Here is a 55,495-nt window from a genome sequence, read left to right on the forward strand (position 1 = left end):
GTTAATGCTACCCCAAACAGGAAACCTGATATAAGGGCTAGGGCTTCGGTGATTGGCATACTACTGTTCCCCAGGCATACGCTCGAACAAATACTCAGTAGCATTAAAATAACCTCCTGTCATCTTAGCTACGTGAGCGTTAATATCTTCCCCCAGCACCATACCGACGTTACGCTCACAGCTTTTAAGGATGGTTATGGTTTCTTCTCTCTCTGCATCGAATGGCGCCAGTGCCTTTAATGCCTTATCTATGTTTATTACGCCGTTTACCGATGCGCTTCTTAATACTTGTTGGATGGTTGTCATATGTTAATTTTTATAATTGGATTATGATTACGCAGGTTGCTATACTTGTTCCGCTCTCTTTAAATTCGCCAGCTTGAATATTATATACCTCAGCATTTATTTCTGTCAACCAGTTCCTGAAATCGGCTTCCTTTTTATTATTAGATAACTGCCAGTGCTTAGATGCTATTGTTACAAGCTTGCCGCCAATTTTAAGCGACCTATTAGCCATTTTATATATATGATCTATGTCCTGGTTTTTAGAAAATGGTGGATTGGCTATTATTCTATCATAACGCTGCGTGTCGGCCGCTATATAATCTTCACCAAGAACTCTAACGTTCGGTAACTTTCTCAGAAATGTTTGATTAAGCGGCATTAACTCATAGCAGTCAACTACTATTTTAGGATCTATTCTATGAATCGCATTTACTAGTGCACCTTGGCCAGCCGATGGTTCTAAAATAGAATGATGCGACGATATACTTGCGTAATCCACTAGCTTATCTGCTAATGAGTCTGGAGTTCCAAAGAACTGAAACTCTTTTTTAATGTTTCTCTTTTCACCAGATGCTATTTGTGCAAGCAACTCAGTAGGATCTTCGTTAAACACGAACCCCATTACTTTATTACCTTTCCATTTACCCCCTATAAGTTCTAATTTTTTAGATACATCTTGATAAGATTTTCTATCTAATTGGACGGCCGGTAACTTGATGGTTGTGCCCTCAATTGTACACTGTTGCAATACCTCTTCTGTTGTCATATGCTAATTTTCTATATCGTAATTGATTATTCTTTCTGCTTTTGAGTAGGTGATGCACGGGTGATACTGCATATCCACCCAAATGAAGAAGAAGTGTCTCTTTTGAGGCATATAGCCCCGTACCAGGCCATCTCTGTAAATTGGTTCGATTCTGTAGCGGTTCATGGGTTTATCTTGATTTGCGGTTTCTATTTTGTATCTTCTTTAACTCATCAGAGTTGGCGAACATCAAAGGGTCTTTTGCAGGATCAGTAAAATAACCTACTGAACTCCAATTAAACTTACCGGCCTTTTTGCCTTTATTAACTTCAGCTTTATTCTTTGTACTCATGATACTTTAAATTATGGATGGATTCCCACCGTCAAAGGCCGCAATTAAGCGACCCCCACGGATAAGTTCTGTAAACGCTTTATTAGTTGCCCATGACGTATAAACCCCCTTCCAGTTAGTTATCCCGAATTTACGGGTTATCATTACCAACAAAAGCCGGTATTACCCAGCTCGTTGGTGCAACGCCTTTCCGTGCTGTCAGCTATTCCTACCATGGCGATTCATGTATTATATCGCTCTCGCCTTCATCATAATCAAGTAAAATCCTACCCTGTGAGGGACTCGATATATGCATTATGGTAGTTCTCATTGCATCAAGCGGGATGCACATTGTTATAGAGCAATAACCGCACAGGGTTGTATTATTATTCTATCCTTGATAGTATGACTTTATGTATCCCATAGCTTTTGGATGCAGTTTATAATGATGAGTTCCATCAATTGCATCAGAAATATGAGCCTCTTTAAGTTCTAAAAAAGCAAGTATCGTTAAGTTGTATCCCTGTTTAACTTGCATACTTGAGCCGTTATCCAAATACAATCTTCCAAAATTAAGTATGCTATTATGTTCAATATATGAACCTGGGTTACGATCCATAATTTCAAGTAATTCTTTAACTCCCGGATCTAATAGTTCTTTAATTATGGGCATCCCATAGATGGAACCCACTTTGTGAAATTTAAATTCATTGTTATTGAATAGTCCGTAATTTCTTTTATCGCTCATAACCATTCTTTTTTAATTAAAGCCCGTGCGTTATACAGGGGCTTTTTCTATCTACAAGGATCTGGTGTGGCGCTATAGCATCCACTGGGTGATCAGGCCTTATCTTTAAACCGACTTACAAGGATACCCTAGGCGGTTTGTGTTGTCTTTTAAAAAACGCTGCCGACATCCGCGCATGCAGCGTTTTGAATTGGTAGTAGCTTGTGGAGGTGGAGGGAGTCGAACCCTCGTCCAGTAACATCAGTTATAAAACAATTAACACAGGTTTACTATTTGGAGCATAGTTGCTTAGTACTTAGGGCCGTCCGAATACAGGCAATCCACCAATCCGTTTTAAGTTCGGATAAACTGTTTAAGCGGCTAAGCTGACACTTGAACCTACTCTGCTTTTTGCCATTGAAACTACTTTAGCTTCAATCTGGCGTACGATTATATCGCCTTTTGTTGTTTGATGTAAATTATTAAGCAGTATACCACCATCCTGCTACCTGTTGCGTTACACTTAAATTGTCCTGTCAAATCCAGGCACCCCCATTATATTAATTTAAAGTTGATGGCAATAACAAATAATCTTTCAATTTCATCTCATCCGGAGTTAGCAATTTAATTTTAAAACCTTGTATTGAAAAAGCTGGTTTTATATTACTAACTAGATTATTTTTATTCTTTATTTGCTTCATGACCATGCTTGTGGAAGAAACCAAACAAGATTAGCGCTGTTAAACGCTAATCCCTCCGCTACTAAACCAATTATGAAACGAATATAAGACTTATTTTTGTAATTCCTATAGGAATTGATAATTATTTTTTATTCACTTTATCAGGTGTAGGCGGCGCCTTACAGATCTAACCAAGGGAAGTTTTTTTGGACATGACGAATGGGTATTTAAGTATGCTAGCTTATCTTTTATGCTACTTGATTCGATAGCTTTTAAGATAGCCTGCCGCTCCTGGTTTAATCTATAGAGTTCGGTTACCTTATAATCGGCAAGCATTGACAAAAAGATGTTTTTAAATCTGCTCATGGTATATCATTCCCTACTCATCGTAATATTGAAGGCTAAAAGAGTAGCTGGAAGGGTTACTTTACTAAAATTAACGCTTTCTTTGAAAAAAGCCAGCTCTTCTTTATGGTTTTCTCTAATTATACAAATGCAATCATGCTCACGTCCATGAACCATCATATAGCCAGATCCTAGGCATCGGAGACAGAGTTCGCTTTTCATGGCTTAATAAGAAGTTGGTGGAAGTCCCGTGGCCACGCTAATTATTTTACGGCCCTTGCAAGTATCGCAGATGTTTGACGATGTCATCGTCATTACTTGCGTTCCAGAACCATTGCACTTTGGGCATATCTGCCAGCCTGCAGCTGGTTTGCTTATAAATGCTTTGCTAAGTTGATCGGCTTGGTCAGCGGTGATGGTTGCAATACCCGAAGCATGGCTGACGGGATTCGTCTCGCTGAGTGCCGATTTCTGCACGGCCCTGTTATACTTATAAGGGCTACACATCCAGCAACTGCACGGCTTCCCATGAGATCTGTAAGCATAGAAGTTGCCCGGCTTACCTACTAGCCCCAAATTCTTCATTCGCTTCTTAAACTTAAGCATTTTTAACTCTTGCCTGCGGCCCTTGTTGTTTTTGCTGATCATGGTTTAAATTCTTTATAAATAAGAAAAGTAATTATTGAATCAATATAAAATAAAAAGAACTCATCCAATAAGGTAAGGGAATTCCATTTCATAATCCCGAAGCAAACTGACATTATTAGTAAAAATAAATTCATTGTAACTAGAATATATTGGCTTCTGCTCATTGTTTTTAATATCCGTTAATTCCATTGACCTCCCTAACAACTAATGCTTTTTCAAAAGCATCACCATCGTTATCCCAAATGATCCTATCGACTACTAAATATATGCTGCGATCCGGATTTCCTTCCGTGATTCCGTCAGGCAATGTAACTCTTATGGTATCACCAGGTGTTGGCATTTCAGGAAATTCTGATTTCGATAAAATTGTTTTACCGCTATCTTCGTAAAATATTTTTACTTTCATAATTTTTACCTTTATCGTTATTTTATAAATATGGACGAACAAAACAGGCGGATACGCCCCTCCGAAGCTGTTGAAATATTAGGAGTAAGCGTTAATCAACTTAGAACACTTCGAGATAACGGAAGCCTTGGGTATGTTAAATTTAATAAGGCCTATCGCTATCGCTTGGATGAAGTTCTTAAACTTAAAATAAATCTTATGGCTGATCAATTTGCCGATCAGGTTACGCTACCCCCATGACCTGGGGGTATAATTATTCAACACTTAATTTTCTCGCCGGCGCATTGTATCCAGTCTTTTCAAAATCGTTAATCCAAATCAACTTCTTATCCTTAAGGCCCACACCACAAGGTTGCAACCTAAAATGCCCCCTCACTTTAAATGCATCTGATTTTATCAGCGTTGTAAACCATTTTGAATCTAAGATATTGATATTATTTTGAGACTGGTTGACGTACTTAACACCCATCTCCTTTACCTTTTTATTAGGCGGCAGCTGCTTAGTTTCTATCGGGGCATATTTGATGAAGTTGAGGGTTGCTACCAAATTTGTGTACACCAGATTACAAATTTCATTAACATCTATCCGATCTTTTTTAATACCTAATTTTATGCAAAAATCAGTAGCTAAATCATAAAAATAAGCCGATAGTTGCGCCTCTTTTTTATCTCCTACTTGATTAATTATACCCATGAAAATATTTTTGTGGAACATTATCAGGTTATAATCATGAAATTCTTTATCGTTTTTATTTTGAATATTGTAAATTATAGATATCTGAGTAAATGGCCTAGGCATATTAAGCAAGACACCCCATTGGGTGTCAATATTCTCCCAGGCTTCGTCACGAACTAGACTATTGAATGATTGTCCAATTGCATCACAAAAAGGTTTAGTTAAATAAATTCGTCTTTTTTTAAAAAATGGAGATATAGTTGAAAAATGCTGTTTAAAACTTTCTATAAATAATTTATCTTCCGTTAGTACCCGATCCTCATCCATAAAACCTATCACCCCCAGCTTTCCTTCATCCAGCATTCTTAATACTGGGTATTCTGCATATCCAAACTTTGCCATGGCTATTTATCTAAAACAAATGAAAGGAATTTGTGAAGTGCTTTAATTTCATCAAGTTTTAAGTAAACTCCATTATTATAATACGTAAAATGGCCATCATAAAAAAGCTCATTTACGCAAACTCGTGGAGCTTCATAATCATCTCTTTCAAAGTGAAACCGAACCCCGCACGGATCGCTTTCATCAAGCTTTTTACTTCCAAAACCAGATATTAAATCCAATTGTAACATAGACTGCTTTTTTAAACTAATAAACCCTTCTGGAGATCAGCCTGGCAGCATCACCCCAAAAGGATTTGAATATTTTTTATTTGATGTGCCAGCATCCTTATTGAATAGACGAATATACACTTATTTATTCAATTCCTATAAGAATTAAAAATTTATTTTACCCAAACAATCCACCACCCTGCGTGTCATACAATCCATGAATTACCGCCGCATAATAACGCAAGGAACCTGGGGCGATGAAAATAGATAAGTCATCCTATACGAAGTGCTGGGCACCGGATCTATCTGGTGGAGTATTAGCGTTGCTGGTATAGTAATGGGGGAAGTCCAGTGCTTATATGGCAACTGGACTGTGAGCTTTAACAGCTGGGCAGAATTTGAATATGAAGACGGCCTGGAGATGATTAGGCTGGTCATGGAGTATTATAGCTAGGGGGTGGGTATCGGCGGCACCACCGGCGCTACCAATTTAGCAGCCGCCGCAGCTTCGGCTTTGATCTTATCGTACTCTGCAATTGGGTCGTTTGTAAAAGCGAGCATTTTCACTGCGGTTTCTTTACTTAATAACCCAGCCCCTACAAGTGAAACAATATTTGCATACTCCTCGCTCAGGTTGCGTGGTAATTCTATTTTAAATTTAGGTTTCACAGGCATACTCAATGATGGCTTAACGCTTATGTTAATCACTGCCATTGCCGCCTTCAATAAATTAAGGTGCCTTTGCCACTCCATACCTAAATCACCATCCTGGTTAGATCTGGCTTTATTTGTGGCCGGTAAGAACATTAGCTCTATGGTAACACCAGGTATATTTGAACTACCGCTGATTTGCTCCATCGAAATCTGTGGCGTGCTAGTTTCATCATATATGTCCCGGCGCAAGTTTTTACGCTCATCAACGGCAGCCTGCTGCGCACCTTTAGCCTCAACATATTTGAGATCGCCACCATTCTCCATCTTGAATGTCTTGCGGGTATTTTTAGTCTGACCACCTTTAGTTTCAAGAATCTCACCAGTAGCTGCCAATATTGGGAATGAGCTAACTTGATTTTCGTCCGCGCTATCGCTATCTCCCTCCTCAACCCTTTCAATCTTTGGAAGTACGTCGGCATATTCAGGTCTTTTCTGTCCGTGGTAAATAAAGTTTGCTTTACCATAAGCAATGACAACCTCTTTTTCAACCTCCCAACCAGCAGTTCCTTTAATGTATGTGATATACTTACCTGAAAGGTAAAGGTCAAGTTTATTAACATCTTTACGATCAATCTGCACAGTGTATGAACGTGCACAGCTGATCATTTCTTTGTATTGGTTGTATATGGGTATGATGATGTCTCCATCTTCAGGAGAAAATATAGAGCACCTCATTTTGAATTTACTGGCCGGGGCGATACCATCCCAAAAACCTTCTTCCGCTGGTACTGAATACCAAACTACCAGGCACTGTGTAAAATTCTTTTTTAATCTATCTATCCTTTGAGCAGTAAAGTTAAGCTTGTTATCATCCCATGTACGTTTCAACATGGCTATCATGGTCTCATCGGTGACTTTGGTAGCTTCCCTAATGGTACCGTCAATTTCAATACCTCCACTCAGGTTCATTCTTACCGCCCAATCTAAAATCTGCTTTTGAGTGCTTGACGGTATTCTGTGAACATCGCGCTTTTCTACACGGTAAACCTTATCCCCGCTATCGTCAAAATTTCCAGTATCAATATCAACATCCTTCCAAGGCCTGTAAGTAAGATCTTTAACAACCTTGTGGTTTTCAGGTTCTATATCGTATGCGTATTCAGGTATGTAGGGCTTTAAGGCCTCGATAGTAGATACCAATTTGGCAGCGTCTCCCAATAAAGTGGTAAGTTCGTTTTGTTCCATTTATAGGAACAAAAATACCCATGCATTACGGCATAGGTATGATATTGGGGTTTACTTGTGTGGGTTGGTAAGAAGCATGCGGACTGGTTTACCATTCGGCAGCAATCTGTTTTGATGGGGGGCTCCGGAGGCCTCAATCTTCCAAGATTATAAATACTGATAAAGCTTGCGATATTTTAACGTTAACAACGGTTCCGGTTAATATCTCATGGGTATCATTGTATGCTACTATTTTCTTTGTTTTGTCCTTTATAAGGTTTAGTTTATCTATTAATTCTTGTACTGTCATGATGTTAATTTTAAGTCAAATATAAATTAATTTGCGCCGGGGCACCCTACAACTCCGTATTAACATCAATGGCTAAGCCAGAATCGATCAGGCCGAACACGTCGAAGTGGTGTTCGAGCAATATCAATAGGTCATGGTAGTAAACATGTTTTACACTAAACTTTTCTTTACTCCAAAACGAGTTATGATATCCATGTGAGATCATTTTAGATAATGAAAATCCATCTGTATTATACAGGTCAGATAGAGGTTTAAGGACTGGCTTAATATTTTTAAGTGCTACTTTACTTTCTCGTATTTCACCATATCTAACTATTTCAATATTTAACGGATCAAGTTGAATTCCTAAAACACATGTTTGGTGTTTTAGGAATTCATTTGGAATAACCTTCAACCCATACGGCAAGTACGGAGATAAGTGTTTTAATTCTAATTTCATCTTATTAAAGTTTTATACTATCACTTAAAATATTTCCAACTCCTCAGCAGTATAATATTGACTATCAAACCCAGGTGTATCAACAAAATATTTATAAGGAAATGAAAATCTCCTAACAGTGTTAACGGTACTTTCTATGTGGCTTAAATTATGTCCTACTTTTATAACCTTTACAATATCACCTTTTTTAAATTTATTTTTTTTAGGCTGGTGTTTTGAATCAAACCTACATTCCTGCTCGCATGTACATCCACATGTTTGCATACATATTTTGCTATCTTTTTTCATTTTCTAATATTTTAGTATACCATTCCTTAAATAACTTACTTATAGTTCGGTTGCGTATTTTTCATGATGGTTCGTTAATTTCTGCGAAGTGGGTTAATAATCTTCATATCCTCTCCTAAATCTAGACACTTCATTTACGCTATCAAAATGTGGGTCTAAAAATACAGGATAAAAACTTAACTCATCTTCGCCATTGCCTTGATAAATAAAATTAGTACGGTAAACTGGGTATCCTAAAATTTTGTCTCTATCGTAAAATTTACTTTCTTTATCAAAAAATATAAATGCATTAGGCATTACAGTCATTCTCCTTAAGCCGGCTGCTACTTTATTTAAAAAATAGTCGTTTAAGTTGTTTCTTTGCTCTTTCGGCTTCTCCTTTTCGGCATCCTGCCAGTTAATGTTGTTCATGGTTGTTGGTTGTTTTATGGTCTCTGTATATCTTTCCAGTACTCTATGCCACTACATTCTGAAACCCCATCGATTACCCACCAATTATTTGCAATATCGTAGTAACCAATAAATGGCATATCATAACGCCAGATTAAAACCAAATCTTTCGTATCCGGCATCATATCATCTGGTGATGTCCAATCATATACCCTTATGTGTGTTTTCATTTTTATTAAATTAACGATCTTATAAATTTACAATCCTGGCATTTGCAGTAAGCTTCATGTGAAATCCACTTAGGTATACTTTTTACCCTCCGCCTATACGCGTATCGTTTGATTCTGCTCATGATTATATTTAGCCAGCCACCAAACACGGACGGCTTTTTACCGCCAAATCCCCGCTGTGTTATCCAGCGAGGCGTGGGGGCGTTATTGATTAGGTGCGAGGCGGTGGGGAGAGTCGGTGCGCTATTCGGTGATGGTTATAGGTTATTAAACAAATTAGGATACCCTTGCTCATTTGCCCTTTCAATACATTGCGCAATAATTTTATGTTGTCTATCCATTTCATTATGGGTTTCAATATATCTTTTTTCTAAAGCCCTTCTCTCTTCTTTTAATGAAATTAATTTAGAAAAGGCTTCATCATAATATATTTGTAATTCTGTTTCTCTATTTTTTATTTTCTCGTCAATACTCATTATCTTCATATAAAATAACATATCCACTTTTGTCAATTTCAATTTTATCTACGTTAACCAAAGGTAATCCCCCTATTCGCATATATATTGTTGCGTTTAAGTGATTGCAATCTTGGAGTTCATCTATCAATTCTTGTACTGTCATCTTTTTTCTCCTAATCCAATATAAACCAACCCGGTATAAATTAAAAAAATGCATTAGGAGTTCAGCCCGCCAGCTCCCCCCCCCAAAGGACTATACAATTAGCTTTTCAATTTCTTCTTGAGTTAAATTAAACTCTTTGCGCCAGTATGATTGATGCATACATCCTGATCTAACAGGCAAATAACCAGTGCTTGTTTTTACACCCAATAGCGCTTTGTAGCGATATCTTGTATTTATGTTAGGCTCATCGTGTTTGAATAACTTTAAGATCTTTACATCTTTTTCTGGGCTGTAAGTGGTATCTGCATTGATCATGATGGTGATTTTTGAATTATATTTATAGCTATACTACGCCGTCGTTGAAGTGGCCGAGGTGTAATCCACCATCACCCCTGTCAGTATCATATCCAAACATTAAATCATACCCATCAGCGAAACCTATGGCAACTAATTCTATATTCATCCACATGCTAGGTTTAGTGTCAGAATCTACCCACTCTTCATAAAAGCAATCTCTTACAAAAACAATCTTTTTCTTTTCTGGTTCAGCAGCTTCCGCTTGGCCCAGGATAGTTACTTTGGTCATATGTTGATTAAATATTACAAAACAAGAACCCTTAATTATCCTTTCGCGCCTTCGAACTCGCTACTAAGATAATTAAGGGTATAAATTTTTTATTTAAAGGCTTTAATTCGAAGGCTGCCTTTGTTCATCAAATATAACACTTATTTATTTAATTCCTATAAGAATTAAAAATTTATTTTTGTGTGTCGATGCGTCCCTACGCCCCCGTCCCATCCAGCTGCCCCTTAATATAATCGCAAAGAGGTTTAGGCGATCCATCCGATCTAAACAAACCGAAGTGTCCTTCCCTACCAGGGCGCGTCGGCCGGTCAACTAACTCATACCACCATGTGGGAATACCTGATCCCCATGTATCATCAAAGATCTGTGCACCTTTCTGCAGCTGAAGCGCATCTGTATAATTTGAAGCATCAGGCAACGGCATGAAGTTAGTCTCACCTATCTCAAATACCTGGTTACCGAACTTTGATTTAGCTGCTTGCCATGCGTTCAATCCTAATGTTTGCGATTGGTTAGCAACGTTATAAAACCCATCGGTATAACTGTGTACCGATAACGATAAGTTAGCCCCAAGGCCGCGCAGATAGTTGATGTAGTAGTAATGGATCCAGGTAATACTTGTTATGATATTGATCGGTCTGCCAATGGTTAACAGCGCTAGGAATGCTGCTGTAACGTACCGTGTATTGGTATCAAGCTTCGCAGTATCGTAGTTTGATGCGTACCAACCGGTACCGGTTAACAAGGAAAGGATCGCATTCTCATTACCAATCTCCATTTCGGTAAAGTATGGGTAGTTGTTAGCAATTGCCCTGAATGTAGCATATCCATCATCACCCCTGATGTAAAACATCGGCCTTACCTTGATACCGGCAGCATTGAACTTTGGCAATACATCATTCACCCAGCTACTATGATTGAGCATCTTGCCGATATTGGTACCACTGCCATAAATATCAAAGTCCTGCCTTACATTGGTGCAGCCCAAATATTGCAATTTAGCTATTATACCATCAACGTCTGAATAATTAGAATCGAACATATGCACGTTAATGCCGAACAGTGGCTTTGCATTCACCTTCGGAAGCTTGGCCAGCTGCCCCGCAAGGCTGGTGATCGCGTTTTCCTGGTTAGCCATCGTTTCCAATACTACCCGGTAGGCATCTGTTTTTATATTTAGCTGGTTCTGAAGTTCTGCGTTGGTCATAATTTTATACTCCTGATATTATTCTACTATTCCCTTTTCTTTCATCAGAGCTAAAGCTCTTTTAATCTGATCCATTATTTTATCATTTTCGGCTTCACGGGCTTCATTTTTTGGGGCAATCTTAGAGCCTTCATAAATGTTAGCTAAAAACATAACACTTGGATGAGTAGACCAATCTTTTATTGATTCATATAAATCTTCGCAGTCCATGATGCTTGCATCTTGCTTATAAAGTTTTTTTATTAAATCTTGAATGATTATTGAGTTAGCAATCATTCCGTCAATAATAGATGCTAAAAGAGATTGACTTTCTTTATCCATCATGTATTGGTTTGATGAGTCTTCGTTAATGTTTTTTACTATTTTCATTTTTATTTGTTTAAAAACTAATTTTATACTCCTGATAGTGCGCGTAGGCCTAAGCCGCGTTTTTTGTTGGTGAAGGCGAGGTATTCTCTGTTGAAGGCTGATACGATGAAATCTTTTAGGGTGTCTGTTAGGTGACCATGTGGTTCATAGCTTACACCGCTCTTGGGATCAGTAATACGCTTCTTAAGCATCGTTCCGTCCTTATCGGTTTTCGTCTCGATATAATCATTTATCGATTCTTTGCAGTTCTCACCAATCTCAATACTGAGGCCCGGTATTTCGCCGGCAAAGATGGCATTAACAAAGTCTGCAATGCCGGCAACTGGCGGAGCAGCCTTCAGCATCTTATCTTCAATACGAAACCCTTCTTTGGCTATTGCCTCGGTGAATAATTCATAGAATGATTTTTTGTTATCATCGATATTGTTTCTGTTTTTTGTCGATTTATCACCATATTGCATAATCCTTTGAGTATACCCAATCCTGTTAAGCCACTCTCCAACGTTTTTCCCGGCCTTGGTGGCAGTATTTAATGGGTCAACGGCAGGTAGTTCATTTACCTGCTTAATAATCCATCCTAGGCCATCTTTTACAAGCTGCCAAACAGTAACAGCGATATAAGGATAAACGTTACTATCAAGCGAAACATGCAAAAGATTGCTAACGTCCCAAGTATTTGCCCGTATGTGCTTGTCCGTGTCAAACTCTCTGAGGAACTCGTTACCAACTTTCATTGCTACATCCCACTCGCCATCAACGAATACCCTGTATTGATGCACCGGTAGCAGCTTCAGCGAATCCAGGTAATCCTGCGGTATGTGAGGGTTATCAAATATTTTAGCCTGCAGGTACGCAACCCCCGCCGGTAATGTGTCAGCCTTGAATTTATCATAGAAGCGACGCTTTACCCAATTTTGTGTTGGATTGCAGCTCATCAATATTTTAGTCGGGCATCCGGGCGAGTGAAACCAGGATCCGGCGCGCTCAATGATCTTATCCAGCGTTAATTCCTGCACTTCGTTTACCTCGTCTATAAAGGCCCCGTTAAATTCCAAACCTTTAAACCTATTCAAATCTTTATCCCGGTCGAAGTTTTCACCCATGAATAAAATCTGGCTTTTGTTAGACCAGGTTAGTACAAGATCGGTTTGGTTAAATGATTCAACATATTGTGACCAACCCTTATCTAAAAAGTTTTCTTTGAAAGTCTTCAGTAGAGTTGCTTTCAATACAACGCTGTCCTTGCGTAGCATGACCCACCTGCTGTTCGGATACATCTGGCAAAGGGATATGACCATCATGCATCCAAAGTGACTCTTAGCGCCTCTAATGGCTCCGCCGTAAAGAAGTATCCTGTTTTTCATTAACAGGCGTTTTGCTTCACGCTGTTTTGGCGTTGGCTTGAATATTACCGGATCAGGCTGCAGGCCCATCATCTCCCCAATCAATGATCAATGGCTTAACCATGGTTACCTGGTTGTCAACCTCAGTTTTTTCGCTAATACCGTTTAGCCTTGCAGTTAAGTTGGCATTAAAGGCCCCAACCATAGCACCCTCAACCTGCTGTGTTAGGATAATTTCCTCCGCACGTGTAATGACCTCCGAAAAATCTTGACTGCAATTCTTCTTGAAGTCATTAAAGTAATGTTTGTTACAGCCGAGATACAAGTATAAACCAGTCAATGTGTAAGGCCTTGCTGTTGGTATTGATATTATTTGGCCAGCAAACTCTCCTCCCTTTATGGCTTCCTTATTCATCCATGGGCTATCATCAACATAAGTCAAATATTCCTCTACAGCCTCCATAAGAAGCTTTGGAGAGGCAAACAACTTCTCTCTACCATGTTTATTTCTCTTTTTCCAAAAACTATTTCCTGATGGAGCTGCCATTTTTTAATTTTTTTATTTCAAGGTACCCTGATGCGTACCCATTATGTTTTTTAGTATAGGTTTTAAGATCTTTACAGTTTCCATATCCTGAGCAAATAATCTTTCCTTTTTTGTAAGCTACCCAGTGGGCTGCCACTGTCCGTCTGAGACCGCTATCTATTGGAGGGCCGTACCATCCAACCGCAATTAAGCAAAGGTCTGGTAAAACCGTTTTATCGTTTATGAGACTCATTCTTTCATCAGAATAATAACCAAGTTTTTTAATGGCTACTGCAACATCTTTAGTTTGAGTGCCTGTTTTTCTTTTATTACCTCCAGGCTTACCAAAAGCTAATATGCTTTCTTCCGGTGTGCATCCTATCAGATTAGCAACTGCATATTGTCCACATAGACCAGTATTTTCCGGCTGCAAATGAACTTTACCCATACCCTACAATGCTAATTGCCAATCACTCGGCCGTGAACTAAACTGTTTGAACTGAGCCTTAATCGCATCAACACGAGCACGGAAGTCCCGGCCCTTGATGTAGGCACTCGCTATCGACCTCCAATTATTTATGTTCTCAGGGTTGGAGTAACCCAATACACGAGCAGCTTCATCCCGAACACCGATAGGTAACTTCATTGCAGCTTTGGGCAGGAAAGAAGCTGGGCAGTAAGAATCGTAGATTACTGCAACTGTTAGAATTCGAACATCAGTTTCATCAAAGGCTGGGTGAGAAGTGCGCACCGCATGGAGTAGCGATTTGATGTGAGCGGTATCTACAAGCATTGGAGTAACGCTATCCTCGATCTGTTTGTACAGGTCCGGTTGTATCTGGGCAAGACTCCTGCCAACTATGGTCTGTTTGTTCATGCTATGGGTTGATATGCTTCTATTTTTTTTAATCTCTTTCCAGTCGTTTGAAAACTCAATATTTCCGCCTTGGTCAATGTATTTTTTCCCTACTTCGATAAGTGCTTCCGGATCTTTTGCTTTTGCAATTGTGATGTACTGTCCGACTTCCATTTTGTCAAAGTAATTTTCTATGGTGCTATTCATGGGTTGTCGTTTATCATTCGTTTTCAAAACTGTGTTAAAAAGTATGTCAATAGCCTATATTATATATAGGCATATTGACACACTTTAACATACTAACCGTGTTAACACACTTTTATTCGTGTTGACATAGTTTTTAGTACCGTGAGGGCACTTTTTGGTCATTTTTACAAAGTGTGTTAACATACTTTTTGATGATTGTTTGAAAAAAAGTGTGTTAACATAGTTTCTGATACCGTCAGGGCACTTTTTATACCGTTTTGCGTTTCGGTATAGCACTTTTTAGCGTTTTTTGAAAAGTGTGTTGACATAGTTTCCAGCCTCTCAGGGCACTTTTTGTTTTTTACGTTTTTCCGACTAAGCGGCTCTTTTTAACTTTTTCTTGCGTTCTTCTCGTACCGATTCACGGTAAATATCTATCATTTCAGGTCTTGAAAATGGACTGATGAAGGCCGTCCATTGGGCTATATCGCCACCAGAAATAACACACTCAACGAACGAAATTATATCGATTGATGTGGTAAAAATGTAAGTGATTATACCCTGGCCAGCATGTATAGCATGTATCAATTTCTGATCATTTGAGCAGCTACCAGTTGGGGTTTTAACTTCAATCATGTAGAGCTTTCCAGCCCATATAAATGGCATATCCTGTATACCCTTCACTACGCCCTGGCCGCGCATAAAAGTTGCTGTAACAGCATCCCGCAAGCCTCCATTGGGACAATGAAACAGCAATCCATACGTCTCCGGGTGTCTATTCCTTATCTCAGTAAAAGCATCCTGCTGAATTCTTGCCTCCGATTGCATAACGTAAAGATAATAAAACTTATTATTTTAATTCGTATAGGAATTGATTTTTATTTATATTTGTCTCAATGAGCTATAGCGATTATCTAGAAGAAGCGATTGCCCATATTGCAGAAAGTTCATGCAATAAGAGCGAAGCAGCCCACTTTATCATTGGAAAGTACAACCTTTCAAATAGTCATAATGCAGTCAGAAAAGCTATTGGGAAGCTGAAGGGAGCAAAGAAAATCGAACCTGAAGCTCCACAGACAATAGCATCAAAGACTCCAAAATCAGAACCTAAACCATTCGTACTGTCGGCATGGAACGATTTAACAGGTCGCATGATGGGCATCAATGATTACTGCGAATTCTACAACCTGCCATTTGCCGACGTTGTAAGCTATAAACTAATCAGCCATACCGGCACGCCTTATTATAATATATTCTTTAAAGAAACACAAAGCGGATTGCCAACGGTTGATTATGATGCGATACGCGGTGTATTAGACCGTGAGCTTAGCAAAACATACGTTCCTCGAATTGATAACAATACTACATACAGCCATGAAGCAGTATTAAAATGGGCTGATCTGCACTTTGGGGCACACATACGAAATCTTTTATTAACACCCGACTACGACAGCTCAATATTAAAAGATGGGCTTATGTCGTCTGTAACAGAGGTAAATTCAAAGGGATTCAAAAAGGTTCATGTTCATATACTAGGTGATTTGATAGAAAGCCTATCGGGCCTTAATCACATCAATAGTTGGATGAGCATGAATAAGGATGAGATCGGCGCAAATGCTATTAAGCTTTGCTGTGAGGCCCTGGATATTGCTTTGAGGGATGTTGTAAACCTGGGTAAGGTAATGATCATTGGCGGCAACCATGACCGCCTAAGCAAGGATAATGACGAGGATGTAAAGGGCGGAGCAGCGGATCTTATTTCGTGGGGCCTTTCATTGAAGGGATACGATGTAGAATTTCATCCTTATATCATTTGCCATGAAGTTGAGGGAATAATGCATATCAACCTGCACGGTGATAAAATATTAAGCAAGCGCAGTACACATGATATTATATGGAAGTACGGCAAAAAGGGGATGTTCAACTTTATATTCGAAGGGCACCTGCACACAATTATTGAAAAGATGCCCACCGCCCAGCGCGATAAATTCAATATCATAAAAGATGATGCAGTTGATCATCGCCGGATGTATGTGCCTTCATTCTTTACCGGTAACTATTATTCAGAAACATTAGGCTTCAATTCTAATGGCGGATATGTGATCGTATACGATAATGGAAAAGGAAAACCTAATATATTAACAGCGGCACTTTAAAAAAAACATGGACAACAAAAGAACATTCGATACAGGCAGCATCCGGGATAATGATACAGATAAACCATTGGTTAATCACTTTGATAGCTACACCCGGTTACGATTCGGTCACCTATTACGGAAGGGTGCCAATAACTACGGAAAGGGTAACTGGAAGAAAGGCCAGCCCAATGAAGCTGCACTTGAAAGCCTTCACCGTCATTTAGCCTATTACGAAGAGGGATTGTTACCCGAAGAAGATCACTTATCCGCTATTATATTCAACGTGCAACTGATACTTATGAATGAAAAGTCTGCGGGGGTTGAGGTGGATAGGTATAAGTAGTACCCCAACCCGTCTGTTCACCAAATCCACTTGTTCATGTAACATAAACAGATTCATTAGCCCTATAAGGCTACAAGCCTAGATTATACGCCCAATTTCTAAACCATTGAATATACCTTGTTTCATATCCCCACCTACCTGTGATTAGGTAAACTATCGGTGATGAAATAACAAGCAATACCCAAATTACGGGATATATCGGCAAGGTAAATCGCCAAAGTAAGCTTTTAGTTTTTCTTTTATACTTGAAGAAATCAAAAGGAGAAAATCTTACAATTTCTTTATCATACAATTTAGACTTTTGATATGGTGTCAGTTCCAATTCTTTTATAAGCCAATCCTGTACTTCAAAATGACTTGCTTTTCTTAAATTACTGTTCATACTTTATCTTATTTATAGTTATTATACATTTACTTCATAATTCAGTTACGGATGCCGTCTAATACTACCTCAACAAAAAATCAGCTAAATCTAACCCCCCGGCGCGCTCTTCATCGGTGGCAATTCGTTCGATGTGATCAGAGATTGACAGGCCGAACTCTTTAGCCTTTAAAGCCCATTCTGAATAAGCATTCAAATCAGGAAACAAAGTAACACTTCTATTTGCCACGCTGGCTAACTTTCCGGCACTTAGGCCGCCTTTCATACAGCAACTGAGCCAAGTATACTTATCAATAAATAAACTCGCTATAAGGGCTGTTTTCTCGCTTTCTACAATTGCGATTGGCCGTCCGGGGTAACGAGCTATCAAATGCTCACCAAATAAGCACTGCTGCAGGTTAAAATCCGGATAGATCGGTTTGTATTCCCTGCTTGATGTATGCGCCCATGAAGTCTTGCTATCCTTATCCCGGTGCCCATCTTCTTTGTATTTGATGTACTTACCCGAACGGACCCGGCCGGCGGTGTCTACCTGCCAGAATATGCACCAGTTTTTAAATGTGCCGATATTGTACTCTTTAAATTTATCGCTAACCACCTGCTTGTCAAACCTACTGCACAGGAACTCATAAAGGTTATTCCATCCCGGAGCGCATAACGTCGGAGTCACATGCTCTACAGGTATATAGCTGGTTGGTAGTTGTTGGTATGCTTGCCTCGGCGCAGGTGCTGTATAAACCGATTCGGCCTCCATTTCAATACCATACTTTTTAGCCAGGTAACCAATAGCTTCATAGTATTTAAATGAAAGGTGCTGCATAACGAAATCCGTTACGTCTCCGCCCTTGCCGCTGCTGAAGCATTTGTAAATACCCTTTACTGGGTTGACCGAGAATGATGGTGTACGCTCATTACTGAACGGCGAAAGCCCTACCCACTCCTTGCCTTTTTGCTTCAACGTAACGAAGTCACCAATAACATCAACGATACTAGCCGCCTCCGTTACTTCAGTTATTTTTTCTTGTGGTATCATTAAAATGGAGCCTCCTGTTCTTTTATGGTGATGCCCGGGGCTACATATGGGAAGCCTTCAAACTTTGGATTCTTTTGATATTTAGCGTTTCCTTTCACATAAGGATTCACCCAAACAATACCAACCATAATATAGTGAGTTACAAATTCACGCGCTTTTGTTTTGCCAACTGAAACAGCATTGTTTTGGAAGTAATTACATATGTTATCAATAAGCTCTGAATATTTTAAGTACTCCGCTTTGCTGAAAACATAATCCACAATACCAATATGGGCGGCGTTCCAAGATGGCTCAGTTGGATCAACTTGTTTTTTCCCGCCCCTATCACTCCCACCGGTAGTAATTTTACCAGAGAATCCTTCAACTATTTGAGGCATACCTCTTTCATCGCGATTGAAAGCAAATAGTTCGAATGGTGCCGACCTGGTAAACTTTGGTGAGCACACGATTAATTTATCGGCATTTACCTCAACAGACATCACCGTTTCGGACTTATTGATCATTTCTGTGCCCAAATGTCCGCGCGCATGCTCCGTTCCCTTGTTCTGGTGAAGGATGCTACAAATATGGGTGTTATACTCTTCTGCCCAGCGCATCAGGTCGCCGGTGATTACAGTTGCCTGCTCAGGGTTGTTGATATCAAATATCAAATCGCGAACACCGTCGATTATTACCAGGTCCGGGGAATACATTTTGATAATCTCTTCAACTATTTCAATCCGCTTTGGTGGGCTGAATATCTTTAGGTCATAGAAACTCAAGTTCGGGCAAGTGCGCATCCCTGACATTGATAATACCCAATGCTGAGTTCTTGATCCGTAGTATAATCCCTGCTCTGTATCAATCCAAAGTACTTTAGTCTCTGCCTGTATTGACTGCGAAACGATCCATGATGTAACCGTTGTTTTACCTGACTTAGCCTGGCCAATAATGGTGCTCAATGATTTCTTCGTAAATACCGATGCGCCGTTTATTTCAAATACAAGATCCGGTTTAGGTATTTCTATTCCCTGTGGAATAAGGGAAGCCAGTATAAGATCCTGAAGTGTTTTTTCAGGGGCGGGGGCGGATGCGCTTATGTCGGCAACCAATTGTAATACTTTTGGTTCCATTTATAGCGCGTTAAAAAGTTGTGATTGAACTGGCTGTATTATGGCTGCAGTCGGTGCAAACATTTTTTGCTGGGCGATATGCTTAGTAAATCGCTTTTCCTGCGCATCGAAATATTCTTTACCTAACTCTGTAGCGTAAAAATCAAAACCTAAATCGTATGCAGCTATACGGGATGAACCGGATCCTAAGTGAGTGTCAAGAAGTTTTTGGCCATAACCAACGCAGTATTTTGTTAGTATATGCCTATAAAGCTTATATGGTTTTTCTGTTGGATGAAATCTATCTTTCTGGTTTGGGTTCTTTTTATAGATACGTGTACCACCAGCAGAACACCAGGCATATTCCATTTCCGCAAAATCTCGTCCGTACATCGTCTCACCCTTATCCCATACAGCAAAATATTGACTACACGGTAAATTGAAGTAATTACCTCCCCATATAATTTGGTTTTTACTAACCCTAAACAACTCGTCAAAATATAGTTGGTCTGGAACTCCAGAATCCCAATCTTTTTTACTTGGTTTTACTGTTTTACGCCCCCCCATATTCATCTGATTTACACCTATCCCGTACGGTGGATCCACAATAGCCAAATCAAAATACTTATCTGGGTAGCGGCCCATCATAGCCATATTGTCCTCATTTGTTACGATACTTATTGGCATGTTATCCATTATTTTAAAACTATATCCGCGAATTCAATCCTATCAACCGGGATAATCTGATGATCAATCCACCCTCTTTTATAACCCATATTAGCGGCGAAGTCCATAAGAAATCCGTGCTGCTCCTGTTCTTTAGCTTTGGCAACGCGGATGGCAAATGGCCGCTTATTTTTAAGCTTAGCATAGTTCGCAAGCTCCAGCGGTGTTAACTCGCTTATCCGTTTACCAACCAAGTCATGGTATTCATCGGTAAGGTCTACCAGCTCACCCTGGGCCATGGTAGCCTCAACTAAAGGATACTCATAACCACAATATTTGCAGATGCGTGAGCTTATTGGTATAATGCTTTCACATTCAACACAACATTTAGAAGCTGAAGGGCCTTCTGCCTCGCCTTTGCGTTTAACCTTACACCATAATTCGCTATAAGGGCGATCTTCGAAATATAACCCGTGCTGCTTCCAGTTCATGCCGTAATCAAGCACTGTGAACATATCTTTACCCGGGTAGATGCGCGATCCCCGGCCGATTTCCTGCTGATAAACACTAGTTGATAATGTTTTGTGCATCAATACCACCATATCAATCGGCGGATAATCCCAGCCTTTTGATAGAGATTTGATTGTTACCAGGATATTAGCCAGTCCGAGCGCTGTAAACCTTGCCAGTTCGTATTCACCATGCTCAACCTGCGAATGATATCTGGTTGCCGGGAAACCCTGTTCTATAAGTTTGGCTGTCAATGCATCTGCCTGCTTAATCGAAGCAACAAATATCACACACTTTTTATAAGGGAACTTGTTAAGGTCATCAAATAAGCCATCATAAACACGCTGCGCACCGAATACAATTTCATTTGAACGCTCAGTAACCTCCCCGTTCCTGATTTCAAGTAGTGAAGTATCTGCCGGCACCCGGGATTTATGTCGGTAATTAGTTAGGTATCCGTTTTGTATAAGCCAGTCAACCTGTGGGCCTTCAACGAGAGCCTTATAATAAAGTGGCAAGTGTTTGTGCAGTACGCCGTATGGGGTTGCTGTAAGGCCCACACGGTAAGCGTCTGGTAGGTAGTCGATTAGTTTTGTGGAGGTGGCCACATGCGCCTCATCGATCAGCATTATAAGATTATCTCCTAGTTCTTTCAGTTGCTGGATAATCATTGGACGCTTAATAAGCGTTTGGATCATGCCGCAATAAGTATGTCCCTTTTGAATAACCAACTCCTTAACATTGCTGTTGATTTCAATACCGTTGCACTCTTTTACTAACTGGGTGTATATTTTCCGGGCATCTGATAAAACCAGCACCGTTTTACCTTTAGATACACCACGAGTTACAATCATATCTACGCAAAGAGACTTTCCCGCACCTGTCGGGGCATGCAGAATAACCGCCTTGTTTTTGGCAAGCGAACGCGACGTGCGATCCACAATATCAATTTGGTACTGGCGTGGTGTCTTTTTCATCGTGTTATTTATAGCGCGTTAAAAAGTTGTGATTGAACTGGCTGTATTATGGCTGCAGTCGGTGCAAACATTTTTTGCTGGGCGATATGCTTAGTAAATCGCTTTTCCTGCGCATCGAAATATTCTTTACCTAACTCTGTAGCGTAAAAATCAAAACCTAAATCGTATGCAGCTATACGGGATGAACCGGATCCTAAGTGAGTGTCAAGAAGTTTTTGGCCATAACCAACGCAGTATTTTGTTAGTATATGCCTATAAAGCTTATATGGTTTTTCTGTTGGATGAAATCTATTTTGTTTTATAAGTTCAGCGCGATTAATATTCACCTGCCTAGTTACCATTGGTAGATTTGTCCATATCAACTCGCAATCGCTCATTGTTAAATCATTCTGACCCTTAAACCAAACAATCCACCCTTTTACTGGAGGTAAAAACTGAGTAAAATAATTACCTCCGAATATTATTTGATATTTGCTCACTCGGGATAATTCAGTAAAGTAGCTTTCAGATGGTATTTCATTATCCCAGCCCTTTTTTTCGTGTTGTTTACGATTGTGTTTTGGATTCTTGTTGATAGATTTCTTTTGTCCATCTATTCCTATTCCATACGGCGGATCAACAATAGCCAAATCAAAGAAGTTATCTGGATAACGGGCCATCATGGACATATTATCTTCGTTGGTTACAATACTTATTGGCATATTACAGATTATAAACTGGTTAGTTAAACAATACCCCCTGCAAGAGAAATGGGTCGGTATCCAAGTGAGCAAGTTTGCTCTAAGACACTTACAGGAGGTATTGTTTGAATTTTTTTATATATACTAGTAAGGTATATACCGGTTACCGACCGACTTACAAGTATACGAATAATTATTGTTTTTATTCCTATGGGAATTGATTGTTGGTAAATTTTTTTATTCCTTATAGCGACCGCAGTAAATAAACTCAGTATTATTTTTAGCGATCATCTTTTTGATCCGGTTATTTAGCCAATAATCTGCCTTTCCCATTGTGTCGGCGGCCTCGGTTGCGCTGAAGTAATAGATCCCAGTTTCCTGGTTGAGTATGATTGATACCTTGAGATAATGGAATGGTACCGGATTATTATATACTCGTTTTTTAGTAGTTATATTTAACCCCATCGACCACCGGCGGACAGTATCGGTAGCAATACCCAGGGCATCTGCCATCTGCTGCTGGCTTAGCTTCTCAGCGTATGCCGTTATAAACTGTCTGCGATCAGAATTAACCGCGGTTGAAGGTATGGTAACCGACTTATCGCCTTTTGCGTACCACATCATGCAGATATCCTTCATTTCATCGAATGACATGCCGTTCATGTTTGATAATTCCCTGATTGATGTACCAGAAACAAACTGCTCAATGATGAATGCTTTTTGTTTATTGGTAAGGGTTTTAGGCGTTGGTGATAGTTGTGCGTTGGCCATGATGGGGTTTTATTTTTATACCGCCAAATCCCCGCTAATTTCTTAGCGAGGTTGTGGGTATCCAATTGGCATATCTATACCTTTATCACTCCCTTATCCCAAGCAAACCCACCACGCTCACAAGTCACCAGCCATCCGTCAGCCCTGCGAATGGTGAAATATGCACTATCCAACGGCACAAAGAACACCTGGTGAATATTACCGGTAAGGCTATGCTTAAACCTATCCCCAAATTGAAGGGTATTGAACGGAATGCGCGGAGCATTGTCGGTGGTTATTGGGGTGGATAGTTGGTTCATGATTACTTAATTTATTCTTCCTGGAATAACCTAAGCTACTTTTAGGCTTTCTTTATTCTTTATCTCGTTGAAATACTCCAGGTGTTTTTCTTTTGTATACAACAACTCCATGGTATCAAATCTGCGGTACATGAAATAATCCTGATCGTAAACTATGTGGCGATGCAGAAAAGCATGGTCAGCCACCGATAATTCAATTATGTCTCTGGCAAACTGAAATGAATAACACCAGTGGTGCCTCTCATTTCCTTTGGTGCATGGTACGCGCTGCGATAGTATTGTGGCAGCCTTTTTTTCAGGATACTTATCCTTGTAGCGAGACATAGCCTGTTTTTTATCTTCTGATAGAGGCTTGTGAATATCCTTATATCCGAGGCGATGATATTTTTCAATAGCCCTTGTTTTTTCCAACTTAACCCATTCCGGATTATTAGCCCTGAGGTCCTTCTCCCTTATATCAACATCTTTCTTAGTGCATTTCTTGCATTTATTAAGATGCCCATCAGCCATCTTTTTATGCTTGTAGAAATCTGTTAACGGCTTAATCACCTCACATTTAAAACACTTTTTCATAATATTGATTGATTTATACCACCAAATCCCCATGCATTTCTGCATGAGGTTGGGTTACTTTTGTTTTTATTTCGACGGGATTACAAAAAACCCTTAATTAAAAGGCAAATCATCCTCATCGCTAACTACCGTAGCACTCGCAGCGCCGCTTGCATCATTACCACCGCCTGTAAAGTCTTTCAGGTTGCCTAATATTGGTGATAACTTTTTAGCAGTTTCTTTGCCGGCATCATCAAGCGTTTTCCAAATCTTGCTGTCGGTCGTTTTGGCAATGAATCCGTTTTGACCGTATTGATCCTGCTCGTCGCGAATTACCACATTAAGCCCAACGTAAACAGCTTTGTCTTTTTCGGTCAGCATGTTAGCCTCCAGTGGAATGAAGATGCCTCTCACAAGGTTACCATTTGAGCCCTTTTTGTCCATCATTACGTGGAGCATTTTTGTTAAGGCAATACTGCCTGATAATTTTTTCTCTGTGCTCATTTCTGTTTTTGTTATGCCTTTCGGCGGTTATGCCCGGTAAGCGGGTGGGTTAAATTATTTACTTGATTAGGCTATCTCGTCCCAATAGCATACTAAACCTGTTTTAATAGTAACGCTGTAAGGGAAGTATTTTTCAACAATAGATATTTGATCTACATACCCATCCTTAAACTTTTGAGCTAGATCTGACAAGTTTAAATCTGACTCGCATAATGTAAATTCGCCCTCTAGGTCTTTAGTAGATTTATAGTCATCTACCGAAGGTATAAGTATGTTTAAATCTTCTAGCCCCTGGTAAGGCTGAATAAAGTGTTCATTAGATACTTCGTCGTAGAAATTATCTTCTACCTTTTTCTCTTGAAAGTCGTCAGATGCAACCTCTAAATATGCTCCTAAGTAGAAGCATTTAATCATTTGTCCCATTTTTAAATTTGTATTGGTTTTTTTTAAATTATTTCAACTGTAGTGATGGTGACTTCTTCCCCGCCATCAATCGGGATAATTTCGTAGGTGGTGAGTAGCATAGTTAGGCTGCTATTAATATTTCTCTCTTAGCCTCTAGCAGCTTTTTAATATAAACCCGGCACATATCAACCCTTATTTTCAGCTCATCAATAACTGAAGGATCACGGTTAACGGTGAAGGTTTTTAACCGAAGTTCGGCCGGCAGATCTGAATAAGTCATTTCTTTGTGGACCTTTTGGCGGATCTCATCAGTAATTAAGCCCCGCTGCCCCTGCTCCCATGACAATGAGCGCATCTCCTTTTCCATAACATTTAATGGGGCATCCATCAGCGCGTATGTAAGGATAGCATTATTAAACTCAATTCCGTATTCTTCTGTAACCAAGTGCATATAAACCTGCAGTTGTGTTTCGTAGGCCGGTGTCGGTATCACGTCGTCAAACAGTGGCAGCGTAAAGCAATCCCAAACGTTTTTCATGTCGATGACTGTTGGCGCGTTATCCCAGAATGCTATAATATCCGGAGTACCTTCCATCCACTCGTTACTAAACCACTCTTCGTTCTTTGATACATCACCCCATCCCAATGAGTCCGCAGCGTATTTAATAGACTCTTCCTCGCATGAAATACCTTTTTCCAGGTACTTGTTAGCAAAGTTTTTACGGCGGTCGTACAGCTTCTCTTTAAGCCATTTTTCACAATAAGTTTTGGCGCCGGTTGGTAGTTCGGGGTTGTTGAATTTGTAATTGAGGCTGTAAAGTTCGGCCTCCATGTTCGGAGTTAATGGTTTGGCGGCCCCGCACGCAGCGTTAGCCTTACGATCTGAAAGCTCAGCACGTTTAGCCGCCTGTGCATCACTTAACCCAATTGAGCCAGCCAGTATCTCACTAGCCGCGCTTGCTCTGATCTTGAATGTTGGTAGTAGCATTTTTCTTGATTGGTTTTGTAAAATGGTTATTGATAAACTCTCGATCCTCTGCCCGGTCGTTCCGGTTAACCTCTTCCTGCCGGATCTGCAAGAAGAGGTCTTTTGTAGCACCCATTAGGCAGCAACGGTTTTAAGTACAGGTGGGGAAAGTTTGGCTTTCATTTCATCTTTAACAGATACAAATTTTTCCTGCTCGGCTCTTGAAAGGCCCTTGAATACATTCGCAAGCTCGGTAACGGTAGTTGCTTCTCGTAACTTAACATCACCAGCCTTATCAGCTAATCCGCTTTCACACCAATCTTTAATTGCACGGCCGGTAGCTTCGGTTATCATAAAAGGGTTTTTACCTTCAAATAAATTGGTACGATCTTTTGAAGGTATTGCCATGTGTGTATCGCGCTCAATGTTTAAAGACACAGTAAGCTCATATTCCCAGCCCTCGCGCTGAACATCCTTCATGCCGACTTTCTTTACCTTTTTATCTTCACCCATAACCGTTTCAGTCTTTGAGCGGGTACATGTAATAACGTGTGCCGGGCATTGTAAAACAGCTTGAATAAATTTGTCGTGACGCGGAGTTGTTTGTGACCAGGCACTCCATGTATTACCCCTGAATTTAGCCTGTGCAAGAATCTCATTCGCTTCAATCAGGTAATTCCATTCATGGGTAGTGCTGTCTAATATGATAGCTTCTATCCCGGCATCCACACAAATATTGATTGCTTTGATGTAGTCTTCCGGTGAGTACTCCCGTAAGTTGATGACATTGAATTCACCTAGGTTTGAGTATAGCGATGCGCTCTCATTCTCAGTGTCGATCACTGCAACTTTGTCCCATGACCCAACTAGGCCCTTAGCCATTAAAAGTGCAGAATATGTCTTACCGGCACCACTTGGTGCAGATATGTTAAGGCGCAGCTTTACCTGCTTCCTACTAGCTTTTTTAAGTTCCATAATATTTATAATTGATTGTTTAGTTTTTAATTAATAATTCAAGCGCCTCAGCATGCAGATGCTCCATGCCCATCTCGTCTTCGACCTGTTCATATAGGTACATTGGGTGCGACCATGGCTGGTATGGTTTTTTCTCTTCTTCTACCGATATTATGGCTAGGCACGTTTTGTATATTTTCTTAGCAAAAGCAATTATTGAATTGCATGCTTTTTTAATTGAACTGCATGCATTCTTAAACCGATCAGCCGCCTCATGAAAAAACTTAACAGTTGACCGCATAGCACGGCGTAATATTGACATTGATGGATTAGTAGCCAAAAAAGCTTCGTACTCTTCGATGGTGGTTTCGTGTGTGATTATCATGCTGATTTTTTGCTTTTTGATTTGAAATAATTTTGTGACATGAAGGATTCCACATCTTCCCGCTTAAACCGAAGACAACCGCCCACAGTAGAAAAACCGATATCCTGTTTGTGGTCTTGTACCCACTTTTTACCGAATCCGGTAAATTGTGTAACTTCATGCACAGACAAATATTTGTTTTTAGTATCTGAAAGCTTAGAGATCGCATCCATCATTGTCTTTTCTAAGTTTAATAAGCTTCCCGCAACAGAGTTATCGAGTTTTTCAACCCGGCTAATAAAGTTCTGAAGCGCTTCTGTTTCCATTACTGTAAATCCTTGCATATTAATTGAATCTAATTTTGAATATTGCGTCTAAAATCTGGCAATCAAGAACAGCTAGCCTCCAGAATCTAACCGTATCAGTGCGCTTGCATATCTCCATGTTGCGAATGCAGTTGTCATGAATTTTATTCAACCTATCTAAGCTCATGCTGCAACCTCCTTCACATTATAGATACACTGAGCGCCCGGTTGGTAGGTGTAATTGTTTGCCAGTGCAGCTCCACGCTCTAATGATGCAGCAAAGGCATCTGTATTTAACTTGCGTACCGGTTGTTGTTTAGAGACATAAGGCTTCACATCAGTTGATGTGTTTGCAGTGGCCATAGTCCGCTCTATAGATGCTTGAACTGCTGCTGCTAATGATGGGTTGAATGGAGTTCTCATGGTTATGCTTTAATTTTAAAATTTGCGAGTTAAACCTGTTATTTCTTTAATTCCGAATTCAATAGCTTCAGATCTGTAATAGTTGCCACGTACGTGGATATTTACAGTCAAGCTATTTGCCAAAGAATATTTCTTTGCTTGTATTCCGATCAGCACATGTTGCCTCATTGAGAAGTTCCTGCCACCAATGTATTGTGATACTGTATACATGTCTTCGGCGCCAGTACGTGCTGGCAAGCTTTTTTGAGCCTTGACAGGTGACGAATAAACAGCTTCGGATAATGACCGAACTTCGCTTTTAAGTTCTTTTATAGATTGGGCCTGGGCAATTATTAAATCCTCAATAGTGTATTTGTTTTCTGGCACAGCGCGTAGAGTGTTTTCCATTTCATTGAAGGCTTTGATATAAGCCTCTTTAAACTCGGCAGCACGCTTACCGGTGTAGCCCATTGCTAGGAAAACAAAGCCGTCGCGGGTGATTGAATAGCTCTTGTCTTCACGTTTACGTCCGTGACCTAAGTCACTGAAACTCAATATAAATCCAAAATTGGATTCCCGAAAAGATGCGCTGCATTCAAGGGCTTCAATGTCGCGTAAAACATGGTAGTGTTGCTTATCAAAAGCCTGTGCTACCAGCTTTGACGTGGTAACTGTTTGGTTGTTCTGGATTGTTACTAAATTTGTCATTGTTGGCAGTGTTTTATGATTCTCTATAAACCCATATAGCCAATACCCCTTTTCGTTCTTCCTTTTTGGCTACGTATACTCTATCGGGGTGATTCTTTTTAACATGTGTGCTTATTGCTGGCCTGATAGATGTTTCCTTATCTAGTGGAAATGGCCTTGCATGCTCTTTCCCGATCAATTCAATGTCTCCGATAAGGCTTGGCCATGATGTGCCGCGTTGTGGTGTTAATATTTCCATATTGTTTTAATTTAATATTTGACCGTTTCTGGTGCCTAGGAAATAAGCCATATTGCCATAGGTAAGGCCGGTCTTATTTTTTATATTGCCTATATGAGTAACAACTGTATTGTAGCTGATGCCCAGTTCATAGCCAATATGGTTTTGTTGTAGATTTGACCATTGGATAATTTCCAACTCCCTGGGAGTCAGAATTGATATATCAAAGTCAATGTTAGGAATGCCATAAGTTTTTGGTAGTAGATTCATGGTAGTACTTATTTGCTATATGCTTGATTATTGTTTATGTTTATCTTTGTTGCTGTTGAACAATACAAATGTAATAGATATAATTCTATTATCAATAGAATATTAGAGATATTTCTATCAAATATTATAACATGCTGATAATCAAACGAATTAATTTAAAAAGATGTCAAATACTGTAAAAGAGAGAATATTGGATTATATAAAGCATATCGGTATTGATGCTAAGACTTTTGAGTTAAAGGCAGATTTAGGAAATGGATTTGTGAGCAAAACCGGTTTTAATATTAGAAGAACATCTATCGATAAAATCAAATTAGCGTTTTCCGATTTAAATACCGAATGGCTACTAAGCGGAAATGGGAATATGTTAATCAACGATGACCAATCGATCATGACCATTAAGAACCATAAGAAAAAAGATGCACTAATACCTTTTTACAATGCTGATTTTATAGCCGGCAACGCGGAATTATATTACGCCGATGAAACTATATATCCTGAGTATTATATGGACGTGCCTGAGTTCTCAGGAAGCGTTGCATTCAGAGCATATGGTGATAGCATGGAGCCGCGCATCAAATCCGGTAGTATACTTTTCGGTGTTAAGCGGGATAATTGGGGCGCTTATTTAGAATTCGGCCAGATATACGGAATTACTTGCAGGGACGGGTCTCGGTATCTTAAATATATTAGGAAACATATCGATAAAGAATTTTTACTTTTTAAAAGCGAAAACCCAAACTATGACGATATGGATATGCCTAAATCAGAAATAAAAAATATATGGCTAATTACCGGGTGGATAGACAAAAGAACGTAATAGAAAAATAGAATTTCAAATGAAAAAACAATTATTAACAATCTTCGCAATTGCGATATCAAAAATTGTATTAGCTCAAACGAATGATTACTCAGAGACAATAGGGGCGAAAACTGAATTAATCAAAGAGGTTAAAAAAGATAAAAACTCACTATGGAGTAATGCTCAATTATGGGCCAGCTCTTTATCGACCCAATTTTATAAAAAAATTGAGATACAGGATAAAGAAAACGGAACGATGATTATTAAAGTAGAAAATTATTTACCATCTGGCATCAATGGGATGAATGAGTTTTCAAAAATAAAGTTAATGATGAATTTGAAAATAGATCTTAGGGATAACAAGTATCGAGCAATTTTCTCAAATTTCACCTCAACCGTAGCCGCGAATCAAAATATCGATGTTAATAATCTCAGTTCAGGTCAGCTAACCAGTATGACAATTGAATTAGAGAGAATTGTACAACTCTCTACCAATGATTTCAAAGAGGAAGTAATTTGGAGTATAGATAGCATACTGTCAGCCAAGGACAGATATATGAAAAGAATTAGTGAAATTAATCTTTCTTTAAACAAAGTTGACATAGAATCAAAATCAGGTAAAAAAGAATCTATTAAAATGAAAAATTGGATAGGTCAACTAAATAACAAAATTACTTATCTAGATTTTATTCTTACAGGCTTCGGAAAGACAACTGATGAACTAAAAAATAGCCTGAATAGTTCTTTAGCAATTACAGATACCTTTTAATATGCCAACCGACAAACAAATAGCGGCCCAGATAGCGAAAGCATCCGTCCCGATAAAACAAAATCTAGTACACCATATTACTGATACGGCAATGCACTTGCTTCATGATAGCTACTTAACACATACCAATCTATGGCCTAAAAATGGAATTCATGCAGGATGGGGGATTGGGTGCAGTAAGAAGGATCGAATCTATATTGGAGTAAACGCATATGGGTGGAATCAAAATCCTATAATTGGTCGCTTAGGAATCAATATTGGAAATACTGGGGTTAGGCGGAAGGCAGCCCAAGTTAAACACCTGGAAATACTTTTAGACTATGCATATATTAACGACGTCTTTTTTGAAGACGAATTCAGGAATGTAAATTGGTTTGATCACCCAATTTGGTTCAAATTTACCTATAACACAGAAAAATAATGGAAGAGCTATACGATATAAAGGCCGCTAGCAGATTTGTTTCTTTTAGAAAGGAATACATAAGCCCTAGCCAAAACAAGGCAGCGGCAATACTTCAAATAAACCAGGGCACGCTTTCCAAAATGGAGCGAGGTATGCTAAAGATCCCTTTCGATCTGGTTTCAAGACTTGCAAAGGAATATCATTTAAACACTGAGTGGCTAGCCAAAGGCACCGGGGGCAAGCTTGATAAAAACCCGCCAAAGCAAAAGCTGTTGACCGATATCAACGCGCTAAATGCAGAGATGGAAAACTTAAAAAAAGCCATCAAGATTATGGAACTTAACCAAAGCCATCTGATGAAAATAATTGAGCGCCAGGACAAGGTTTTGGAGCGCCTACAGAAAGAATTTGATAATAAATAGACACCCATCTGACACCGTTCTATAAATCAGCCTTAAATAGACTGATTTATAGAGGCTTATAAAATACACTGTTTTCCTGAATGGATTCGAACCACTACTAGCAGAGTCAGAGTCTGAGGTGCTACCGTTACACTACAGGAAAGTTCCGGCTACAGCTTTTAGCTGCGGGTACAAAAGTAACAAAATTTACAAATTTAATTTAATCCGTTTTACAAACCTTTCCGGGCATGGCACCAGTAACGATGAGGGTGAATTCAATTTAGGTATGCACACAGGTTACCGTTTCAATTCAATGTATTATATTCGCCATACTGATGAAAAATAACATTTGCCTCCTTTATAAAACATCCGGTTTACTCTTCGTGATGTTGTTATTAGTCGCTTTTAGCGCCTGTAACAGCAGTACCAAAAAATCGAAAGAATATCATAATATCCAAAGCGATGAATCTGTTAAGCCCTCCTTCATGCCGGTAAAGGGCGTCCGGTATACCGAGATCCGCCGCAGCTTTAAAAATGGCGTTGCTTTTAATAACGATGGTTACCAGCTGGAACCAGAATGGCATCTTTCTTTCCTGTCGGATGATTCGGTGAATATTTATAACCCTAAACGCAAAATGTTTGTAAATGCACCGGTACTGTTTGATCATGATTCACTTTTTAATGTGGCCTGGTCCTGGCTGCGCTTGCGTAAGCTGAGCCGCGACAGTATCATTTTCCAGGTGATGAAAGTTGAAGGCCGGGAACTTACGCGTGATAAATCGGTAGTTTTCATGACACTGTATGCCGACGACTATATCAAAAACAAGCTCCATACCGATGCTGCGACGCTAATGAAACCGCGACGGGCAGATACCCTGTTCATTCAAAACAAAGTAAACCAGGCCAATAAAGATACCTCAAAAGCTTTTTCGGCACGGCAACCCGCTGTATTAACCAGCAAAACAAAATTGCTTACGTTACAGCAGATCAGCAGCGTTGCTGATGATGATAAACGGGAGGGCCTCAACCAGGATTACATGCTGCCCGAATATAATATCACCATCAAAAAAGCATATGACGATTTTAACTACTCATTTTCGGTTAGGATAGATGCCGATGGCAGTATGCACTTCCTCCGGTCGGTTACCTTTTTGTACGAAGAGTTTAGAGCCCGGTATAATAAAGCGATGAAGGGCATTGTAGATGGGTACTTTAAAGCTTACCTTGATGTGAAACCAGGCACAACCCTCGGTATTCCGCACTCCAGCTTTATTATTGTAAACGTAAGCGGGACGAAGAAGGGGTAATTATAACCCGAAAAAAGAGGAGTAGAATTTAAAGTGATTTTCCAAATGTTCAGCGCGACCCTATTATAATATTTTCAATCTACCGCTTAATCCCAAACCCTTTTGGTTATTACTTAGCAATACTTCAACGCTATTACATAGGTCTATTCAAGCATACGGGAGACGCAAAATATTGCGTCTCTACGGATCGTCAAATAATTTACCTGCATACGGGAGACGCAAAATATTGCGTCTCTACGGATCGTCGAATAATTTAACTGCATACGGGAATCGCAAAATATTGCGCCTCTACGGATCGTCGAATAATTTACCTGCATCCGGGAGATGCAAAATATTGCGTCTCTACGGATCGTCAAATAATTTAACTGCATACGGGAGACGCAAAATATTGCGCCTCTACGGATAATCAAACACCTCGTCATTAAATATTCCACCAATAGGTCCACTTTACAGTCAGCTGCCTGTTCTTAACCATAAACGGTGAAGGGATGGCATTATCTCCATAAACAATAAAGAAATCTGATGCCGGTCGGTAGCGCCACTGCAGGCGGGTGTTGATATTCATATTACGGGCCTGCTCGTTATACTGTACAAAGGTGGTAAAGTACAGGTTATTGGTAAAGGTCACATCAGCCCGGGGGCCAATCAGCCAAAATCTGTTGCGTCCGTAAGGCTGTGGCAGGTGCAGATCGTTATAGGTAAGGTTCACTGTTAAATTCACATAAGGCTGAAAGCGATAGCCTATCTGCCCTGTTAAGCCCAGCCTTGTCCCATCATCATAATAGCCGCCATATGCGGCCTCAAACAAATAAGTCAGCACGCTTTGCGGTTTAGAGGCGAATTGTACATCACCGGTATTCCAATGGTTTTTAAAGCCTAACGGCAACAAAGCTTTACCTGTGTTGGTAGGATCAAACGGCCTTAACAGTTTCACGTAGGTATCCAGACCCGAAAAGGTGAGCACACTGCGGTTGCGAAAAGTAATGATATAGCTAAAGATGCTCTCATTATCAGTTCGTTTATACTGCTCATCAAAAAAGTAAGTGGAGGAGAATTGTACACCATGGCTCAGCACCGAACCTGCCTTAGGAAAAAAGTTATGCAGGATCAGCGGACTCAGCTTGTTATACCCTACCCTCGGTACATAACCCACCTCTGCATTATAATTATGGCCAACATACTGCTGTTGCAGGTACAGCGTCCAGTATTTACTGAGGTATTGCAGGTTTGCCGCCTGTACATAATCGTGCCCGGTAAGGCCCGGAGAAAAAGATTTTAGTCCGAGGAATTTGCCGGTCCATAAGTTGTTGGATGATGCCAGGTTATACTCCAGGCCAATGTTTCGGTTATACCCCGGTGCTGCATTGCCCGCGTTAGGCGCACTGCCCGTTGCATCTTTATTAATAAACATAATGCCGATGTTTGATCTGGAGAACACCCGCCTTTGCAGCGTAACCACACCAAAATTTTGCCCCGGCAAGTTGCTGGTGCCCGATTGGCCGGTTTGCACATCCATTACCCCTACCCGCCAGTTCTTATCTATTTTCCCAGTCATCCGCGTGCCAAAACGGATAGGTGCATTTAAGCCGATCCTCCGTGAAAAGAAAGGGCGGATATCGGCATAACCGAAGTTGGCAAACAAGTCGCCATTCTCTAAAAAGAACTGCCGTTTCTCTGGAAAAAAAAGTTCGTAACGGTTGAGGTTGATCACCTGCTGATCCACATCCACCTGCGAAAAGTCGGGATTAACGGTTAAATCCAGATTGAGCGATGAGGTGAGGGCCACCTTTACATCGCCGCCTATAGCCTTTCGCCAGGCAGTTGGCGTTTTATTCTGATAGTCTTTTGTGATACCACCCAGCACATACGGGATGATGGAGACATTGCTGCTGGCAACAGGCGGCTCTTCATCCCAAACCAGTGTGCCGGAATAAGCAAGCGAGGCCGTAGGAAATTGCCTTGGTACGGGTGCCCAGCTGGATTTTTCGGTTGTCTTCAGGTCGTTGCGGCTAAAGTTGATCCCCCACTCGCGAATCCCTTTTTTATAACGAATACTTTTGAAGGGAATAGCTGCTTCAAACACATAGCGGTTGGGGTAATTGCGAACCACGGACGTCCATTTATTATCCCAGCTCAAATCCACCTTACCACCTTCGTACATCGTGCCGTCCCATTGGGCACCTGCTGCATTTGCACCGAAGCTAAAGCCATCGGTACGGGCATCAAAGGGATCCATAAACAGCAGGAAGTTATCGTTCTTTACAAAGCTAAAATCGCGCTTTAGGGATTCCACCATATTTTGGCCGGGCAGGCCGTTGTAGCAAATGGCAATCAGATAGAGATTATTGCTATCATAACTCATCCGCACCACGGTGCGCACTTTGGCATAGCTGGTATCCATCGGGAACACCATATAAAAACTGGCGGCCGAATCGGTGCGCTGCCATTCGGCATCATCTGCTATCCCATCTATTTTAATTGGCGTAAGCGCCCGCTTGATATGATATTGGTAAGCTGCGTTCTTTTTTTGTGCCGAGGCCCAATGGCCAAGCACGCAAAAGCAAAGCAGCAGCAAGGTGAGTTTTACTGTTGGCAAAGTATGAGATGCTGTAATTTAGTTGACGGGGTATCTGCAACAATAATATAAATATTATGGCAGATAATGATGAATTAATATGGGATGAGTTTACTCACCCCGACATCGCTATCGCTCGTCACCCCTGTCTACTTTGTAGAGAGGGGAAGAATTATGCTACCCTCTCTTTGCGTAGCGAGAGGGGGCAGGGGGTGAGTATACGCTGGTTGCGAATCTTTCCCTACATTTATCCCATGGAAAACAACCTGCAGCAGCTATATGGCCATATAGATATTTACCTGTTCGACCAGTTACTAAAAGGCCGGTTCAACGATTGTAAAAAGGTACTGGATGCGGGTTGCGGCGGCGGGCGTAACCTGGTCTATTTCCTGCAAAACGGGTTCGACGTATTCGGCATCGACCCCAACCCGGATGCCGTTGCTGCTGCGCAAGCGCTAGCCAACGAATTAGCACCAGGCAAACCTGCAACTAATTTTATCACTTGCAGTGCAGAAAACATGCCTTTTGAAGATGCAGCTTTCGATCTGGTGATCTGCAACGCGGTACTACACTTCGCAAACGACAGTAATCACTTTGATGCCATGCTGCGGGGCATGTGGCGGGTACTGAAACCTGGTGGCTATTTTTTTGCCCGGCTCGCATCAGATATCGGCATTGAAAGTTTAGTGATCCCATTAGGCAACAGCCGTTACGTGCTACCCGATGGAACGGAGTGGTTCCTGGTAAACGAACAAATTTTAATGGAATATACCGGAGACCTGAACGGCGAATTATACGAGCCGATAAAAACCACCAATGTGCAGAATATGAGATGTATGACCACCTGGTGTATGAGTAAGGGCACAACTCCTGCAGTTAAAGAGGCAGGGGCAATTGAAAAAAATGCTTTTTGATACCCCTCGATGTTACCAACGTCAATGCTTTACAAGCGGTTAACCTGGCTTATGCCTTCTTTAGCCCCGACAGATCACACTCCAGGTCTTTATCCCAATTGCCGGTGCTTGCCGCCGCGTTATAAGTGGACTGCATAAATTTCATCAAGGTTTCTTCGGGATGATCTGATTGCTGCACCACTTCATACAGCAAAAAGTACTCACCCATCTCGCTGCTGTAAAACGCCTCCGCTGGCTGCACTTCCTGTTTGCTAAACGCTTCTGGTGTTGGGTAACAGTACGAATAGAACGCAGGCTGCGGAAAAGCCTCGCTGCCGGGCCAGAAGCCACAAGAGCTCACTTCGTGTGAGTAGGCTTCCTGCATGACCTCTGCAGGAATATTGGGCGCTCCACCCGGGTGCTGAGGAGCCAGCTTGCCCGAAAACCGGGTGACAGCCAGGTCAAACGCGCCCCAAAAGAAATGTACCGGACTGCACTTGCCCACAAACCCTGCCCTGAAATCAGTAAACACATTATGCACGCTTATCAATGCCTGCCAAAAATTATGAATAATATCCGCATCGTAATGGCATGGCGTGTGGTTTTCTGTAAAAGGTACAGCGGTTGGGAGTTCGTTAGGTACCGCGTAGATTTCCACTTCAATACCAGCTGCATCGAGGTTATCCATCAATTGCGTATAAAACAGCGATATGGTTTCAGCCCCAAAAGGGAAGGATCTGTCATTACCCGTACTGGTGATGATATCCACCTGGTGCTTCCTGAAATTTAAATTAATCTCGAACACCCCACCCTCATAAGGTATGCTGCCGGTAGTTAAACCGGTGGCGCTTACATATAACGTTACCTGCCAGCTATGGTTGATCCAAGGCATTTTTTTGAGGCGCACTTTGCCGATCATCTGCGTCCACAGGTGAACGGTGGCAATGCTGTCTTTAAGATAATGAAAATCAAGTTTCGGCCAGGCTTGGGTAGATGGATTGCGCATATGTAAATATACAAGCATTAACAATTGAAGAGTGTTTTACTGCAGATAAATTAATATAGAAAATGTATTCAACGTCGGAGGGATCGATACCGTTCAACCATCGCTTGCCGATCTTCGCAATAAGGAATTTATTAAACATCAAAAACATGCCTAAACGTGCCCGAGACCCGAAGTTTGCGGTTGGCAGTTTGCAGTAAACGAACGCCTCAAAGCGCTTTCCTGACCTTAAACCGTGTTCCGTCCCCTAAATGGGACGGCAATGAAGCTGCATTTCGCACAAGATATATTATCTTCCAGACGCAACAAAAAAAGCGACAGGCTCTCCAACCTGTCGCTTCTGAAAACAAAAAATACACTTTAAAATGGACGTCGCGGGTAGATTCGAACTACCGTATCAGGTTTTGCAGACCCACACCTATCCTCTCGGCCACGCGACTTTATTTAGCCCTTACTTATTTATTAGGCTGTGGTGTTGTACGTAAGTAGGGTTTAATCACCTTATGCCCCTTAGGGAACTTAGCCGCAATATCCTCTGTTTTGATAGACGGCAGCACTACTACATCTTCGCCATCTTTCCAGTCGGCCGGGGTAGCAACGCTGTGATAAGCGGTAAGCTGCAGCGAATCGATCACCCGCAAGATCTCCTGGAAGTTTCTGCCGGTAGATGCCGGATAGCTGATGATCAGTTTTATCTTTTTATCAGGGCCGATTATGAACAGCGAGCGAACAGTTGCCGTAAGCGATGCATTTGGATGGATCATGTCGTAGGCCTGGGAAATTTCCCGGCTTTCATCACCAATAATAGGGAAGGTTACTTCAACGTTCTGTGTTTCGTTAATATCGCTGATCCATCCTTTGTGCGATTCTGCACTGTCTGTACTCAAAGCAATCACTTTCACGTTGCGTTTGTCGAACTCACTTTTCAATGATGCGGTTTTACCCAGCTCGGTTGTACACACAGGGGTATAATCTGCAGGGTGGGAAAACAGCACTCCCCAGCTATCGCCCAGGAAGTCGTAAAAATCAATTTCCCCTAATGATGTTTGTGCTTTAAAGTTTGGGGCGTCGTCGCCAAGTCGTAAGCTCATAATGCTAATTTTTAGTGTTTTAATATGGTGAATAATGCAATAAATTTATGCAATTGAACACCTTGTATCAATAAAATTATCTGTAGAAAGTTGGCTGGCGCGGAGCCGGAAAGCTAAAAAAAGAGGTACTGAAGCAGCACCTTATTTTCTTTTAAATCAGCTTATCTGTCTCCGTTTAGCGAAGCAGGAATTAGCACCTTACACCAGGCGTGAAGCCGGTACAGGTTGCTAAGACATCATAGGGCCTTTCCCTCTGTCTTTCTGGATAAGTATTTTAAAGAACGATTACCTCACAAAAGTATAAATTAATTCTATAAATCCTATAGACTTTATAATATTTATTAAAGTTAAGAGGTAAATAATTGATTTACAGACGGAATAATTCGCAAATTATCATCAATAATGATCTACAAACACAATTCCCTCAGGCACCTGCACAATGATGTAGTCTGATGCTTGGTTCTCTCGATTAAAGGATCACTTGGAGTCTCCCCTATTTCCCATTCAACTTTTTGATCAGGTCCACCTCTTCCTGTATGTAAGGCGTACCGTCTTTTCGGAAAATATCATGAAACCACTCTTTAGGTTCGCTGCCATCAGGTATGGGGTTGTCCCAGGCGTAAATGGTATTGGTTTTACCCATCACAAAACCCCAGTTCAATGCGCCTACGTTTTCGGCTTTTAGCATCGGCATTACGTTGGCGAATTTGCTGCCGCGGGTACGGGCCATGTATTCGGTGCAGATAAGCGGCTTACCATGGCTTTTGAGCAGCTGGATAGTCTTCAGATGCGATTTCTCGTCGGTATAATCATGGTAAGTAACAATATCTGAATTCAGTGCCTGGTAGGCGTTCAGCTTTTCAAAGCTCCAGTCCCACAAACCTGCTGATACCGGCTGATCCGAGTTTACCGCTCTTGCCCAACCAAATACTTTAGTGAGTAAACCCATCGATGCTTCTTTTTTGCCAGAATTACCCGGCTCATTGTAAAGATCCCACAGTAAAATGCGCTTATCATGTTTAAAGGTGCTCATCACATCAGTAACATAAGATTCAAGCTCAGGGAAAATGCCGGCGTCTGTTAACCGGTTGCCAGGGTCCTGCAGCCAGCCCGAATTATGAATTCCTGTTTTTGGCGCAGGCTGGATACCAATTTTTGCTGATATATTCCAGCAGTCATCAAAAAACACGAACATGGTTTTAATGTGGTGCTTATCGGCAATAGTTAAATAAGCATCTATTCTTTTCTTAAACCCGGCCTTATCCTGTTTCCAGGCAAGGCTGTATAAAAACACCCGCATAGTATTAAAGCCGATGCCCTCCGCATAGCCAAGCTCCTTGTCTATTGTTTGTGGGTCAAAGGTATCAGCCTGCCACATCTCCAACTGGTTAATTGCATTACTGGGGATAAAATCACTGCCGCTGATCCATTGATGCTGTGCATACCATGCATTAGCCTTCGCGGGGGACCATACCTTTGCCGGAGCAAGTTTTTGCGCGAACGAGATATTAGTGGTAAAAGCTAGTATAAAAAACACAGCAGTTAATTTAAAGCAAGAAGTTTTCATATGTAGAAATTGGTATGTGTAAATATAGCGGATAAATCAGCTAAACGGCTAATTAAAACGTTAATTAATCGATTTACTGCAGACATCGGTAGCAATGCCGGGGTTCGTTAAAGCATATTCAGGTGAGTTAAACTGGCTGCTAAAACTACCATAAAAGACTTTTTACGTGCACTTTATCTGCAATTCTCACTTGTAATATTATTCATAACTATTGTAGCAATTTGCCGTATAACTGCTTCACATACATCATAACATACAGGTTAAATAATTGATATAAAACCAGTAACAAGCGGAGCAAAACCTAAATACTTTGATATTTTCGTGCAAAAAATTATTTCAAAATATTTAAACCTGTTTTTTTACCAGAAAATATCTGCACAACGCAGCGTTGTATCTGCGTTGAAAATATTTTTTTGGCATGTTTATTAATTATACCGTGATCAAATTAAAAGAACTGGAACGAGACAGGAAATGAGCTTTTTAGATGGTAATAACTTTCTTGGCGATAGCACCGCTCATCTCGCTCGTTTAATAAACAGTATTAACACCGGCATTTGGGAATACAATACCACTACCAAAAAGGCTAAGTGGTCGGCTGGTTTTTACTATGTGCTGGGCTACCAGCCAGGCGAGATAGAATGTTCGTACAACAACTTTTTTGAAAACATCATTTATTTCCAGGATAAGCAAGTCTTTTTAAAAGCTACAAACCAAAACGGCCCCGGTAATGCCCCAATAGCTCATATCCGCTTACTTACCAAAGACAAGGGCTACCAATGGTTTGAGAGCACCACGGTTAAACACAGCGATGAAGATGGGCAATTCATTTATGGTGTTTTAAATAACGTTAACCAATATAAACTTGCCGAGTTTACGGCTGCCCGCAGCAATTTTTTAAATTCAGAAGCCGGCCGCATAGCCCGCCTTGGCGGTTGGGAAATAGATGTACCGAGCATGGCCCTAACCTTGTCTGCCGAGATCTACAACATATTTGAATTATATGAACACATTCAGCTTACGTTAGAAGAAGCTGTCAGCTTTATCGAACCGCAACATCGTTCTGTTTTGGCCAGGGCAATTGATAATGCCATTTACTTTAGTAAACCATATGATGTGGAAGTTTTGTTTAAAACAGCCAAAAACAATATCATTTGGGTAAGGGCTAAAGGCACACCTATTGTTGATGATTTTGGTAAGTGTGTTACCATCAGGGGTATTTTCCAGGATATTGATCTTATTAAGCGGAGCGGCCTGCACATGCAATCATCCATCAACTTATTGGATGATCAAAATAAGCGACTTCAAAACTTTGCTTACATCGTATCGCACAATCTTCGCTCTCATGCAGGTAACCTTAAATTTATGGTAAACCTTTTTGAAGAGACCCAGGTGGACAATGATAAAGAAGAGATATTCTCGCATATTAAAACCATAAGCGAGAGCTTGAGCGCCACCATGGGCCACCTGGATGAGATTGTAAAGATCCAATCGGAAATTGTTAACGAGCGCCGGGTAATCAGCTTTGAAACGATATTTAAAAACGTTATCGCCACGTTAAGAGCAAATATTGAAGCCAGTGGTGCTCAGATCAATAGTAATTTTGGCAAAGCTCCCGATATAAGCTACATACCAGCCTACCTGGAAAGTATTTTCCAAAACCTGTTGAGCAATGCGATCAAATACCGGCATCCAAATCGTAAACCGGTGATCAACTGCTATACCGAATTGCGCAATGCGCATACCTATTTGGTTTTTGAAGATAATGGTATAGGCATCGATCTGAAACGCTTTGGCGACCAGCTTTTCGGAATGTATCGTACCTTTCACCAAAATAAAGATGCTAAAGGTATTGGCCTGTTTATCACACGCAATCAGATAGAAGCATTGGGCGGAACCATCAGTACAGAAAGTACGGTAAATGTTGGCACTAAATTTACTATTAGGTTAGTATAAAAGTACCTTCATAAATGACTGACCAATACCCTGCTGTTAAAGCCTGGATCATTGACGATGATGAGATTTTCATTTTCGGATTCAAAAAATTCATTGAAATCAGGCGAATCTTTGTTGAACTATTCGAATTCAGCAACGGACAAGCTGCGATTAGCCAACTTCAGGATCCGGCTTTTGCCGATAACCTGCCCGACCTCATCTTTGTTGATATGAATATGCCTGTGATGGATGGATGGGAATTTACAAAAACCTTTGAGGAAATTAAATCCCGCTTGGGTAAAGATATCACCGTTTATATGATCAGCTCATCGGTAGATAAAAACGATATAGCAAGGGCAAAAAATATTCGGTCAATCGAAGATTATATTTTAAAGCCAATAAGTCAATCAAATGTGGAGGGAATTATCAATTCGTTTCAACACGAACTGGAATTGCGGAACATGAACTAAATTATCCCCGGTGAGTCTGTAAAAGCTCACCGGAGATAAAGGTTGTTATATTGCAAGCTTCATAAGCTATTCTATAAAACTTTCCAGGATCTTAAAGCCGGCGGTAGTTTCTAAACTAACGCGCTCAATTGTTTTCGGCAATAAAATACACTCTCCCATTTTTACCGGATAGGCATTGCCGTTGTGGTTAATGGTATACGCACCTTCCACACAAACATGGATCACAAATGAATCCAGGTTTGTATAGTCCTTTTCCGTTGATTCGGTAAAGTCCATTACATTGGTAGTAAAGTAAGGGCATTTTACCAGGTGTACATCCTCATTCGTTTTAGGGGTATATATGGTTTTGTATTCCGGATAGTGTTTGTAGTCGATGGCTGCAAGCGCTTCCTGGGTATGCAACTCACGTTTATTACCCTTATCGTCTACCCGGTCAAAATCATAAATGCGATAGGTGATGTCTGATGTTTGCTGGATCTCGGCAATCAATAGTCCTTTGCCGATGGTATGCACCCGTCCTGCAGGTAAAAAATAAACATCTCCGGCGGTCACATCCTCTTTATTCAGGATATCCATAATGTGGCCGCTGTTCAGTGCCTCCACGTATTCCTGCTCGTTCATTTCGCGGTTAAAGCCGGCAATAAGCGTAGCGCCCGGATCGGCCTCTATCACATACCACATCTCGGTTTTGCCGAACGAGTCGTGGCGTTTTTTGGCCAACTCATCATCCGGGTGAACCTGAACGCTCAGGTCGTCATTGGCATCAATAAACTTCACCAGCAGCGGAAAGATATTGCCGAAATGCGCGTATACCTTATTGCCCACTAATTCACCCTGGTATTTCTCCAGCAGATCGGCTAATGATTCGCCATCCAGTTCGCCGCCGTTAACAACAGATACATCTGTTTTAACGCCCGAAATCTCCCAGGTTTCGCCGCAATTTGGCAGATCGCCGATAGCTTTGTGCAGGTAGGTTTCTATTTTATGGCCACCCCAGATCTTATCTTTAAAGATGGTTTTGAATTTTAACGGATATAATGCTGACATAGTAGTACGTGTTTTGCCGCCTAAGTTAAAGATTTTGCAGAAGCAGTAAATAAGGTTTTTGTAAATTGATCATAAAAGCATTTGTTAAAAATCTTATGAAGACCTCAATTTGCATTGCTTAAAATGGTTACATAAAAAAGCTCATCCGTTTCGGGATGAGCTTTCACTATTGATCAATAAAATTAATTACTTACCCAGTTTAGCTTTCAGATTTTCGTCAATCGCTTCTAAAAACTCCTCTGTATAAAGGTAATCGGTACCATGCTCCACTTTTGGTTTTATGGTGATGGCCAAATCCTTGGTCATTTTTCCGCTTTCTACCGTTTCAATACAAACCTGTTCCAAAGCTTTACAAAAATCAATTAACTCCTGGTTACCATCTAAAATACCACGGAACTCCAAACCACGGGTCCATGCAAAAATAGATGCAATAGGGTTGGTTGAGGTTGGGCGGCCAGCCTGGTGCTCACGGTAGTGGCGGGTAACCGTTCCGTGTGCAGCTTCCGCTTCCATAACCGTACCATCCGGAGTAACCAGCGTAGAGGTCATTAAACCTAAAGAACCAAAACCCTGCGCTACAGTGTCAGACTGTACGTCGCCATCGTAGTTCTTACAAGCCCAAACAAAGTTACCGTTCCATTTTAAGGCAGATGCAACCATGTCATCAATTAAACGGTGCTCGTAAGTGATACCAGCTTCGGTAAATTTAGCTTTGTAATCTGCCTGATAAATCTCTTCAAAAATATCTTTAAAACGACCATCATATTTTTTAAGGATGGTATTCTTGGTAGACAGGTATAAAGGCCAGCCTTTCATCAACGCCTGGTTGAAACAAGCGTGCGCAAAGCCGATAATGGATTCATCTGTGTTATACATGGTTAACGCCACGCCATCACCTTTAAAATTAAATACCTCAAATGATTGCTCAGGGCTGCCATCCTCTGGCGTAAATTTTACGGTAAGTTTGCCTTTACCTTTTGTTAAAAAATCGGTAGCGCGGTACTGGTCGCCAAATGCGTGGCGGCCGATGCAGATTGGCGCCGTCCAGTTTGGCACTAAACGCGGAACGTTTGCCATTACAATAGGCTCACGAAAAACGGTACCATCTAATATATTACGAATGGTGCCATTCGGCGAGCGCCACATTTGTTTTAAGCTGAATTCTTTTACACGATCCTCATCTGGTGTAATAGTGGCGCATTTGATACCCACACCGTATTGTTTAATGGCATTTGCTGCATCAATAGTAACCTGGTCATCTGTTTCATCACGATACTCGATCCCCAGATCGAAGTACTTAATATCCACATCAAGATAAGGGATAATCAATTTATCCTTAATAAATTTCCAGATGATGCGTGTCATTTCATCACCATCCAGCTCTACTACCGGGTTTTCTACTTTAATTTTTGACATACCTTATAATGCTTGTTATTTGATTTAAATGGTTTCAAACTTACATAAAATTTTATTTCAAAAATTTCACCTTCATACATAATTATAAATAATTTAATGAGTTTAGAAGTTGAGTTCAATCGCAGCCGGTAATAGCCTGAATTAACCATACAAATAGTAAACAGTAAAATAAATAGTGTATTTTAACAGCGGTGTTTATATTTACAGATATAATTAACTTTTAAACCTTTACTTTTATAAAAATTTAATCATTAGCTATTTTCTACGTAGCATTGCCCGTTTACTATGATAAAGTTGCTTTACAAAACAACGTTTTTAACCCTCCTGTTAACCTCGATAGCCTTATTTACGAAAGCTCAGATTGGTTACGACTATGCCCAGTATGATCTCGGTTTTGGCGGCGAAACAAACCTTGTTTACGGCGATGCAGAAACCGTTAAATTAACCCCTTCTGCGCACGTCAATTTTACCTATAACGCTACCCCCTATGTTAATTATGTATTTGAAATACAAGCGGGTGTACTTGAAGGTGGAAGTATCAACAGCACATCCGGCAGGTATTTTAAAAATAACTTTACAGCACTTGTTTTTCGCGGGCAGGTACAAGCCGGGGAATTGATAGATTACTCGCGCAGTGCAGTAATGAATGCAGTAAAAAACTTTTACGTTTCGTCGGGCTTCGGCTATGTGATCAATGATGTGCGTAACATTAACCGCAACTCGCTTGTCCTTCCTGATTTTTATACAGGCGGATTAGACAGATCAAACGAATTATACATTCCTGCAAGGCTGGGTTATGAATTTAAAGTATTCAATAAATACAATCAACCCTCGTTTAAAGTGGATCTGGGGATACAATATAATTATGTTTTTGGTGATAACCTGGATGGGTTTGATGCAGGAGCCGCCAAGGATAACTTTGTTCAATACAGCATCGGTTTTAAATTTGCTTTAGGTGGTGTTACCTCCTATCGTAAACAAATAGATTACTAACCTTTATTTTTCCGGTCCGGCTGTTCTTTGGCAGGGTTTTTAATGTAAGTAGCTAAACTAATACTAAAACCTATGATACCAGATAACGAAGACGAAGGAATGAAAGTTGATTCCGATTACAGGGCAGATGACTTAGATAATAACGGCGAAGACACAGCCGACAGTGAAGACCTTAACTTTAATGAAAAAGAGCAAAGTTTTGAGTACGATGTAAAAGGTGACAACCCGGATTATGACCATCCGGATCCTTATGACACCGCTGTAAAAAACGGCGATGATATGAATTCGATGTACGATGAAGCTAATCCTTATGATGCAAAGGGCGAATATGATGCCGATCGTTCGATAGAGACGGATGCTGATAGTTTAGGCATGCATATCGATAGCGGTAAAATTGTTGAACTAAGCTCCCTTGATGAAAAACTGGCACATACTCCAGAAGATGACAGGGATGATCTAGACGAAGAAGGTTATCCTAAAAATGATACCCCACCGGGATTTTAATGATCAGCTTGTTTAAAGCTAATACGCAAAAGGGATGGCACTAAATGAGCCATCCCTTTGGTTTTATAAATTTTTTTTGACGAGAATGGGGTACTGATCCGGGTTAATCGAAATCTAAATTAAACCTGTTTTTTAATTCAATAAGATGCGGGTTTTTGGCCGCCATATGCTGAAATTTTTCAATAGAAGTATACGGTTTGCGTACCATCACAGATTCCTCCACCTTAGCATTTACCTCTATATTAAAATTCTTTAAGCTGCTGCGGAGAAAGTTGAGCAGATTTGGCCTTTCATCTTTGAATGACTGCTCCTGCATTTTGTTATTAACCGGCACCTCAAAATTTTCCGGACTTAAAACCAGCGGTGTAACCGAAGTAAAAATGGTATAAAGGGTTGCCGCTTTCCCCTCGGCCTTGAGCTTAGCGCCATAATTAGTCCAGAGCTGCAAAAAAACGTCCATTGTAAAGGGCTCTTTGTCAGTACCTTTCAGGTAGGGATCTTCTTCAGCCGCCATGGCATCTTCCACCTGCTTACCCAAGTCTTTCAAACTCGGAATTTTTATCGATGTAGCCGAAGCGTGCACATTCGCTACAAATGAGATCTTTGGTTTCGCAGCAGGTTCCGCTGTCACCGGAGCGGCAGGCATTTTTACCGCCTCAGGGATACTTTTTTGATCAACAGGCTCGGTATCCCGAACCAATGAGAGATCGTCCACCACCGGCGAAGGCGTATTTACTGGGGTATCAGGTTTTTTTTTTACCTCCTCTTGCGGGGCGGTTACTTGTTGTGGCGTTGGCAACGTGGCCAAATTGAAAACCGAGAGCAAATGACACATCTTCAGCAAAGCCAGTTCTACCTGTAAACGCTGGTTTTTACTTTGTTTATAATTGATATCGCACTGGTTGGCAATATTCATGGCCGATAGCAGGAACGATGTTGATGCCGCCTGCGATTGCTGCAAGTATCTCGCCTTAATGCTTTCGCTTACTTCCAATAGCTTAATGGTAGCGGTATCCTTGCCCACCAGCAGGTTACGGAAATGTTCTGACAGGCCGGAGATAAAATGCGCACCGTCAAAACCCTTAGAAAGGATCTCGTCAAAAAGCAACAGCGTATGGGCATTGTCTTCGCCCAGCAACTTATCAGTGATGCTGAAATAATAATCGTAATCGAGAATGTTAAGGTTATCGATCACCGAACGGTACGTAACATTGCCACCGGAAAAGCTAACGATCTGATCAAACATCGAAAGGGCATCGCGCAGACCGCCATCGGCCTTTTGGGCAATAATATGCAAGCCATCGTTCTCGTAGGTAATGTTTTCTTTTTGCGCGATATTGGCCAAATGCCCGGCCATATCCTCTACCCGGATGCGGTTAAAATCAAAGATCTGGCAACGGGATAAAATAGTTGGCAGGATCTTATGTTTCTCGGTAGTAGCTAAAATAAATATGGCGTAATTAGGTGGTTCTTCCAGCGTTTTGAGGAAAGCATTGAATGCCGCCTGCGACAGCATGTGCACCTCATCAATAATATACACCTTGTAGCGGGCAGCTTGCGGCGGTATGCGCACCTGCTCTATCAAACTACGGATATCATCCACCGAATTGTTTGAAGCCGCATCCAGTTCATGTACGTTAAACGAGTTTCCATTTTGGAAAGCGCGGCAGCTGTCGCATGTTCCGCAGGCCTCGCCGTTGGGCTGTAAATTGGTGCAATTGATGGTTTTTGCCAGGATACGTGCGCAGGTAGTTTTGCCCACACCCCTTGGCCCGCAGAACAAAAATGCCTGCGCCAACTGGTTATTCCTGATAGCATTTTTTAACGTGTTGGTGATATGTTGCTGACCAACAACGGTTTCAAAAGTAGCCGGGCGGTATTTACGAGCCGAAACAATAAAATTATCCACAGGTATAAAGGTAGCAAGAATTGACTATTAAAAAACAGCTAAAATTCAAATTAGGATTTGGATACAGGAATGTTTGTTGTTGTCAAGAACTTATCTTTAAAACAAGAAAAAGGAACGTATGCAACTGTCCGACTTAGATCTCACCAAATCCTATACCTACGCAGATAATCTTTAACAAACACTTAATGTAGCGCCTGGAAATAATCAACGGAAATTTTTTCAGGATGAGCCTTGCACCGGGTTCGGTACACCAGCGCATATCCTTAAGACTTTCCCGTTGGATTGGAGACTATCCCGAAGTAAAATGGTGTGAAGCCTTCCCTGCCCGGTTTATAACATCTCGCCGCAACAATAGGCTACGATGTTACCACTGAGATATTACCGGGGCTCAAACTAAGCCTTGATAATTATTTGCCGAAAAGATCAGCTAACCCCTATTGCAGATCATCATCCGGCAGGTGATCGTCATCCTCAGCATCAGGTTCGCGCACATCATCGCCTACGCGAATCTCGTGCATATCGTCCTTATCCTCTACCTGGTCGTCAAAATCTTCATCATCCTCATCATCCCAGTCGCCTTCAACAGCTTCATCTTCTTCATCCGGCGCCTGCAGGAAAAGAGTATCATACATAAAACCTGAATCGCTTGTTTCGTAGTACCTGCTTTCGGAAAATAGCATAATAGTAGTGTTTTAATTTATGAGACAAATACGTGTTACCTTATGTTTTATAAAATATTCAACTTATAATCAAATGTAGGGCTTGTACATCAAGCCCCTATTTACAAACTGTTACGTTATTATGAAATAATTGGGAGCACGGCATGCATAAGGCGCGTTTTGTGCTGTCAACTATACCGGTTCAGCAATGCCTCTATAACCGACTGTTCCATTTTTGATTTCTGGCTTAGGTAACGGGTAATGGTTCTTGTGCCATTGTTGATCTGCGTGTTTTCATAATCCTTATCTGATGTGTTATCAGCAATTTCTAAAGCAATGTTCAAATCGCGTAGCGCAATTAGTTCGGTGCGGTAATCACTGGCTTGCTTAATACTGCTTTTATAAGCATAGATGAGAGAAATAGCCGTAATTTCAATTAAACCCGCGACTATCATTTTAGCAACTACAGGTCCAAAATAAATAACAGGCTGATAGACGTTAGTAGATTCCGAAAAATTTGGCAGGAACAATACGCCTGCCCCTGATAATGCTAACAGTACTCCGGCAAGTAAGCTTTGTTTAGCCGAGTTGGTTGTACTATTTATAAATTTTTTCAGCTGCTCAATTTGATCCTGTGAGCCGGCGTTAAAGCTATTTTTCATCGTTCAATTTATTAAGTTTATACCAGGTAATTACAAATAATGTCTACAAAGAAGTCGTCACAGTCCCAATAATAACTGTGCGTAAAACCAAACCTTCCGGCCTTAAAGCGGCAATCGATGTTAATTAGGTTTGTATAATAATCCAACCCGCCACTTACATAATCTTTACTGTCGTAATAATTGCGCCATTGAATACCATCAAGCATTTTTTCTAAATCGCAGTACACCTCCATAAATGCTTTGTTCTTTAGGCGGTTGTTGCCAAAATTCAATGCACGCTGTTTAAAACCGTGAAAATTATCCAGCAGCTGCTGCCTTAAATACTCATTGTCTGGCACATTCTCTCTCAAAAAAAACACAATTTTATCAAGCGGGCATCCAAAAGTAATAAAGCCGCGCAGCTGCTCTTTTAAATGATTGCCGCCATAATAACGGCAAATACCTTTCTCGTTATAATTCACAATCTCTTGTTTATTAATCAGCAGGTTAAACTGATTAATGGCATCATATGCCACCTGCGACCCTAATGAATGCCCTGCTACAATTACTGCTGGATAGTAGAGCTTCAAGTCCTGTAACGGTGGCTTTACTTCTTGTTCACGGCCATCGTCTGGCGTATAATCTTCTGCACGTTCTATTAAAAATTGCAATGCATTTACCGCACCGTTTAAAATATTGCGCCTTACCGCATAAAATTTAGATTTAGGATCCACCACGTTATAAATAGCCACATCCCCCAGGATATTGGTCAGATCGTGTATTTTGCTATCGGCGTAGGATTGCAACATACCGTCTGCAAGTTTCCCTTGAAATGGTATCCTGCCCACTATCCAAATAATCAAACGCCATAAAAGATCCATGATTAAAAACAGCCGGGATACAAATGTCATAAAGAACCTGTAGGTACCTACTTTAAACTTCCCTGTTTTGGTATCGAAAAAGGGGCTTTTATCTTTATACTGTTGGCCTATTTGCCCGTTTTTTTGATAAAACTTCTCAGCCCCGTTTACTACGCCCTGCAGCCAGGTGTTAAGATCATTCCAACTCGCTTTATCTTCTGTATAATCCGCCCAATAATATTCGTATACATCAATAAAGTGTTCGCTGTCATCTTTTTTTAAACGCAATACATTATCAAACCATTTTGTGCCATTTTTATCCGTCTTGCTTATTATTTCGTGGCTTAACGAGATTGCGTCCGGGTAAGTTTTGCGATACTGCCTGGTAAGCCCGCGGCCAAACTGATCCAGCGTTTCCAGCGGCAGCTGATCGCCGATACCATGCACCACCATAATGGCGGTATTTTGTGTTACCCATTCAATGTCAGCAGCAATAGCAACTAGGCTGAGTATTTTATGCTCGTTTGGCAGGCTGTCTTTGTTCATAAATTTTACAATTTAAAAAGGTGCAACCAAAGGTTTAAGTAAAGCCGAGAGGTCAAACTTTTTGCTGAGTGCAAGAGTAATTACGGGTTTTGCACCCTTAATCAACAAGCCGCGCACTTCACCGCTAAATGTGAGCCCGAAAGTTGCTTCGGTAAGCCTATACTGTATCACATAAAACCAATTCCAGCTCTTAACTGGTATACCTGCATTTAATAGCTTATTATAGTAGGGTTCCACGCCTGGAAGCGGAAAATATTCGCCACCTCTTATCGGATTGGTAATGCTGAAACCTTGATTACTACGCCCGATAATGCCGTTAATATAAAGCGTGTAATTATCTTCTTTGAGATAAGAAGCCAGGCCGGCACCAAAGTAATGCGAACGCCCGTCATACTCAAAACTATTTTCTTTGAAAGGGTAAGTGTCTCGGGTATTAGCAGCAACAAATTGCGTTTGATTGCGGGCGGTTTTCGAATAATTAATAGTAGATGTTATACGCTGCCAAAGCATTTCAAAGTAAGTAGAAACTGATAAATGGAACCCGTCTTCTGACAACCTACCGTTTGTAAGCTGCAACTGTGGTGAAAGTAATAATCCAATTGACTTAACGCTGGTTGTTGCAATTACCCGACCAGTATCACTATATATCGGAAATCCGTTGTTAGTGGTGTCAAAACTTTGAGAGTTGCCATCCCGGTAGGTGAAGCCGCTGGCAAGCGACTGGCTTTGAGTGATGGATTGTGCCTCGTAAACACCGCCAATAAAACTTAAATTTTTCTTGTATTTGCCAATGCTTGCTACATCCTTCATGTGACCGAACACCCCAGCATAAAAATTATTGGTTTTAATCTTATCTAATAGGTCAAAGTTGGTACCCACTTCGGCCCAAAAAGACTTGTCAGGCACTATCACTTTAAGCCGCTGGCTGCCCCTGTTTATTTGGGATTGCCCCCTGATAAATAAGTCGATATTCTGCACTGTATTTAGCGTGTCTCCTGCTTTTAGGGTCTTTATGTGCAGCGGAACTGTTATTGTACCCTCGCTTCCTTTTCTCCATTCGTCAGCTGTTACGTTAACCGGGTTATCTACAATTTGAAACGTTTTCGCAATTGCCGAATCAGCAAATGCAAAGATCAGCTGACTGGAATCGGCATTGTACTTCCCATGAAATTTTAAGCGTACAGTAAAGGTATCAAGGGAGCTTACTAAAGTTGAATATCTGCGTTCGATATTTTTAATTTTGCCGGAAGCAATGATCTCTGCGCCTCCGTTTCTTACAAGAGCAGTTTTTTTACTGCTCACAATCTTACTTTCAAACGGTAAAAAACGGACATAGTGCCTGCCGCTAAACAATGGAGAAACCGGCGATACAACAAGTTCCTGCATTGTTTTAACAAGCTTTGTTTGCTCTAACGTGACCTCGATAGATTTAGTGACGGTGGTATCACCTCGTTTGCTCCAATCGGTGTTATTAATAATTATTTTATCCGCAGCCGGTATAAAATCGAGCCCCGCCAGTTCAACAATAGGGTTGAAAGCCAAGCTGACTTTTAGAAAGTCTTTATGATGCCCCCCATTCTTTTTAAGCAAAAACTTTAATTTAATAGTATATCGTTTAAGCGTATTCTGTTGGATAGTATCCAGTGAGATTTCGGTAAGTTCTTCTACCAAGGTAACCGAATCAGCGGGAACATACCTTAAACTGGTCTTCGTAAAGGAAGAGATTGTATTTGATGGCTTGACAATACCTCTTGAGAGGCAAATAAAAGGCAAAAAAAACAAAATGGCGGTGCCTGCTAAGGTAAAAGGCGATTTGTTGTGATTGTGTTTCATAGTATAAGTCTAAATGTCAATTAATTAAGTAAAATTAACATGCTCAGATGAACAGCATCAACCGTAAAAACACCCTTTTTAAGGTTTGTATTTTATAAAAATTCTTACTACATTTGCAGCCCCGTAATAGCGGGTATTTAATTAAAAATCAAAGTATAACAATGCAACAGTACGAAATCGTGATCGTTCTAACCCCGTTGTTGTCAACAGAAACAGCTGCTGAGGCTATCGCCAAATACAGCAAAGTTTTAACAGACAACGGAGCCGAAATTGTCCAGGAGGATAATTGGGGTTTGAGAAAACTTGCGTACCCTATTCAAAAGAAGACTACAGGGTACTATCACTTAACTGAATTCAAGGCTCCCGGTGAAGTAATTAACAAATTGGAAGTTGAGTTAAGGCGCGATGAGCGTGTGCTACGTTTCCTTACCATTGCGCTGGATAAACATGCAGTAGCATACAACGACAAAAAACGCAGCGGTGCTTTTAACAAGAAGCCTGCAGCTAAAGTGGAGGAAAGCAAATAATGGCAAACGACCAAATTAAATACGTTACCGCTCCCAAGGTGGAGGATAACCGTAAGAAATACTGCCGTTTTAAGAAAAACGGTATCAAGTATATCGACTACAAAGACGCTAACTTTTTATTAAAGTTTATTAATGATCAGGGTAAAGTATTACCACGCCGTTTAACCGGTACTTCATTAAAATTTCAGCGTAAAGTGGCACAGGCTGTTAAACGTGCCCGCCACATTGGTTTATTGCCTTACGTTACAGACTCATTAAAATAATCAGGAGGTTTACAAAATGGAAGTTATTTTAAAACAAGATGTAAAAAACCTGGGTGATAAAGACGATGTAGTAAACGTTAAACCAGGTTATGGCCGTAATTTCCTTATCCCTAAGGGTTATGCCATATTAGCCACAGTATCTGCACGTAAAGTATTGGCAGAAAACCTGAAACAGGCTCAATTTAAACAAGATAAAATTCGCAAGGATGCTGATGCTATTGCTGCACGTTTAGAAGGTGTTAAACTTACTATTGGCGCTAAAGCAGGCGAAAGCGGCAAGATCTTCGGTGCTATCAATACCATACAGGTAGCTGATGCATTAAAGAAAGAAGGTTTTGAAGTTGACCGTCGCCGCATCACTTTTGACCAGGAGCCTAAATTTGTAGGCGAATACGTTGCAAACGTAAACCTGCATAAAGAAGTAAAAGTTCAGGTACCTTTTGAAGTAGTAGCTGAATAATTTTAATTTCGGATATCGGATTTCCGATTTCGAATTTTAAATATCTAAAAGGTGTTTTGCATTTGCAGAACACCTTTTTTGTTTCCTAATTTTGCAGCACAATGGCCCCTAATTCCCGCTCTTCAAAAAAACCTGCTTCTCAATCGAAATCCCGTCATTCGAAATCTATTTTCGGCGGCGGCATATTTCGTCTTTTGTTCCGTATCGTCAAACTGGTGATTATCGCCTTTGTCGCACTCAGTGTTTTTGGGGTGCTGTTGTTCCGGTTTATAAACCCACCCTTCACCTGGCTAATGATCCAGCGCGGCTTTGAACAAAAAGCCAATGGCAAGGATTGGAAGATAGACAAAGAGTGGGTAGCTTTTAACGACATTGCAGACCCGATGAAACGCGCAGCCGTTGCTGCAGAAGATCAAACTTTTTTAGAGAACCATGGCTTCGACTTTAAAGCTATTCAGCGCGCCATCCAAAAAAACGCCAACAGTAAAAAACTAATTGGCGGCAGCACCATTACCCAGCAAACCGCTAAAAACGTTTTCCTGTGGCCAGGCCGGTCGTTTATCCGCAAAGGGTTTGAGGCGTGGTTCACCATGCTGATCGAAGCTTTCTGGAGCAAAAAGCGAATAATGGAGATCTATCTCAACGTTATAGAAATGGGTGATGGTATTTATGGTATCGAGGCAGCATCACAGGCATATTTTCATAAACCTGCCGCACAGTTAAATAACAGGCAGGCTGCAGCCATTGCAGTAATTTTCCCAAGTCCGCTAAAATGGTCTGCCACCAACCCAACCCGCTATTTAAAGCACCGCCAATATTTGATCAGGGCTAATATGCGCAGGCTGGGGCCGCTGGAGTTTTAGGCAAGATCCTTTTCTCGGTAAATGATATTTGTTTGCATTAAAACACTCACTCGAGTCCTAATAAACAGGCCCTTTGGCAAGATTGGTCAACCCTGGCAATTGAGCATTACAAAAAGCTTGTTTTACCTTATATTTTATTCCACCTGGGCAAACGTCCAAACATTTCGATGTGCTTTTCTAAGATTGTTCTTTCAACCGCATCCGGACAGTCATTCAACTTTTGATCATGAGTTACGTACCAATAAACGTCAAGCGCTTCAATATCTTCAATAAGCATTTGTGCCGGCCAGGAATTCTTCCTGGCAACTTTCCCAAATTGATGGCCATTAACAATTTGATCTTTCATTCCTCCAAGTCCTGCTTTTCTTAACGAAATATTTCCATCAGTGCCTTTTTTGCCTGATCGGCCAATATAAACCAATTCAATGCCGCCGTGCGCCAATGCATATATCAGGTAAACTCCGCCCTTGTCTGAAGGGGCATTGCATGCTATGGAAACGCTCTCGGTGGGACTGAAAAAAAAATGCCCGGTTGTTTTAT

At 40.8% G+C, this 55,495-nt stretch carries 70 protein-coding genes, 2 tRNA genes, 1 other RNA gene, 1 pseudogene and 1 other annotated feature (1 of these 75 only partly in view); of the genes and pseudogenes, 17 read left to right on the plus strand and 57 right to left on the minus strand.

The features are described from left to right. Positions 1-60: 60 nt before the first annotated feature. The 7 genes from A0256_23200 to A0256_23230 form a co-directional block, all read right to left on the minus strand. Positions 61-306 (minus strand): hypothetical protein, encoded by a 246-nt coding sequence (locus A0256_23200; protein ID AMR34148.1) that lies wholly within the window; start codon positions 304-306, stop codon positions 61-63. A gap of 10 nt (positions 307-316) precedes the next feature. Then, on the minus strand, positions 317-1,051 hold the full coding sequence (locus A0256_23205; protein AMR34149.1) for a hypothetical protein: 735 nt from the start codon (positions 1,049-1,051) through the stop codon (positions 317-319). 701 nt (positions 1,052-1,752) lie between these two features. Next, entirely contained in the window at positions 1,753-2,115 is a 363-nt protein-coding gene (locus A0256_23210) for a hypothetical protein (GenBank protein ID AMR34150.1), read from the minus strand. 195 nt (positions 2,116-2,310) lie between these two features. Beyond that, positions 2,311-2,642, minus strand: a transfer-messenger RNA (tmRNA) gene (ssrA, locus tag A0256_23215). Positions 2,643-2,921: 279 nt separating this feature from the next. Then, positions 2,922-3,134 (minus strand): hypothetical protein, encoded by a 213-nt coding sequence (locus A0256_23220; GenBank protein ID AMR34151.1) that lies wholly within the window; start codon positions 3,132-3,134, stop codon positions 2,922-2,924. A gap of 204 nt (positions 3,135-3,338) precedes the next feature. Beyond that, positions 3,339-3,761, minus strand: a complete 423-nt coding sequence (locus A0256_23225) for a hypothetical protein (protein AMR34152.1) — start codon at positions 3,759-3,761, stop codon at positions 3,339-3,341. Between the two features lie 169 nt (positions 3,762-3,930). Next, entirely contained in the window at positions 3,931-4,167 is a 237-nt protein-coding gene (locus A0256_23230; GenBank protein ID AMR34153.1) for a hypothetical protein, read from the minus strand. Between the two features lie 30 nt (positions 4,168-4,197). Between A0256_23230 and A0256_23235 the strand changes: the two genes are divergently transcribed. Continuing rightward, complete coding sequence (locus tag A0256_23235) at positions 4,198-4,407, plus strand: hypothetical protein (GenBank protein AMR34154.1); 210 nt, start codon at positions 4,198-4,200, stop codon at positions 4,405-4,407. 13 nt (positions 4,408-4,420) lie between these two features. Here the strand turns inward: A0256_23235 and A0256_23240 are convergent, their stop codons facing one another. From A0256_23240 to A0256_23325, 18 genes are all read right to left on the minus strand, one after another. Further along, complete coding sequence (locus tag A0256_23240; protein ID AMR34155.1) at positions 4,421-5,245, minus strand: hypothetical protein; 825 nt, start codon at positions 5,243-5,245, stop codon at positions 4,421-4,423. 2 nt (positions 5,246-5,247) lie between these two features. After that, positions 5,248-5,475 carry a hypothetical protein gene (locus A0256_23245; protein ID AMR34156.1) on the minus strand — a complete coding sequence of 76 codons (228 nt, stop codon included), beginning with the start codon at positions 5,473-5,475 and terminating at the stop codon, positions 5,248-5,250. A gap of 429 nt (positions 5,476-5,904) precedes the next feature. Then, positions 5,905-7,353 (minus strand): hypothetical protein, encoded by a 1,449-nt coding sequence (locus tag A0256_23250; GenBank protein AMR34157.1) that lies wholly within the window; start codon positions 7,351-7,353, stop codon positions 5,905-5,907. Between the two features lie 335 nt (positions 7,354-7,688). Continuing rightward, a complete protein-coding gene (locus A0256_23255) occupies positions 7,689-8,081 on the minus strand; it encodes a hypothetical protein (GenBank protein ID AMR34158.1) in 393 nt (130 codons plus the stop codon). Between the two features lie 24 nt (positions 8,082-8,105). Beyond that, complete coding sequence (locus A0256_23260; GenBank protein AMR34159.1) at positions 8,106-8,369, minus strand: hypothetical protein; 264 nt, start codon at positions 8,367-8,369, stop codon at positions 8,106-8,108. Positions 8,370-8,462: 93 nt separating this feature from the next. Next, a complete protein-coding gene (locus tag A0256_23265; protein AMR34160.1) occupies positions 8,463-8,780 on the minus strand; it encodes a hypothetical protein in 318 nt (105 codons plus the stop codon). Positions 8,781-8,794: 14 nt separating this feature from the next. Beyond that, positions 8,795-8,989: a hypothetical protein gene (locus A0256_23270; protein AMR34161.1), complete on the minus strand. Its 195-nt coding sequence runs from the start codon at positions 8,987-8,989 to the stop codon at positions 8,795-8,797. Between the two features lie 257 nt (positions 8,990-9,246). After that, positions 9,247-9,465, minus strand: a complete 219-nt coding sequence (locus tag A0256_23275) for a hypothetical protein (protein AMR34162.1) — start codon at positions 9,463-9,465, stop codon at positions 9,247-9,249. Next, positions 9,455-9,664, minus strand: coding sequence for a hypothetical protein (locus A0256_23280; protein AMR34163.1), 210 nt, complete (start codon positions 9,662-9,664; stop codon positions 9,455-9,457). Before A0256_23280 ends, A0256_23275 begins: the two co-directional genes overlap by 11 nt. 36 nt (positions 9,665-9,700) lie before the next feature. Further along, complete coding sequence (locus A0256_23285; GenBank protein ID AMR34164.1) at positions 9,701-9,925, minus strand: hypothetical protein; 225 nt, start codon at positions 9,923-9,925, stop codon at positions 9,701-9,703. Between the two features lie 28 nt (positions 9,926-9,953). Next, positions 9,954-10,196, minus strand: a complete 243-nt coding sequence (locus A0256_23290; GenBank protein AMR34165.1) for a hypothetical protein — start codon at positions 10,194-10,196, stop codon at positions 9,954-9,956. 196 nt (positions 10,197-10,392) lie between these two features. Next, positions 10,393-11,403 (minus strand): hypothetical protein, encoded by a 1,011-nt coding sequence (locus tag A0256_23295; GenBank protein ID AMR34166.1) that lies wholly within the window; start codon positions 11,401-11,403, stop codon positions 10,393-10,395. Positions 11,404-11,421: 18 nt separating this feature from the next. After that, positions 11,422-11,772 (minus strand): hypothetical protein, encoded by a 351-nt coding sequence (locus A0256_23300; protein ID AMR34167.1) that lies wholly within the window; start codon positions 11,770-11,772, stop codon positions 11,422-11,424. A gap of 23 nt (positions 11,773-11,795) precedes the next feature. Continuing rightward, positions 11,796-13,025, minus strand: a complete 1,230-nt coding sequence (locus tag A0256_23305) for a hypothetical protein (protein ID AMR34168.1) — start codon at positions 13,023-13,025, stop codon at positions 11,796-11,798. 163 nt (positions 13,026-13,188) lie between these two features. Then, positions 13,189-13,662 carry a hypothetical protein gene (locus tag A0256_23310; GenBank protein ID AMR34169.1) on the minus strand — a complete coding sequence of 158 codons (474 nt, stop codon included), beginning with the start codon at positions 13,660-13,662 and terminating at the stop codon, positions 13,189-13,191. After that, a complete protein-coding gene (locus A0256_23315) occupies positions 13,640-14,089 on the minus strand; it encodes a hypothetical protein (GenBank protein AMR34170.1) in 450 nt (149 codons plus the stop codon). The genes A0256_23310 and A0256_23315 overlap by 23 nt, the downstream gene beginning before the upstream one ends. Positions 14,090-14,092: 3 nt before the next feature. Then, positions 14,093-14,704, minus strand: a complete 612-nt coding sequence (locus tag A0256_23320; GenBank protein ID AMR34171.1) for a hypothetical protein — start codon at positions 14,702-14,704, stop codon at positions 14,093-14,095. Between the two features lie 354 nt (positions 14,705-15,058). Next, positions 15,059-15,511 (minus strand): hypothetical protein, encoded by a 453-nt coding sequence (locus tag A0256_23325; protein ID AMR34172.1) that lies wholly within the window; start codon positions 15,509-15,511, stop codon positions 15,059-15,061. 68 nt (positions 15,512-15,579) lie between these two features. Between A0256_23325 and A0256_23330 the strand changes: the two genes are divergently transcribed. Then, positions 15,580-16,839, plus strand: coding sequence for a hypothetical protein (locus tag A0256_23330; protein AMR34173.1), 1,260 nt, complete (start codon positions 15,580-15,582; stop codon positions 16,837-16,839). Between the two features lie 7 nt (positions 16,840-16,846). After that, positions 16,847-17,164, plus strand: a complete 318-nt coding sequence (locus A0256_23335) for a hypothetical protein (protein AMR34174.1) — start codon at positions 16,847-16,849, stop codon at positions 17,162-17,164. Positions 17,165-17,234: 70 nt separating this feature from the next. On the opposite strand, the gene A0256_23340 is transcribed toward A0256_23335, so the two are convergent. From A0256_23340 to A0256_23425, 18 genes and pseudogenes are all read right to left on the minus strand, one after another. Then, the gene (locus A0256_23340) at positions 17,235-17,546 is read right to left on the minus strand and encodes a hypothetical protein (GenBank protein ID AMR34175.1); all 312 of its coding nucleotides are present in this window, start codon (positions 17,544-17,546) and stop codon (positions 17,235-17,237) included. Positions 17,547-17,610: 64 nt separating this feature from the next. Continuing rightward, the gene (locus A0256_23345) at positions 17,611-18,579 is read right to left on the minus strand and encodes a hypothetical protein (protein ID AMR34176.1); all 969 of its coding nucleotides are present in this window, start codon (positions 18,577-18,579) and stop codon (positions 17,611-17,613) included. After that, positions 18,579-19,691: a hypothetical protein gene (locus A0256_23350; protein AMR34177.1), complete on the minus strand. Its 1,113-nt coding sequence runs from the start codon at positions 19,689-19,691 to the stop codon at positions 18,579-18,581. The genes A0256_23345 and A0256_23350 overlap by 1 nt, the downstream gene beginning before the upstream one ends. Positions 19,692-19,772: 81 nt before the next feature. After that, positions 19,773-20,357, minus strand: a pseudogene (locus tag A0256_23355) (hypothetical protein). Between the two features lie 8 nt (positions 20,358-20,365). Next, complete coding sequence (locus tag A0256_23360) at positions 20,366-21,823, minus strand: hypothetical protein (protein AMR34178.1); 1,458 nt, start codon at positions 21,821-21,823, stop codon at positions 20,366-20,368. A gap of 8 nt (positions 21,824-21,831) precedes the next feature. Beyond that, positions 21,832-22,524, minus strand: coding sequence for a hypothetical protein (locus A0256_23365; GenBank protein AMR34179.1), 693 nt, complete (start codon positions 22,522-22,524; stop codon positions 21,832-21,834). 216 nt (positions 22,525-22,740) lie between these two features. Continuing rightward, positions 22,741-23,274 (minus strand): hypothetical protein, encoded by a 534-nt coding sequence (locus A0256_23370; GenBank protein ID AMR34180.1) that lies wholly within the window; start codon positions 23,272-23,274, stop codon positions 22,741-22,743. Positions 23,275-23,348: 74 nt separating this feature from the next. Further along, positions 23,349-23,573 (minus strand): hypothetical protein, encoded by a 225-nt coding sequence (locus A0256_23375; protein AMR34181.1) that lies wholly within the window; start codon positions 23,571-23,573, stop codon positions 23,349-23,351. A gap of 30 nt (positions 23,574-23,603) precedes the next feature. After that, the gene (locus A0256_23380) at positions 23,604-24,146 is read right to left on the minus strand and encodes a hypothetical protein (GenBank protein ID AMR34182.1); all 543 of its coding nucleotides are present in this window, start codon (positions 24,144-24,146) and stop codon (positions 23,604-23,606) included. Between the two features lie 93 nt (positions 24,147-24,239). Continuing rightward, positions 24,240-24,629 carry a hypothetical protein gene (locus A0256_23385; GenBank protein AMR34183.1) on the minus strand — a complete coding sequence of 130 codons (390 nt, stop codon included), beginning with the start codon at positions 24,627-24,629 and terminating at the stop codon, positions 24,240-24,242. 66 nt (positions 24,630-24,695) lie between these two features. After that, positions 24,696-25,052 carry a hypothetical protein gene (locus A0256_23390; GenBank protein AMR34184.1) on the minus strand — a complete coding sequence of 119 codons (357 nt, stop codon included), beginning with the start codon at positions 25,050-25,052 and terminating at the stop codon, positions 24,696-24,698. A gap of 103 nt (positions 25,053-25,155) precedes the next feature. Beyond that, positions 25,156-25,866, minus strand: coding sequence for a hypothetical protein (locus A0256_23395; GenBank protein ID AMR34185.1), 711 nt, complete (start codon positions 25,864-25,866; stop codon positions 25,156-25,158). 270 nt (positions 25,867-26,136) lie between these two features. Further along, entirely contained in the window at positions 26,137-26,976 is an 840-nt protein-coding gene (locus A0256_23400) for a hypothetical protein (GenBank protein AMR34186.1), read from the minus strand. Between the two features lie 19 nt (positions 26,977-26,995). Continuing rightward, positions 26,996-27,340 (minus strand): hypothetical protein, encoded by a 345-nt coding sequence (locus A0256_23405; GenBank protein ID AMR34187.1) that lies wholly within the window; start codon positions 27,338-27,340, stop codon positions 26,996-26,998. Next, the gene (locus tag A0256_23410) at positions 27,337-27,645 is read right to left on the minus strand and encodes a hypothetical protein (protein ID AMR34188.1); all 309 of its coding nucleotides are present in this window, start codon (positions 27,643-27,645) and stop codon (positions 27,337-27,339) included. The genes A0256_23405 and A0256_23410 overlap by 4 nt, the downstream gene beginning before the upstream one ends. A gap of 162 nt (positions 27,646-27,807) precedes the next feature. Next, the gene (locus A0256_23415; protein AMR34189.1) at positions 27,808-27,987 is read right to left on the minus strand and encodes a hypothetical protein; all 180 of its coding nucleotides are present in this window, start codon (positions 27,985-27,987) and stop codon (positions 27,808-27,810) included. 75 nt (positions 27,988-28,062) lie between these two features. Continuing rightward, entirely contained in the window at positions 28,063-28,734 is a 672-nt protein-coding gene (locus A0256_23420; GenBank protein ID AMR34190.1) for a hypothetical protein, read from the minus strand. Positions 28,735-28,747: 13 nt separating this feature from the next. Continuing rightward, positions 28,748-28,972: a hypothetical protein gene (locus tag A0256_23425; protein AMR34191.1), complete on the minus strand. Its 225-nt coding sequence runs from the start codon at positions 28,970-28,972 to the stop codon at positions 28,748-28,750. A 412-nt stretch (positions 28,973-29,384) separates the two neighbouring features. Here A0256_23425 and A0256_23430 point away from each other — a divergent pair, with 412 nt between their 5' ends. The 4 genes from A0256_23430 to A0256_23445 are packed head-to-tail and all read left to right on the plus strand — an operon-like array spanning position 29,385 to position 31,617. Next, complete coding sequence (locus A0256_23430) at positions 29,385-30,041, plus strand: hypothetical protein (protein AMR34192.1); 657 nt, start codon at positions 29,385-29,387, stop codon at positions 30,039-30,041. Between the two features lie 19 nt (positions 30,042-30,060). After that, positions 30,061-30,792, plus strand: a complete 732-nt coding sequence (locus A0256_23435; GenBank protein ID AMR34193.1) for a hypothetical protein — start codon at positions 30,061-30,063, stop codon at positions 30,790-30,792. 1 nt (position 30,793) lies between these two features. Next, a complete protein-coding gene (locus A0256_23440) occupies positions 30,794-31,213 on the plus strand; it encodes a hypothetical protein (protein AMR34194.1) in 420 nt (139 codons plus the stop codon). After that, positions 31,213-31,617, plus strand: a complete 405-nt coding sequence (locus tag A0256_23445; protein ID AMR34195.1) for a hypothetical protein — start codon at positions 31,213-31,215, stop codon at positions 31,615-31,617. The genes A0256_23440 and A0256_23445 overlap by 1 nt, the downstream gene beginning before the upstream one ends. 71 nt (positions 31,618-31,688) lie before the next feature. On the opposite strand, the gene A0256_23450 is transcribed toward A0256_23445, so the two are convergent. Then, a tRNA-Gln gene (locus tag A0256_23450) sits at positions 31,689-31,759 on the minus strand. A gap of 223 nt (positions 31,760-31,982) precedes the next feature. Here A0256_23450 and A0256_23455 point away from each other — a divergent pair. Further along, positions 31,983-32,903 carry a hypothetical protein gene (locus tag A0256_23455; protein ID AMR34196.1) on the plus strand — a complete coding sequence of 307 codons (921 nt, stop codon included), beginning with the start codon at positions 31,983-31,985 and terminating at the stop codon, positions 32,901-32,903. Between the two features lie 421 nt (positions 32,904-33,324). Here A0256_23455 and A0256_23460 read toward each other — a convergent pair whose 3' ends face one another. After that, the gene (locus A0256_23460) at positions 33,325-35,499 is read right to left on the minus strand and encodes a hydrolase (protein ID AMR34197.1); all 2,175 of its coding nucleotides are present in this window, start codon (positions 35,497-35,499) and stop codon (positions 33,325-33,327) included. 233 nt (positions 35,500-35,732) lie between these two features. On the opposite strand from A0256_23460, the gene A0256_23465 reads away from it, so the two are divergent. After that, positions 35,733-36,392 carry a methyltransferase type 11 gene (locus tag A0256_23465; protein AMR34198.1) on the plus strand — a complete coding sequence of 220 codons (660 nt, stop codon included), beginning with the start codon at positions 35,733-35,735 and terminating at the stop codon, positions 36,390-36,392. Between the two features lie 49 nt (positions 36,393-36,441). Here the strand turns inward: A0256_23465 and A0256_23470 are convergent, their stop codons facing one another. From A0256_23470 to A0256_23485, 4 genes are all read right to left on the minus strand, one after another. Next, positions 36,442-37,377, minus strand: a complete 936-nt coding sequence (locus tag A0256_23470) for a hypothetical protein (protein AMR34199.1) — start codon at positions 37,375-37,377, stop codon at positions 36,442-36,444. Positions 37,378-37,740: 363 nt separating this feature from the next. Beyond that, positions 37,741-37,814: transfer RNA gene (locus tag A0256_23475), tRNA-Cys, on the minus strand. Positions 37,815-37,829: 15 nt separating this feature from the next. After that, positions 37,830-38,465 (minus strand): peroxidase, encoded by a 636-nt coding sequence (locus tag A0256_23480; protein AMR34200.1) that lies wholly within the window; start codon positions 38,463-38,465, stop codon positions 37,830-37,832. A 158-nt stretch (positions 38,466-38,623) separates the two neighbouring features. Next, positions 38,624-38,737, minus strand: a binding site (SAM riboswitch class I). Positions 38,738-38,958: 221 nt separating this feature from the next. Continuing rightward, positions 38,959-40,032 (minus strand): 1,4-beta-xylanase, encoded by a 1,074-nt coding sequence (locus A0256_23485; protein ID AMR34201.1) that lies wholly within the window; start codon positions 40,030-40,032, stop codon positions 38,959-38,961. 471 nt (positions 40,033-40,503) lie between these two features. Between A0256_23485 and A0256_23490 the strand changes: the two genes are divergently transcribed. Both A0256_23490 and A0256_23495 read left to right on the plus strand, forming a co-directional pair. Then, positions 40,504-41,985 carry a hypothetical protein gene (locus A0256_23490; protein ID AMR34202.1) on the plus strand — a complete coding sequence of 494 codons (1,482 nt, stop codon included), beginning with the start codon at positions 40,504-40,506 and terminating at the stop codon, positions 41,983-41,985. A 14-nt stretch (positions 41,986-41,999) separates the two neighbouring features. Continuing rightward, positions 42,000-42,434, plus strand: a complete 435-nt coding sequence (locus A0256_23495; GenBank protein AMR34203.1) for a hypothetical protein — start codon at positions 42,000-42,002, stop codon at positions 42,432-42,434. A gap of 66 nt (positions 42,435-42,500) precedes the next feature. Here A0256_23495 and A0256_23500 read toward each other — a convergent pair whose 3' ends face one another. Next, positions 42,501-43,481 carry a mannose-6-phosphate isomerase gene (locus A0256_23500; protein ID AMR34204.1) on the minus strand — a complete coding sequence of 327 codons (981 nt, stop codon included), beginning with the start codon at positions 43,479-43,481 and terminating at the stop codon, positions 42,501-42,503. A 186-nt stretch (positions 43,482-43,667) separates the two neighbouring features. Beyond that, on the minus strand, positions 43,668-44,897 hold the full coding sequence (locus A0256_23505; protein ID AMR34205.1) for an isocitrate dehydrogenase: 1,230 nt from the start codon (positions 44,895-44,897) through the stop codon (positions 43,668-43,670). Between the two features lie 285 nt (positions 44,898-45,182). Here A0256_23505 and A0256_23510 point away from each other — a divergent pair, with 285 nt between their 5' ends. Continuing rightward, on the plus strand, positions 45,183-45,890 hold the full coding sequence (locus tag A0256_23510) for a hypothetical protein (protein AMR34206.1): 708 nt from the start codon (positions 45,183-45,185) through the stop codon (positions 45,888-45,890). A 99-nt stretch (positions 45,891-45,989) separates the two neighbouring features. Next, a complete protein-coding gene (locus A0256_23515; protein ID AMR34659.1) occupies positions 45,990-46,394 on the plus strand; it encodes a hypothetical protein in 405 nt (134 codons plus the stop codon). Between the two features lie 103 nt (positions 46,395-46,497). On the opposite strand, the gene A0256_23520 is transcribed toward A0256_23515, so the two are convergent. The 5 genes from A0256_23520 to A0256_23540 form a co-directional block, all read right to left on the minus strand. Continuing rightward, positions 46,498-48,303, minus strand: a complete 1,806-nt coding sequence (locus A0256_23520; protein ID AMR34207.1) for a DNA polymerase III subunit gamma/tau — start codon at positions 48,301-48,303, stop codon at positions 46,498-46,500. A 434-nt stretch (positions 48,304-48,737) separates the two neighbouring features. After that, positions 48,738-48,983 (minus strand): hypothetical protein, encoded by a 246-nt coding sequence (locus A0256_23525; protein ID AMR34208.1) that lies wholly within the window; start codon positions 48,981-48,983, stop codon positions 48,738-48,740. Between the two features lie 167 nt (positions 48,984-49,150). After that, positions 49,151-49,624 (minus strand): hypothetical protein, encoded by a 474-nt coding sequence (locus A0256_23530; protein ID AMR34209.1) that lies wholly within the window; start codon positions 49,622-49,624, stop codon positions 49,151-49,153. Positions 49,625-49,641: 17 nt separating this feature from the next. Continuing rightward, complete coding sequence (locus A0256_23535; protein ID AMR34210.1) at positions 49,642-51,009, minus strand: hypothetical protein; 1,368 nt, start codon at positions 51,007-51,009, stop codon at positions 49,642-49,644. A 12-nt stretch (positions 51,010-51,021) separates the two neighbouring features. Beyond that, entirely contained in the window at positions 51,022-52,842 is a 1,821-nt protein-coding gene (locus A0256_23540; protein AMR34211.1) for a hypothetical protein, read from the minus strand. A gap of 161 nt (positions 52,843-53,003) precedes the next feature. On the opposite strand from A0256_23540, the gene A0256_23545 reads away from it, so the two are divergent. The 4 genes from A0256_23545 (at position 53,004) to A0256_23560 (ending at position 54,955) form a co-directional block, all read left to right on the plus strand. Further along, positions 53,004-53,369: a 30S ribosomal protein S6 gene (locus A0256_23545; protein ID AMR34212.1), complete on the plus strand. Its 366-nt coding sequence runs from the start codon at positions 53,004-53,006 to the stop codon at positions 53,367-53,369. Continuing rightward, positions 53,369-53,632 carry a 30S ribosomal protein S18 gene (locus tag A0256_23550; GenBank protein AMR34213.1) on the plus strand — a complete coding sequence of 88 codons (264 nt, stop codon included), beginning with the start codon at positions 53,369-53,371 and terminating at the stop codon, positions 53,630-53,632. Before A0256_23545 ends, A0256_23550 begins: the two co-directional genes overlap by 1 nt. A gap of 16 nt (positions 53,633-53,648) precedes the next feature. Beyond that, positions 53,649-54,092, plus strand: coding sequence for a 50S ribosomal protein L9 (locus A0256_23555; protein AMR34214.1), 444 nt, complete (start codon positions 53,649-53,651; stop codon positions 54,090-54,092). Positions 54,093-54,259: 167 nt separating this feature from the next. Further along, positions 54,260-54,955 (plus strand): monofunctional biosynthetic peptidoglycan transglycosylase, encoded by a 696-nt coding sequence (locus A0256_23560; protein ID AMR34660.1) that lies wholly within the window; start codon positions 54,260-54,262, stop codon positions 54,953-54,955. A 127-nt stretch (positions 54,956-55,082) separates the two neighbouring features. Here the strand turns inward: A0256_23560 and A0256_23565 are convergent, their stop codons facing one another. After that, positions 55,083-55,495 carry the 3' portion of a hypothetical protein gene (locus A0256_23565; protein ID AMR34215.1) on the minus strand. The gene runs 40 nt beyond the window's last position, so only the last 413 of its 453 coding nucleotides appear in the window; the start codon falls outside the window, past its right edge; it ends in the stop codon at positions 55,083-55,085.

The sequence above is a fragment of the Mucilaginibacter sp. PAMC 26640 genome (assembly GCA_001596135.1).
Lineage (GTDB): Bacteria > Bacteroidota > Bacteroidia > Sphingobacteriales > Sphingobacteriaceae > Mucilaginibacter.

Excerpts from the sequence above, each read along its gene's own strand:
- A0256_23200 (AMR34148.1), bottom strand. The coding sequence starts at position 306 with ATGACAACCATCCAACAAGTATTAAGAAGCGCATCGGTAAACGGCGTA.
- A0256_23205 (AMR34149.1), bottom strand. The coding sequence starts at position 1,051 with ATGACAACAGAAGAGGTATTGCAACAGTGTACAATTGAGGGCACAACC.
- A0256_23210 (AMR34150.1), bottom strand. The coding sequence starts at position 2,115 with ATGGTTATGAGCGATAAAAGAAATTACGGACTATTCAATAACAATGAA.
- A0256_23220 (AMR34151.1), bottom strand. The coding sequence starts at position 3,134 with ATGAGCAGATTTAAAAACATCTTTTTGTCAATGCTTGCCGATTATAAG.
- A0256_23225 (AMR34152.1), bottom strand. The coding sequence starts at position 3,761 with ATGATCAGCAAAAACAACAAGGGCCGCAGGCAAGAGTTAAAAATGCTT.
- A0256_23230 (AMR34153.1), bottom strand. The coding sequence starts at position 4,167 with ATGAAAGTAAAAATATTTTACGAAGATAGCGGTAAAACAATTTTATCG.
- A0256_23235 (AMR34154.1), top strand. The coding sequence starts at position 4,198 with ATGGACGAACAAAACAGGCGGATACGCCCCTCCGAAGCTGTTGAAATA.
- A0256_23240 (AMR34155.1), bottom strand. The coding sequence starts at position 5,245 with ATGGCAAAGTTTGGATATGCAGAATACCCAGTATTAAGAATGCTGGAT.
- A0256_23245 (AMR34156.1), bottom strand. The coding sequence starts at position 5,475 with ATGTTACAATTGGATTTAATATCTGGTTTTGGAAGTAAAAAGCTTGAT.
- A0256_23250 (AMR34157.1), bottom strand. The coding sequence starts at position 7,353 with ATGGAACAAAACGAACTTACCACTTTATTGGGAGACGCTGCCAAATTG.
- A0256_23255 (AMR34158.1), bottom strand. The coding sequence starts at position 8,081 with ATGAAATTAGAATTAAAACACTTATCTCCGTACTTGCCGTATGGGTTG.
- A0256_23260 (AMR34159.1), bottom strand. The coding sequence starts at position 8,369 with ATGAAAAAAGATAGCAAAATATGTATGCAAACATGTGGATGTACATGC.
- A0256_23265 (AMR34160.1), bottom strand. The coding sequence starts at position 8,780 with ATGAACAACATTAACTGGCAGGATGCCGAAAAGGAGAAGCCGAAAGAG.
- A0256_23270 (AMR34161.1), bottom strand. The coding sequence starts at position 8,989 with ATGAAAACACACATAAGGGTATATGATTGGACATCACCAGATGATATG.
- A0256_23275 (AMR34162.1), bottom strand. The coding sequence starts at position 9,465 with ATGAGTATTGACGAGAAAATAAAAAATAGAGAAACAGAATTACAAATA.
- A0256_23280 (AMR34163.1), bottom strand. The coding sequence starts at position 9,664 with ATGCATTTTTTTAATTTATACCGGGTTGGTTTATATTGGATTAGGAGA.
- A0256_23285 (AMR34164.1), bottom strand. The coding sequence starts at position 9,925 with ATGATCAATGCAGATACCACTTACAGCCCAGAAAAAGATGTAAAGATC.
- A0256_23290 (AMR34165.1), bottom strand. The coding sequence starts at position 10,196 with ATGACCAAAGTAACTATCCTGGGCCAAGCGGAAGCTGCTGAACCAGAA.
- A0256_23295 (AMR34166.1), bottom strand. The coding sequence starts at position 11,403 with ATGACCAACGCAGAACTTCAGAACCAGCTAAATATAAAAACAGATGCC.
- A0256_23300 (AMR34167.1), bottom strand. The coding sequence starts at position 11,772 with ATGAAAATAGTAAAAAACATTAACGAAGACTCATCAAACCAATACATG.
- A0256_23305 (AMR34168.1), bottom strand. The coding sequence starts at position 13,025 with ATGCTACGCAAGGACAGCGTTGTATTGAAAGCAACTCTACTGAAGACT.
- A0256_23310 (AMR34169.1), bottom strand. The coding sequence starts at position 13,662 with ATGGCAGCTCCATCAGGAAATAGTTTTTGGAAAAAGAGAAATAAACAT.
- A0256_23315 (AMR34170.1), bottom strand. The coding sequence starts at position 14,089 with ATGGGTAAAGTTCATTTGCAGCCGGAAAATACTGGTCTATGTGGACAA.
- A0256_23320 (AMR34171.1), bottom strand. The coding sequence starts at position 14,704 with ATGAATAGCACCATAGAAAATTACTTTGACAAAATGGAAGTCGGACAG.
- A0256_23325 (AMR34172.1), bottom strand. The coding sequence starts at position 15,511 with ATGCAATCGGAGGCAAGAATTCAGCAGGATGCTTTTACTGAGATAAGG.
- A0256_23330 (AMR34173.1), top strand. The coding sequence starts at position 15,580 with ATGAGCTATAGCGATTATCTAGAAGAAGCGATTGCCCATATTGCAGAA.
- A0256_23335 (AMR34174.1), top strand. The coding sequence starts at position 16,847 with ATGGACAACAAAAGAACATTCGATACAGGCAGCATCCGGGATAATGAT.
- A0256_23340 (AMR34175.1), bottom strand. The coding sequence starts at position 17,546 with ATGAACAGTAATTTAAGAAAAGCAAGTCATTTTGAAGTACAGGATTGG.
- A0256_23345 (AMR34176.1), bottom strand. The coding sequence starts at position 18,579 with ATGATACCACAAGAAAAAATAACTGAAGTAACGGAGGCGGCTAGTATC.
- A0256_23350 (AMR34177.1), bottom strand. The coding sequence starts at position 19,691 with ATGGAACCAAAAGTATTACAATTGGTTGCCGACATAAGCGCATCCGCC.
- A0256_23360 (AMR34178.1), bottom strand. The coding sequence starts at position 21,823 with ATGAAAAAGACACCACGCCAGTACCAAATTGATATTGTGGATCGCACG.
- A0256_23365 (AMR34179.1), bottom strand. The coding sequence starts at position 22,524 with ATGCCAATAAGTATTGTAACCAACGAAGATAATATGTCCATGATGGCC.
- A0256_23370 (AMR34180.1), bottom strand. The coding sequence starts at position 23,274 with ATGGCCAACGCACAACTATCACCAACGCCTAAAACCCTTACCAATAAA.
- A0256_23375 (AMR34181.1), bottom strand. The coding sequence starts at position 23,573 with ATGAACCAACTATCCACCCCAATAACCACCGACAATGCTCCGCGCATT.
- A0256_23380 (AMR34182.1), bottom strand. The coding sequence starts at position 24,146 with ATGAAAAAGTGTTTTAAATGTGAGGTGATTAAGCCGTTAACAGATTTC.
- A0256_23385 (AMR34183.1), bottom strand. The coding sequence starts at position 24,629 with ATGAGCACAGAGAAAAAATTATCAGGCAGTATTGCCTTAACAAAAATG.
- A0256_23390 (AMR34184.1), bottom strand. The coding sequence starts at position 25,052 with ATGGGACAAATGATTAAATGCTTCTACTTAGGAGCATATTTAGAGGTT.
- A0256_23395 (AMR34185.1), bottom strand. The coding sequence starts at position 25,866 with ATGGAGGCCGAACTTTACAGCCTCAATTACAAATTCAACAACCCCGAA.
- A0256_23400 (AMR34186.1), bottom strand. The coding sequence starts at position 26,976 with ATGGAACTTAAAAAAGCTAGTAGGAAGCAGGTAAAGCTGCGCCTTAAC.
- A0256_23405 (AMR34187.1), bottom strand. The coding sequence starts at position 27,340 with ATGATAATCACACACGAAACCACCATCGAAGAGTACGAAGCTTTTTTG.
- A0256_23410 (AMR34188.1), bottom strand. The coding sequence starts at position 27,645 with ATGGAAACAGAAGCGCTTCAGAACTTTATTAGCCGGGTTGAAAAACTC.
- A0256_23415 (AMR34189.1), bottom strand. The coding sequence starts at position 27,987 with ATGGCCACTGCAAACACATCAACTGATGTGAAGCCTTATGTCTCTAAA.
- A0256_23420 (AMR34190.1), bottom strand. The coding sequence starts at position 28,734 with ATGACAAATTTAGTAACAATCCAGAACAACCAAACAGTTACCACGTCA.
- A0256_23425 (AMR34191.1), bottom strand. The coding sequence starts at position 28,972 with ATGGAAATATTAACACCACAACGCGGCACATCATGGCCAAGCCTTATC.
- A0256_23430 (AMR34192.1), top strand. The coding sequence starts at position 29,385 with ATGTCAAATACTGTAAAAGAGAGAATATTGGATTATATAAAGCATATC.
- A0256_23435 (AMR34193.1), top strand. The coding sequence starts at position 30,061 with ATGAAAAAACAATTATTAACAATCTTCGCAATTGCGATATCAAAAATT.
- A0256_23440 (AMR34194.1), top strand. The coding sequence starts at position 30,794 with ATGCCAACCGACAAACAAATAGCGGCCCAGATAGCGAAAGCATCCGTC.
- A0256_23445 (AMR34195.1), top strand. The coding sequence starts at position 31,213 with ATGGAAGAGCTATACGATATAAAGGCCGCTAGCAGATTTGTTTCTTTT.
- A0256_23455 (AMR34196.1), top strand. The coding sequence starts at position 31,983 with ATGTTGTTATTAGTCGCTTTTAGCGCCTGTAACAGCAGTACCAAAAAA.
- A0256_23465 (AMR34198.1), top strand. The coding sequence starts at position 35,733 with ATGGAAAACAACCTGCAGCAGCTATATGGCCATATAGATATTTACCTG.
- A0256_23470 (AMR34199.1), bottom strand. The coding sequence starts at position 37,377 with ATGCGCAATCCATCTACCCAAGCCTGGCCGAAACTTGATTTTCATTAT.
- A0256_23480 (AMR34200.1), bottom strand. The coding sequence starts at position 38,465 with ATGAGCTTACGACTTGGCGACGACGCCCCAAACTTTAAAGCACAAACA.
- A0256_23485 (AMR34201.1), bottom strand. The coding sequence starts at position 40,032 with ATGAAAACTTCTTGCTTTAAATTAACTGCTGTGTTTTTTATACTAGCT.
- A0256_23490 (AMR34202.1), top strand. The coding sequence starts at position 40,504 with ATGAGCTTTTTAGATGGTAATAACTTTCTTGGCGATAGCACCGCTCAT.
- A0256_23495 (AMR34203.1), top strand. The coding sequence starts at position 42,000 with ATGACTGACCAATACCCTGCTGTTAAAGCCTGGATCATTGACGATGAT.
- A0256_23500 (AMR34204.1), bottom strand. The coding sequence starts at position 43,481 with ATGTCAGCATTATATCCGTTAAAATTCAAAACCATCTTTAAAGATAAG.
- A0256_23505 (AMR34205.1), bottom strand. The coding sequence starts at position 44,897 with ATGTCAAAAATTAAAGTAGAAAACCCGGTAGTAGAGCTGGATGGTGAT.
- A0256_23510 (AMR34206.1), top strand. The coding sequence starts at position 45,183 with ATGATAAAGTTGCTTTACAAAACAACGTTTTTAACCCTCCTGTTAACC.
- A0256_23515 (AMR34659.1), top strand. The coding sequence starts at position 45,990 with ATGAAAGTTGATTCCGATTACAGGGCAGATGACTTAGATAATAACGGC.
- A0256_23525 (AMR34208.1), bottom strand. The coding sequence starts at position 48,983 with ATGCTATTTTCCGAAAGCAGGTACTACGAAACAAGCGATTCAGGTTTT.
- A0256_23530 (AMR34209.1), bottom strand. The coding sequence starts at position 49,624 with ATGAAAAATAGCTTTAACGCCGGCTCACAGGATCAAATTGAGCAGCTG.
- A0256_23535 (AMR34210.1), bottom strand. The coding sequence starts at position 51,009 with ATGAACAAAGACAGCCTGCCAAACGAGCATAAAATACTCAGCCTAGTT.
- A0256_23540 (AMR34211.1), bottom strand. The coding sequence starts at position 52,842 with ATGAAACACAATCACAACAAATCGCCTTTTACCTTAGCAGGCACCGCC.
- A0256_23545 (AMR34212.1), top strand. The coding sequence starts at position 53,004 with ATGCAACAGTACGAAATCGTGATCGTTCTAACCCCGTTGTTGTCAACA.
- A0256_23550 (AMR34213.1), top strand. The coding sequence starts at position 53,369 with ATGGCAAACGACCAAATTAAATACGTTACCGCTCCCAAGGTGGAGGAT.
- A0256_23555 (AMR34214.1), top strand. The coding sequence starts at position 53,649 with ATGGAAGTTATTTTAAAACAAGATGTAAAAAACCTGGGTGATAAAGAC.